Source organism: Salibaculum sp. (assembly GCF_035270045.1).
In the GTDB taxonomy this organism is placed as follows: Bacteria; Pseudomonadota; Alphaproteobacteria; order Rhodobacterales; family Rhodobacteraceae; genus Salibaculum.
Genome location: NZ_DATFIP010000002.1, coordinates 1 through 55,344, shown reverse-complemented (window position 1 = coordinate 55,344; position 55,344 = coordinate 1). Strand labels below are relative to the sequence as shown.

Sequence of the window (55,344 nt, the reverse complement as noted above, 5' to 3'; positions counted from 1 at the left end):
TTGTGGAAGAGGCGCGCCAGCTGCGCCGTGTGCTCGAGGCGTTTCCCACGCATTACCCGCGCAACATCCTGGAACAGGCGGCCATCGCCGGCGCCTTCGTGCCTGGCGCGGTGGACGCGGATCTGCAGGCGGTGGCTGACAAGGTCGCCGCGCGGCTGGACAAGATCGCACTGGAATACGAACGCGGCTGGCGGGGCCGCATTACCCAGGATCATGGCATCCGACTGGCTCGAATCCTGCGCGGCGTCGAAGAGGTACGCACCCTGGACGGCCCGATGCTGCGTTCGGGAGAGGCCCGCAAGACCGGCAGCTTTACCAAGGCCCTGCAAGAAGTTTATGACCGTCCGGCCGAACTGCACCGCAAGGACCGGCACCAGGCGATATATGGTCCACTGGACCTGCTGCGGGCGATCTTGGAGGAGGGCGAGCGCGGCCTGACCCTGCAACGCTACAAGGGACTGGGCGAAATGAACGACGACCAGCTGTGGGAAACCACGCTGGACCCGGATGCCCGGACGCTGTTGCAGGTCAAGGTGGACGACATGATCGAGGCGGACGACCTGTTCACCAAGTTGATGGGCGACATGGTCGAACCGCGCCGGGAATTCATTCAGCAGAATGCGCTGAGCGTCGAAAACCTGGATTTCTGATCGGCGCGCCATTGGGCGGGCCATGATTCGATTGTCAAAAATAGGGGGCAGCCAAGCGGCTGCCCCCTTGTCATTCGAGGATACCGGCCATCACTGACAGGAACCGCGCCACCTCGGCCTCGGAATTGTAGTGGCACATGCTGACCCGCACGGCGGCGTCCTGACCCAGCGGGTCAAGGATGTTGCCGCTGTAATGGTCGGCCTTGCGGGTATGAGTGCGGATGCCTTCCGCGTTCAGCCGCTCGACGATATCCGGCGCGAGCAGGGCATCAGCCCAGAAACAGACAAGCCCCTCGCGGGCGGGATTGTCGATACCGCCGATCACCTGCACGCCGGGCAATTCGGCCAGCCCCTTCAGGTTGCCGGTGCCGTGCAGCATCGCGTCGGTCAGGCATTTTTCATGGGCCCGGATCGCTCGTCCTGCGTCCTCGATCCTGCCGCGTCGGGTCTCGGCGCCGCCCACCTGCCCGCCCAGCCAGTCGAAATAGTCCACCACGTCCGAAAAGGTCGCATAGGCGCCGGTATCCCGGGTGCCCAGTTCCCAGTTGCGCTGGGGGCCACCGTGCAGTTGCTCCGGCCCGAGGCCGGTGAGCCGGTCGCCCACCCAGGCCACTCCGTAGCCGTGGCGAGAGAACACCTTGTAGGGCGAGATCACGTAGCCATCGACGTCCGCCGCCGCCACGTCGATCCCACCGTGGCAGGCGTGCTGGATACCGTCCACGATGATGAGGGCGTCGGGGGCCACGTTGCGGATGGCGCGGGCGATGCTGGGCAGGTCCATTCCCATGCCCGTGACCGGCGAGGTGTGCAGGATCGTCGCGACGGTTACGTCCGGTGTCATCGCGGCGGCATAGGCGTCGGGCGTGACCAGGCCCAGCGTGTCGTCATGGGGCACCAGCCGGTGTTCCAGGTTCATCACATCCGCCCAATGGGCGGCAGCGGATCGGGACGCCGGGTGTTCCACGGTCGACCCTAGCACCACGCCGCGCGCCTGCCGGGTCACGGCCGTTCGCACCAACCGGAACAGAAGCTCTGTGCCGCTTTCGCCCACGATCACCTGTCCGTCGGGCGCGTTGAAGAACTCTGCCCCCGCCGCCTTGGCGCGCGCTATGATATCCATCAGCGCTCGCGCGGCCCCGTTGGCGCGGCCCTGGTTGTCGGGGATCGCGGCGAAGCGGGCCGAAGTCTCGACCACGCTGTTGAGCGTCAGCGCTCCACCGGCGTTTTCGAAAAAGATCCGGGGGCCCTCGAAGGGGCAGGTGTCGATATGGGCGAAACGGCTGCGGATCTCCGCCAGTTGGGCATCTGTAATCATCGGGTTCTCCTTGAGGGCCAGATGACCGCAATCCCCTCGATTATCCAAGACCCTCGGTGCCGTATTTCAAGATTACGGGCACAATCAAGTCCTCCTCGTCGTCCAGGTGACGCCGCAACAGACGATCCATGTCCTGCGCGGCTTCAAGGAAACAGGAGGCTGCGGTGCGGGGGTCGGGTCCGTTTGCGCCCTGAATGGCGTTATTGGCCGAGCTCACGAAGCGGTTCAGGTGCCCGTCGAGCGCGTGGTGGTCAACGTCCAACAGGTCGAAACCCTTTTCAATCCGCGTGTCGCGCCTGGCCAGAACCGGGAAATAGTGATGATCCTCGATCTGATGATGGCCATGCAACTGGTTCACGAACATCCCGCCGTATTGTCCCACGGCCCGGGCAAAGCGGTGCGGGTCTGATTTTCTGTCCAGCAGGGTTTCGCATTCCTGCTGTAACAACCCGCCAAGCTTTCGGAACATCATGTGCCGATCCAGCCAGAAAGCGATCAGCCCGTTGAACTGTGGGTCCGCTTCCCAAGCCTCTCTCGGGTGCTCGCGCAGCAACACCTTGAGGGCCTCGGGAAGGCCGTCGCGGGTTTCGAGTGACAAATCCATGTTGGGAAAATTAGCCCGCGTCGCCGCTACGGTCAGTTCCCAGATGCTGCACACCCCTTGCGCGGGCAAGCGCGATCTGCTTCTGGCGCTCGCGGAAGCGAGCCTTGTCGTCGGCGCCGGTTTCCTCGATGCAGTGATGGCAGGACACGCCCGATTCATACTGCGGGCGAACGCGATCCTCTGGCAGAAGCGGTCGGCGGCAGGCATGGCACAGCACATGCCGCCCCTCCTTCAGCCCATGATCGACGCTCACCCGTCCGTCGAACACGAAGCATGAGCCGTGCCAGAGGCTTTCCTCCTCGGGCACCTCTTCGAGGTATTTCAGGATGCCACCCTTGAGGTGATAGACTTCTTCAACCCCCTGGCCGATCAGGAAATTGGTGGACTTCTCGCACCGGATGCCGCCGGTGCAGAACATCGCGATCCGCTTGTTGTGGAACCTGTCCTTGTTCTTGTTCCACCAGGCCGGGAAGTCGCGGAATGAGGCGGTTTCCGGGTCAATTGCCCCGTCGAACGTGCCGATAGTCACCTCGTAGTCGTTACGGGTGTCGATCACGGCAACATCGGGTGCAGAAACCAGGTCGTTCCAGTCGGCGGGGTCCACGTAGCGGCCGACGGCCGCGCGGGGATCCACGTCGGGCTGGCCCATGGTGACGATCTCTCGCTTGATCCGCACCTTCATCCGGGCGAAGGGCTGTTCGGCGGCAGTGCTTTCCTTGCACGTCAGACTGGCACAGCCGGGCAGGGTGCGGATATGGGCCAGCACTCGATCAATCCCCTCGCGGCTGCCCGCGATGGTTCCGTTGATCCCCTCGCGGGCGAGTAGCAGAGTGCCCGTGGTGCCGGTTGCCCGGCACAGTGCGCGCAGCGGCGCCTGCAGGGCTGCCGGGTCATCAAATGGGGTGAAGCGGTAGAGTGCGGCGACTGTATACATCCCGGTCACATACGACCGGGTCGGGGCGCCCGCAAGCTCAGCCGACGATCCAGTCATCCACCAGCGCGTCCAGGGCAGGCCAGTCGGTATATTCCCTGTCGGTGTCCAGATCGGCGCCAGGGTCCTTGGTGGCGATGATCCGGCGCATGATGAAGCGCTTGAAAAGGTCGTATTCCGACGGTCGGTAAGCGCCGGCGACCTGTTCGGCACGGTCGGGGGTCCAGCCCGTGACCTCCGCGAAATCTTCAACGATCCGGTCCAGGCCGCGCCAGTCCTCGGACTCGTGTCCGGCGGCGGCAAGCGAGACCGACAGGAACAGCACCGGTTGCCGGCGCAGCCAAAGGGCATTGTCCTGAGCGAAACTGGTCAACTCCTTGCGATACTGCCCGGCATGGATCGAGGCAACCAGCACCGCCCGATCAAAACGGTCAAGAGCCAGCCCTTCGCCATCGGTCAGAGACAGAAGCTCGACCATATGTCCCGCATCGGCCAGGCGATCTGCCACATGGCGCGCGATCTTGCGCGATTGCCCTTCGGTGGTTGCGTAGCCGACAAGCAGTTTCATCCCAGTGCCTCCTTTTTGCTTTACACCAGATTGGGCCTGTCGCCGGGGACTTGCCTTGACACGCATCAATGCCTGCGGCGACGTCGGCGGGCCGGTTCCGGGTTTTCAATGCCGCGCCTCAGCATTAATCTCGGTCTCATCAGGAAAGGAGGTCCCATGACCCATGCCCTTGTCGTGATCGACGTGCAAAATGATTTCTGCCCTGGCGGCGCGCTGGCCGTGCACGAAGGCGATGAGATCGTGTGCGGGATCAACGCGCTGATGGCTGATTTCGATGCCGTGATCCTGACGCAGGACTGGCACCCGGCGGGGCATTCCTCTTTTGCTTCCAGCCATGGCGCCGCGCCAATGAGCATGATGGACATGCCATATGGCCCGCAGGTTCTGTGGCCTGATCACTGCATCCAGGGCACGCAGGGCGCGGCCTTCCACCCGGACCTGGACACCGACCGCGCCGACCTGATCATCCGCAAGGGGTTCAATCCGGCGCTGGACAGCTACTCGGCCTTCTTCGAGAATGACCACCAGACTCCCACGGGGCTGGAGGGCTACCTGCGCACCCGTGGCATCGACACCCTCACCATGGTCGGGCTGGCCACGGATTTCTGCGTCAACTGGTCCGCCAAGGACGCAGCCGGACTGGGTTTTTCCGTGACCTTGCGCCAGAACCTCTGCCGCGCGATCGACCTCGATGGATCTTTGAATGCGGCTGTCGAAGGGATGACCGCAGCGGGTGTCCGCCTGCGCTAATCCTCTTTTCCGAAAACAGTCCCCGAGATCTCGTGCTCACAGGCAAGGTAAGGGCGCTTTCGGCTCCGGTAGCGATAGCGGCCGGCGCCTTCGGAATGGGTAAGCTCGTTGACGACAAACCGATCCCCATCGGTCATCATGTCGACCCGGACGAAATGGAACGGCACGCCGAGCCGTTCCGACGCGTCCCACATCGCCTCGAGGCAGGATGGCGGGTCAAGGCGTTCGGGGGCGGGCAGCCGGGCATCGTAAGGCGTCACTGCCAGGCTCCTGTCGAATTTCAGGTATTGTCTTCCTTCGGCCGTATCCTTGATCTCAAAGCCAAGCCGCGCCTTGCCGCGCAAAACGTAGAACTTGAATTCACGGAACGGCGCGCCATCGAAGACAAGTGGTTCCACGATGATCTTGGGGGCCAGGTATCGGTACTGATGCTCGCGCTTGCGATAGTAGAAATTGCGCTGAAGCCATGATTTCAACGCTGCCCGGTCGACCGCCTCGGCCCGCGCGACCTTGCTCGACATGTGGGTCGGCTTGACGAAAGTCCCCGGTGTAAAGACATGGGCGTCGATCTCGGCCGCATTGCGCAGGATTGCAAGCGTGGGGATTGTGTGACCGGGGCCGAGTACGGCGTCGATATGGGCCTTCACGTATTCCTTGTCCGTGGTCATTTGCACCAAGGGATCGCGATTTCGGCCGCTCGTCATCTGGTCGTAGATCAGATCGTTGATCAGGGGACGGTTCCGGTCCGGGAGGCGTCCATGTCGCGTCACGAATCGCAGCCAATGGGCGGCCCGATCGGTCAGAGGCACCCGGGATCGAACCCGGGTAAGGATGTGTCGCATATGGCCTCCAATATCCAACCGCTCGACTGGTGCCCACGCGACCGACGTGAAAGCCCGCTTGCTTGCCACGGCCGCGCAAAAAACGCAAGACTGCGCCCGCAGACGCGACAGAAAGGACGACCATGGTCGACATCGCCACCCGCGTATGGAACCACAAGTGGAAGATCGACCCGATCGTCCGGTCCCTGATCGATACAGATTTCTACAAGCTGCTGATGTGCCAGTCGGTGTTTCGCAACAAGCCCGACACGCGGGTCACATTTTCGCTGATCAACCGCAGCACGGACATCCGCCTGGCCGAACTCATCGACGAGGGTGAGCTACGCGAACAGCTCGACCATATCCGCTCGCTGTCGCTGACCCGGGGCGAAAGCACCTGGATGCGCGGCAACACCTTTTACGGCAAGCGCCAGATGTTCACGCCCGAATTCATGGACTGGTTCGAGGCCCTGCGCCTGCCGCCCTACACCCTCGAAAAGCGCGATGGACAGTACGAACTGACCTTCGAAGGCGCCTGGCCCGAGGTCATGCTCTGGGAAATCCCCGCGCTGGCGGTGCTGATGGAACTGCGCGGCCGGGCCGTTCTGGGCGAGATGAAACGCTTCGAACTTCAGGTGCTCTATGCCCGTGCCATGACCAAGCTCTGGCACAAGATCGAGACGCTGCAACCGCTCGAGGGCCTGAAGGTCGCCGATTTCGGCACCCGCCGCCGCCATTCCTTCCTGTGGCAGGATTGGGCGGTGCAGGCCATGCAAGAGGGGCTGGGCGACGGGTTCACCGGCACCTCCAACTGCCTGATCGCCAAGAACCGCGACCTCGAGGCGATCGGCACAAATGCCCATGAACTGCCCATGGTCTATTCCGCGCTGGCCGAGGATGACGCCGCGCTGGCCCGCGCCCCCTATGACGTGCTGTCGGACTGGCACGAAGAGCATTCCGGCAACCTGCGCATCATCCTGCCCGACACCTATGGCACCAAGGGCTTTCTTGATAACGCGCCCGACTGGTTGGCGGGCTGGACGGGCATCCGCATCGATTCAGGTGACCCGGCCGCGGGGGCCGAGATCGCCATCGACTGGTGGAAATCGCGCGGCGAGGATCCGACGGACAAGCTGATCATCTTCTCGGACGGGCTGGACGCCGAAAAGATCGTGAAGCTGCACAAGCAATTCGCGGGCCGGGTGAAGGTGTCATTCGGTTGGGGCACCATGCTGACCAACGATTTCAAGGGCCTCGCCCCCGACAACGGCCTCGCCCCGTTCAGCCTGGTCTGCAAGGCGGTCGAGGCCAACGGGCGGCCCACGGTAAAACTCTCGGACAACCCCAATAAGGCCATGGGCCCGGTTGACGAGATCGAACGGTATAAGCGCGTGTTTGGGGTAGGGGAGCAGGAGCGGTTGGAGGTTGTGGTTTAGCTTCTTGCCGCCAAAGATTTGGCAGATATAGTAAGCTTATGGCGAAGAGAAGATACACAATATTCTGTGATGAATCCTCAAAAAAGGAAAATATTTTTCCAATTTTTATGGTGGGGCTTTAGTTCTTACTCAGGATCGAGAAGGAATTGAAGATGCGCTGCGTTCAAAGAAAGAAGAGCTAAACTTACATCAGGAACTTAAGTGGACACGAGTAACGGAAAACTATCTTGATAAATACATTGAGTTTATAAACTTCTATTTTGATTTTGTTGAGACAGGTAGGGTCAAAGTCCGTGTTATGTTTACTCAAAACATGTATCGGCCAACTAAGCTTACAGCTGAACAGTTGGATCTTGGTTATTTTTTGCTTTACTATCAGATGATTAAGCATGCATTTGGAATTCAATATTGCAACCCAAATGCTCTTGACAGGGTATATTTTGAGCTCCTTTTGGACGAAGTTCCACATTCAAGAGAGAAGTTCTCTGTTTTTAGAGATAAGCTAGCCAGTATTTCGGCTACGAAAAACTTCGAAGGTCGGAATGTTAGCATTCCTGTTGAAGCCATTGCGCAAATTGACTCGAAGACTCATTCAATTTTGCAGGGTTTAGATATAATTCTAGGTGCAATGCACTTTCGCTTGAATGACCTTCATCTTGCTAAGCCAGAAGGGTCAAGGCGAAGAGGAAAGAGGACTATCGCAAAGGAGAGACTCTATAAGGCGATCAACAAAAGAGTCCGAGGCATTTATCCGAATTTTAATGTAGGAACCAGCACTGGAACTACGCTCGGAGCGGTCGATCGCTGGAATCACCCATACAGGCACTGGAGGCTTGTCCCGAGAGATCATCAGCGCGACGATACGGCTGTGAAAAGAAAGCCCCGCTAGTGCCTACATATATACTACTAGTGGCACTAGAAGCTTCGGCAAAAGCAGGGCTCAAAGCAACGATAGTATTTTCTGGCAGACAATTCAACATAATACTTGACTCTTGAGATGATAGTTATCCACAGGCCGACGTGGGTAGAATCGGCACGCAAGAAGAACACCCTCAAACCGCCTCCACCAACCCCTTCAACAGCTCTGCCGAGGCCCGTAGCCCTTCGGTTTCCGCCGCGTCCAGCTCGGGCCAGAGCGTGGCCGTCACGCCCGCCGCCCCCACCACGCGGGGCAGGGACAGGGCGACGTCCTGCACGCCCAGCACCTCGCCCGGCACCGATACGGACAGCACCGCCTGTTCATCCCCGCCGATCGCCCGGCAGATCCGGGCGAGTCCCGCGCCGATGCCGTACCAGGTGGCGCCCTTGCCCTCGATGATCGTGTAGGCCGCCCGGCGCACGCCCGCGTCGATATGGGCGCGCACGTCCTCGGTGATCGGCGCCCCCACCTGCGCGGCAAAGCTGCCCAGCGGCACCGACCCGGCCCGCGCGTTCGACCAGGCCAGCACCTCGGAATCGCCGTGTTCGCCCAGCACGTAAGCATGGACCGACCCCGGCGCGATCCCAAGGTGCCGCCCCAGCAGCCAGCGGAACCGCGCGGTATCCAGGATCGTGCCCGAGCCGATCACCCGCCCCGGCGCCAGCCCCGCGATCCGCGCGGTGATCTGGCCCATGATGTCCACCGGGTTCGAGGCCACCAGCAGGATCGCATCCGGCGCGACGGGCAGGACCTGCCCCACCACCGTGCGGAACACCTCGGCATTGCGGCCCAGAAGTTGCAGCCGGGTCTCGCCCGGTTTCTGACCCACCCCGCAGGCGAGGATGACCACCCCCGCGCCGTGCAGGTCGTCATAGCCACCCGCGCGCACCACGGCGGAACTGGCGAAGGGGACGGCATGGGCGATGTCCTCGGCCTCGGCCCGGGCGCGTTTTTCATCGAGGTCGATCAGCACGATCTCGCTCGCGATGCCCTGCAGGACCAGTGCGAAGGCGGCTGAAGAGCCGACCATGCCCGCGCCAACGATTCCGATTTTCATGGCTCAACCTTTCGCTGTTTCCTCAATCGTCGCGTACGGCGCCGCGCAGTGCCTTGACCTCGCCCCGCTTCTTCTTTGCGTCGACACGCTTGCGTTTCTGGTTTTGCGACACGCGGGTCTGGATGCGGCGCTTGGGCCGTTCCAGCGCCTTGCGGATCAGTTCGGCCAGCCTTTCCCGCGCGATTTCACGGTTGCGGGCCTGGCTGCGCGTCTCATCGCACTTGATCAGCACCGCACCCTCGCCGGTCCAGCGCTGCCCGGCCAGGCGCCGCAGCCGGGTCTTGACCGGCACGGGCAGGTTGGGCGAGCGCGCCGCCTCGAACCGCAGTTCCACCGCCGTCGCCACCTTGTTGACGTTCTGCCCGCCGGGGCCGGAGGACCGGACAAAGTGCTCGGTCAGTTCCCAATCGGCGATCGCGATCTGGTCGGTGATGTGAAGCGACATTGGCAGATTCTACATGGTCGTTGGGACGGGATGAACCCTGCCATTTTCTTGATCAGCACGGGCGCTTGCAGGGTAGTCATGTAAAAGGGCCGTTCCGGCGACGGAACGGCCCTTCGAAAGCTCAGGAGGTGGGGTCGGTTAGACTGCTCTGCCAGCCGCCCACCTGAAGTTTTGCACACCCAAGGGCTGCCTCAGATGTCAAACCTCCAAGCTGTCCCGACACTTCTCTCCAATCTCTTTCTAGACACTGGATCACCTCCTTTCATTGTTTCGCCTGCGGTCAGGAAAACACAAGATAAGGGGATCGCCAAAGGAAAAATTACTACATTTGAGTGACAGGCCGAACGAGCCGCGCGACTATGATCCGGAAGGGCACAAGTGCCACCAAGGCGATGGCCAGCTTGACCCCCCAGTCGGCCACGGCAAGCGAGACCCAGAGCGGTGTTTCCGGACCGGTCAAAAGAAAGGGTGCCGCGCCCTGGGCCCAGGCGATCTGCGCATCGGCAACCGCCCCGAAGGACAGTGCCGTGCTGAAGGCGATGGTGAAGAAAAGGGCGGTGTCCACGGCGGAGCCGATGACAGTCGAGGTCAGCGGCGCCTTCCACCAAGCCCCGTCGCGGAGGCGGGAAAAAATGGCGATATCCAGCAGTTGCGCGGCAAGGAACGCTGTCCCCGATGCCACGGCTACCCGCAGCGGCACGGCGGCATAGGTAAAGCCATCGCCCTGCAACATGATCTGGCTTCCGATCAGCGAGCAGATCACGCCTGTGACGAACCCGGCAAAGACGACGCGACGCGCGGGCCCGGCGCCATAGACGCGGTTCATGATATCCGTGACGAGAAAGGCGAAGGGATAGGTAAAGGCACCCCAGGTCAGAAGGCCATCTAGCAGAAGGAATTGAACGAGGATATTTGAGGCCACGACAACGGTGGCCATGGCAAGGATGCCAGGAAGAAGACGAGTCATGATTTTGGTCCGTTTTGTCAAGGTCGCGGAGACTTGGCCCGGCCAGCACGACCAGACGCGCTGCGCTTACAGGGACGGTGCGTCTATTGTCAACTCAGTCTGCGGCGACGGCGGCGCATTGGCCCGGCAGGTCTGCCATCCGGAGCGGCCCGCGCGAAGGCCGCGGCGTGGCCTCCGGGTCCGGCGGGGGCGGATCGAGGATGTTGTTCACCCAGACCTGAGCATCTCTGCAGCCATCGCCTGGCGGGGGCGGGGCCTGGTTCTCGCAGGCGCGCTCGCCCTCGGGGCACCGCAGGCGTACATGGAAATGATAGTGATGGCCCCACCACGGCCGGATCTTGCGAAGCCATGATCTGTCTCCGCTTTCCCAGTCGCACATGGCCACCTTGGCGCCCGGAAAGACGAAAATCCGTGCGACCCGGTCGTCGCTGGCGGCGGCGCGCAGCAGGCGCATGTGTTCTTCACTCCAGTTGTCGTTCGTGAAGGCCCCGCGTTCGCGCCGCATCGAAATGGAGCTGATGTTCTCGCGTTCCTGTGCGGTCAGGTCGAGCCGGTTTGGCGGCAGCATCCAGATATCCGCGTCCAGACCCGACTGGTGGCTGCGGTGTCCGGTCAGCATCGGCCCGCCCCGCGGCTGGCTCATGTCGCCGACATAAAGACCCTTCCATCCGGGCAGGGTGGCGGCGAACCGGCTCAGGTCCGTTACGTAGTCAACGGTTGCCGGCTGCGCCCAGTTGCGATTGCGGCTCAGGCGCATGGCCTGCCATGTCGGCCCGGACTCCTGCAGTTGCACGGCGCCGGCCTGACACCCGCGCGCGTACCCGCCATAGGCGGCGCTGGGCTGGGTCGAGGCTGCGGGCAGGTAGCCGAAGACCTGCTTGGCGACGCGAGTATCATTCGCGTTCTGGGTCGAGATGCTGGGCGGGCCTGTCCCGTCCCCGGATGACATGCCGCCATCGCCCCCGCTCTGGCAGGCGGCCGTCAAGGCAAGAGCCAGGATCAGGGCGCCGGTATCGAGGAACTTGACCATTTCACGCGATCTCCATCCGGATCGACCCAGCGTAGCAGAACGAAGCCCGCGAGGAAAAGGCCGATGACTGGGGTGAAGCCCAGACGCGCATCACCGAACCACCAAGTGAAAAATGCGATCAGGCCGGGAGCCAGAAAGGCGGTCGCCTTGCCGGACAGGGCAAATAGGCCGAAAGCCTCGGTCGGGCGCTCGGGATGGGTGTGGCGCACCATCATTGAGCGGCTGGCCGAGTATATGCCACCGCCCGCCCCGCCGATGATCGAGCCGCAGATGTAGAACAGTACGTCAGGAACCGGGCTACCCGGTGAAAGCGGGATACCCAGGACCTGTTCGCGGGTCATGCCGACGATGATGACGCACACAACCATAAGAGTGATGATGCAGAAATGGATCACGGGGCGCGGGCCGAACTTCTTGTCGGCGCGACCGGCGACCGACGTCGAGATCGCGGCGGCCACCGCTCCGATGATCCCGAAGACCGCAATCTGCATCAGCCTCCAGTCCAGCACGAGCGCGGCATAGACCCCCCCGAAGGCATAAAGCGAATTAAGCGCGTCGCGGTAAAGCATCGAGGACACCAGGAAGTTCAGCAGGCTCCGGCGATGAAAAACACCGGCAAGGGACTGCTTGAGGTCCCGCATGGCAGCACGCATGCCGCCCTGCCGGTTGGGCGTGTTGTCCTCGCGCACATACATCCAGTAGGGGATCATGAAGACCATGAACCATGCGGCGATGAAGGGGCCGACCGCGCGCGTGCCTTCCCGCGCCATGCCGTCCAACAAGTCGAAGGCGGGCGACAGGCCCAGCAGGGTCTTGCCCTCGCTGAATTCGTAGAAGAACGGCAGGAAGACCAGCAGCGCCACCACGCCGCCCCAATATCCGATCGCCGCACCGTCGCCCGAGATGCGGCCGATCTCATCATGGTCGCCCAGGCTGGGCAGGATCGCATTGGTGAAGACCAGCGCGTATTCGGCGGCCACGAAGGCGATGGAAAAGGCGACCAGGCAGAAGATCGCCGCCGACCCGTCAGGCACCATGAACCACAGCAGCGAGGTGAAGATCACGAAGACTGCGGAAAAGGCGATAAGCCATGGAAGACGTCGTCCCGTGCTGTCGGCATAGGCACCCAAGACCGGCGCGGTGAAGGCGATGAAAAGTCCCGCCAGCATTTGTCCCATGGACCAAAGCGACTGGGCCTGCGCGTCTGCGGCGCGTTCAGTCATGCCCCCGGTAAGGAAAAACTCGGCCGCGACGGTCGCGAAATAAGGGCCGAAGATGAAGGTCAGGCCCAACGTGTAGAAGGGCTGGGTCGCCCAATCGAAGGCCATCCAGCCCCGGACGCGTTTTTGCAATGCGCTTGCCATGACTGCCCCTCTCGCCTTCGGGGGATAAGACAGGCAAAGGCAGGAGCTGACAAGCCTCGCGTCAGTCCTGCATTGGCGGCCAGGGGCGCTCCGCATCCGCCCTCGTCCAGTCGCGGACCCAGCCGGGCAAGTCGGGCGGCGGGCTGGTCTCTCTCATCGCGGTGGTCACCTCGGTCGGGGTAACGATGCCATCCTTTCCGGTAACGGCCATCCGGAACAGCGCATGGTTGGCGCATTCGCCGTCGCTGCGCCACATCGCCTGTTCCAGGTAAAAGAACTTGTCGTCGATCCCAACGCAGCGGCTGCGCTGGGTCAGCTTGTAAAAGGCATGTACGCGGCGGCGATACCGGACCGAGGCACCCGCGACGGCCATGCCCCATTTGCGGGCTTTCAAAAGGTCGATCATGCCCGTGCGCTGGGCCATCGGCAAACGACCGAGATCAAACAGGGTCAGGGTGCGCCCGTTGTTGAGTTCTGCCCAGATATCCAAGTCCCAGGGCCAGCAGAGATGACTGCTTTCGTGGGTGTCCCAGAGCCCGATGCGCGGGGCCTTGCGGGCACGGGACATCTGCCATGACAAGCGAAGAAACGGGTACATGGTGTGACTTACCTTGCATGGGGCCCACAGCGTCAAGGGTGACGCAGCGTGATTTCGGGCGACTCGGGGATTGCCCCCGTGCCGTCCGGTGCCTACTTGTCGGTGAACGAAAGGACCAGACCATGAATGATTTTCAGCAGATCGCGCTCTTGCTCATCGGCGTCGTGCGTTTCTTCATTATCGTGCATTTCATCATGAGCTGGCTGATCAATTTCCAGGTGCTCAACATCCGCCAGCCCTTCGTCTACCAGGTCTGGTCCGGCCTGAACCGCCTGATGGAGCCGATATACGCCCCGATCCGCAGCGTTCTCCCGTCAATGGCCGGGATCGACCTGTCGCCATTGGTGGCCCTGATCGGTGTCGAGATCCTGCGCATCCTGATTATCTGAGCGGGATCGCTCCGGGGGTCTTGCCCCCCGAATCGGGCTATGGGATTTGTCCTGTATCGCACCTCGGTAACAGACAGGTCCCTGAATGAGCGCTGCCACGCTGCTACGCGACGTTTTTGGTTTCGATGCTTTCCGCCCCGGTCAGCAGGAAATCGTCGAAGCCGTTGCCGCGGGCCGCAATACCTTGGCAATCATGCCCACCGGCGGGGGCAAGTCGCTGTGTTTCCAATTGCCCGCGCTGGTGCGCGACGGGGTGGCTGTGGTGATCTCGCCGCTGATCGCCCTGATGCGCGACCAGGTGCGCGGGTTGCAAGAGGCGGGTGTTCCCGCCCATGCGCTGACCTCTGGCAATACCGAGGATGAGACCGACGCCGCCTTCCGCGCGCTTCAGGATGGCAGTTGCAAGCTGCTCTACATGGCGCCCGAACGACTGGCCTCGGGCGGGGCGCAACGGATGCTGAAACAGGCCGGTGTAACCCTGATCGCCGTGGACGAGGCGCATTGCGTCAGCCAATGGGGCCACGATTTCCGCCCCGACTACCTGCGCATCGGTGACCTGCGCCGGGCGCTGGACGTGCCGCTGGCCGCCTTCACCGCGACGGCCGATGCCGAAACCCGCGCCGAGATCGTCGAGAAGCTGTTCGATGGGCAGTCACCGCAGACCTTTCTGCGTGGCTTCGACCGCCCGAATATCCACCTCGCCTTTGCCGTCAAGGACCAACCGCGCCGACAGGTCATGGCCTTTGCCGCGGCCCGAAAGGGACAGTCGGGCATCGCCTATTGTGGCACCCGCGCCAAGACCGAAACGCTGGCCGCCGCTCTGCGCGAGGACGGACACAACGCCTGCCACTACCACGGCGGGATGGAGGCCGAGGACCGCCGCGCCATCGAGCGACGCTTCCAGCAGGACGACGGGTTGATCGTCTGCGCGACGGTGGCCTTCGGAATGGGGATCGACAAGCCGGATATACGCTGGGTCGCCCATGTGGACCTGCCCAAGTCGATCGAGGCCTATTACCAGGAAATCGGCCGCGCTGGCCGCGATGGGGCGCCGGCCGAGACGCTAACCCTTTTTGGTCCGCAGGATATCGGCTTTCGCCGCCAGCAGATTGACGAGGGGCTGGCCCCGCCCGAACGCCGTGCCGCCGATCATGGCAGGCTGAACGCGCTGCTTGGACTGGCCGAGGCGTTGAGTTGCCGCCGCCAGACCCTTCTGTCCTATTTCGGGGAAGAGGCCGCGCCCTGTGGCAATTGCGACCTTTGCGACAAACCCGCCGAGGTCTTTGACGGAACAACGCCTGTTCGCATGGCCCTTTCCGCGGCGCTGCGCACCGGTGAAAACTTTGGCGCGGGGCACCTGATCGAGATCCTGCTCGGGTCCGACACCGACAAGATCCGCCAGCGCGGGCACGACCGGTTGCCGACTTATGGCGTGGGCACCGAGTATTCCCGCCAGCAGTGGCAAGCGATATTCCGGCAGATGATGGGCCATGACCTGCTGCGCCCCGACCCCGACCGCCACGGCGCCCTGCGCATGACGGATCGAGCCCGCCCCATCCTGCGCGACGAGGAAAGAATCGAGCTGCGTGGCGACACCATCAAGACGGCCAAGACCGGCCCCAAGGTCCGGGCGATGGTCAACGAAGAGGATGCGCCGCTCCTTTCCGCGCTCAAGGCCAAGCGCCGGGCCCTTGCCGAGGCGCAGGGCGTGCCTGCCTACATCATCTTCAACGACCGCACCCTGGTCGAGATGGCCGAGACACGGCCGCGCACGCTGGATGACATGGCGCGGGTTTCGGGTATCGGGTCCAAGAAGCTGGAGAGTTACGGTGCGGCATTCCTGGCGGTCATCAACGGCGAGGCCGAAGGCATGCACCCCGCCCGTGCCAAGCTGGCGGGTCGCGACGAGGGCACGCTCTATGACCGTTTGCTGGAGGTTCAGGCCGATCTGTCCCGCGGCCCCGATGGCACCGACAAGCCGATGTCCTGTTCCGCCTCCTTGCTGGCCCGTGTCGCACGCCAGAAACCGCGCGATGAAAGCGCCATGGCGCGTCTACTGGGCGATCGTTACGCCGACCGTTTCGGCGCGGCTTTCCTGGACGTGATCACCGATGCCTGAGCGGTTTGACTGGCCATTTGCAGCACGCGACATATCCTTAGCACCAAGTTGATGAACAAGAGGTTTCAATGCTGACCGTCCTGTCCCCCGCCAAGGCCCTCGACATGGATCCGGTAGGCCACACGCCGACCGAGCCGATCTTCCGAGAGGAGGCGAACCGGCTGGCCCGGACGGCCCGGAATCTGCCGCTTGAGGAGCTGAAGTCCCTGATGCACCTTTCCGACGGCCTCGCGACCCTGAATCGCGACCGCTATCGCGACTTCCTGGACGCGCCGACCGAGGACGTGGTGAAACCTGCTGTCTTCGCCTTCAACGGAGACACCTACCAAGGGTTGGAGGCCAAGACCCTGTCAGAGGACGCGCTGCGATATGCGCAGGCCCATCTGCGCATCCTGTCGGGCCTTTACGGCCTGTTGCGCCCTCTGGACGCCATCCAGGCGCATCGGCTGGAAATGGGCAGCCGTCTCAAGACAAGGCGCGGCAAGAACCTCTATGATTACTGGGGCGACGAGATTGCCACGGCCTTGACCCGGCAGGCCGAGGAACAGGGCACAGATACCCTGGTCAACTGCGCCAGTGTCGAGTATTTCACCGCCGCCAACCGGTCCGCACTGGGGCTGCGTGTGGTCACGCCGATGTTCCTGGAAAACAAGGGCGGCAAGACGAAGATCGTCAGTTTCTATGCCAAGCGGGCACGCGGTTCCATGGCACGGTTCATCATGGAGAACCGGATCGAAGCCCCCCAAGACCTAAGGGCGTTCGACTACGGGGGCTACCGCCATGATCCCGAGCGGAGCGATGACGACAAACCTGCCTTCGTACGGGACTGGCCCGAAGGCTAGATGCGTTCGAGGGCCAAGGGGATGCCCTGACCGCCGCCGATACACGAGGTGATGAGCGCCTTGCGGTCGCCGGTCCGTTCCAATTCATGCAGCGCTTTGACCGTGATGATAGCGCCTGTGGCGCCAACCGGATGGCCACGCCGTTGCGGTTCACCTTGGCTGGGTCGAGACACAGCTCCTGTGAAACCGTCAGCGCCTGCGCGGCAAAGGCTTCGCTCGACTCGATCACGTCGAAATCCTCGGCCGTCAGGCCCGTTCGGTCGAACGGGGTGCGCACGGCCGTCACCGCGCCGTCCTTTTCGAAAACCGCGCGCAGCCCGGCCAGTGTCTCGGCCGTGTTGGGCTTGGGATGCTCGTCAGTGTCGAAAACCACCTCTTGCCGCTTGACCGTAACTGTCACGGGTGTGATTTCGCGCATAAAGTAGTCTGCCTTGGCAGCTTTCGCCGCGCGCTGCTGGCTTTCCAGGGCAAGAGCATCCTGCGCCTCGCGGCTGATCCCGTGTTCGCGGGCCACGTTTTCCGCGGTGACGCCCATATGCCCGCTGCCGAAGGCGCAGGTCAGCGCCTCCAGCTTCATGTCGAGCGATTTCACATCGCCCATCTTCGCGCTCCAGCGCTGGTCAGGCATGATGAAGGGGCTGCGCGACATGGACTCGGCCCCGCCGGCCACCGCGAATTCGGAATCTCCCAGCATCAGGGACTGCGCCGCCGAAACCACCGCCTGAACGCCGGTCCCGCACAGCCGGTTCACGTTCATCGCGGGAACGGTTTCGAGGATTCCTGCGCGCATCGCCGCCAAAAGTGCCGATGGCCGTGCGGGTGCCCGAAAGCAGAACTATATCGTCGGTCATGGGGCCCTTCTGTGCCTATTTGAGGCTACCGCGAAAGCAGATCGGGCCAAACATTGACGTTGCGGTGTTCCGGGCCGTGTCTGTCGGGCGCGGGCATGGTAGAATCCGCTTTTACGTGTTTGCCTCGCCGCAGGGAGAACACCCGATGACGGAATTCCTCGACGATATAGAAACCCGGCTGCCAGAGATCCGTGCGCTGACTGATCGCTACGAGGCGCTTCTGATGATCGACGATTGCCACGCGACAGGTTTCATGAGGCCAGAGGGTCCGGGGATGACCGACCACTCCGGGATCAGGGCGCATGTCATGAACGGCACCCCTGGCAAGGCGCTGGACGGGGCCATCGGCGGCTACATCGCCGGATCGCGGCCGGTGATTGATATGCAGCGCCAGCGTGCGCGGCTCTACCTGTTTTTCAACTTGCTGACGCCTGCCGTGGTGTCCGCCGGGATCATGGCACCGGGGCTTGTCGAAAAGGGCGAGAACCGACGTGCGCAGCTTTTCGAAAATGCCCGTCAGTGGCGTGACGCGCTGACAAGGGCGGGCTTTGACTTGCTGCCCGGCGAATTGGTCATGGGCGGGCGCATCGCGCTGCCGGGCATCCCGCCGGGCAAGCCGTCCATTGATTGGCCCGAGATCGTCTCCAAGGCGATCACCATGAAGGGTGTCTATAGTCGGGCAGTCTTCGAGACCTGGTACAATATGATTGCCAGGCTGGAAAACGGGCTGGACGTGCGGCCGATCATCACCCATCGCTTACCGGTCGGCCGGTTCCGCGACGGGTTCGGGGCCATGCTGTCGGGAAAGCCGGGCAATGTCATGTTGGACGGGACATGATGCGCCACCATTGGAAAGCCCGGGCGAAGCGGTCCCTTGTCAAGGTGCGCAGGAGAGTTCCGCCCGGCCTGCGACTGGTGCTGGGCCTGTTGCTGATCGTCGGCGGGATCTTCGGGTTCCTGCCGATCCTCGGGTTCTGGATGATCCCGCTGGGGATGGCCATTGCGGCGCTTGACATCAAGTCGCTGCGGGATTGGCTGCGCGGGGGGCGTCGAAAAGACCGGGGAGGCGCCGTGGAAGACGACGCCCGGTCCGCCGGTGGCAAGAACACCTGAGGGTTGCATCCGGGGTGTGCTTCGGTCCGATATGGCCGGGAACAGAGGCCATGCTCCCGGCCATACCGGACGGCGCGACGATTAGGCGACCCCCCTTTTGATTATGCCGCCCGGCCACATCGGCCCGGAGGGTCTCGGGGAATTGGGTCGGCGGCGCCGAGATCGCCGCCGACCACGCCCAAGTCCGGACTCTGCACCCAGCGGGTTGCCAAATAGCTAACCCGGGCGCAGACGAATGATTGGGATTTTCACCAGGTTCATGCGCAATCGAGGGATCGCGAACGTGATCGCAGGTGGCCGGAAGCCCTTTCCCCCTGACCTGAAATTCATTACGAAACCCACATGAAAAAGCCCGTGCCACTGACACGCGACCTTGTATTGATCGGGGGCGGCCACACCCATGCGCTGGTGCTGCGCGAATGGGGCATGGAACCGCTGCCCGGGGTGCGCCTGACAGTCATCAATCCGGGCCCCACCGCGCCCTATTCGGGGATGCTTCCGGGCTTCGTCGCCGGGCACTACGGGCGTGACGACCTTGATATAGACTTGGTGCGACTGGCCCGCTTCGCCGGGGCGAGGATCGTCGTCGGGCGCGCGACCGGGCTGGACCCCCGGGCCCGGACCATCACCGTCGATGGACGCGGCGACATCGCCTATGACGTCGCCTCGGTGGATATCGGTATCACCTCGGAAATGCCGATGCTGCCCGGTTTCGCCGAACACGGCATCCCCGCCAAGCCGCTTGGCCGTTTTGCCGCGCAATGGGAGGCTTTTCGCGCCGGGACCTCCACGCCGCAGGTCGCCGTGATCGGTGGTGGCGTGGCGGGGGCCGAGCTTGCCATGGCCATGGCCCATGCGCTGAATGAACGTGGTCACCGGGACGCGGCTGTGCATCTGATCGATCGCGGCGAGGTGCTGGAAGAATTCGCACCGCCTGCACGTGACCGGCTGCTGGCAGCGTTGGGTGAACAGGGCGTCGTCGCCGTCGAAGGGGCCGATGTCGTCGAGGTGACCTTTGATGCCGTCCACCTGGCCGACGGTCGCCGGATCGAAAGTCATTTCACAACGGGCGCGGCCGGAGCACGGCCGCAGGGCTGGCTGGCCGAGACAGGGCTGGACTGCCACCATGGCTATCTGTCGGTCACGCCGACCTTGCAGACGTCGTCGCCCGATGTCTTCGCCGTGGGGGATTGTGCGCATCTGGCCTACGACCCGCGCCCCAAGGCCGGAGTTTTCGCCGTGCGCGAGGCGCCGGTGTTGCATCACAACCTGGTTGCCCATTTGTCGGGCCGCCCCTTGCGACGGTTCAGGCCACAAAAGGATTACCTCAAGCTGATCTCTCTGGGCGGCAAGACGGCACTGGCCGAGAAACTGGGCACGGCGCGGAGGGGGCGGATTCTCTGGCGCTGGAAGGACCGGATCGACCGTCAATTCATGCGCCGGTTCCGCGATCTGCCCGCCATGGTGCCCGAGCCGCCCACTCGCGCCGCTAGCGGCGTGGCCGAGACGATGGGGCGCGCGCCGCTCTGTTCCGGCTGCGGGGCCAAGGTGGGCGGCGGTGCGCTGGACACCGCGCTGGACGGTCTGCCGCCTCCCGGACGGGACGACGTGGTCAGCCTGCCCGGCGATGATGCCGCAGTCCTGTCCATGGGCGGCACACGGCAGGTTCTCAGCACCGATCACCTGAGCGCGGTGACAGAGGACCCGGCCCTGATGGCGCGGATCGCTGCCATTCATGCGTTGGGCGATGTCTGGGCGATGGGCGCAGCGCCGCAATCGGCGCTCATCAGCCTGATCCTGCCACGCATGGTGCCCGGGCTGCAGGCTCGCACCCTGGCCGAGATCACGACGGCCGCGTCGGATGTGATGGTGCAGGCCGGGGCGGTGATCGTGGGCGGCCACACCACCCAAGGGGCCGAGCTGACGATCGGCTTTACCGTCACCGGGCTGGCCGAAGCCGCGCCGATCACGGTGCGCGGCGCGCGACCGGGCGACGCGCTGATCCTGACCAAGCCCATCGGTTCCGGCACTATCCTTGCGGCAGACATGCGCGGTCAGGCACGCGGCGCGGATGTGCTGAGCTGCTTGGAGACGATGATCCAGGGGCAGGGCGAGGCGTCGCGGCTGCTCCGCTGCGCCCATGCCATGACGGATGTGACTGGCTTCGGGCTGGCTGGGCACCTTTCGGCGATCTGCCGTGCCTCGGGGACCGGTGCGGTGCTGCACGAGGTGCCTGTCCTGCCCGGCGCGCTGGAATTGGCCGGGGACGGGGTTCGCTCGACTCTCTTTGCCGACAATGTTGCCTATTCCTTGCCGGTGAAAGGGCCTGAAGGTGCGCTGAAGGCCCTGCTGTTTGATCCGCAGACCTGCGGCGGCCTGCTGGCTGCCGTTGCCGGGGAAGTGGCCGAGGACACATGCGCCGCCCTCTGCGCTGCGGGCTATCCTGCCAGCGTGATCGGCCGGATGACCGGGGGCGACAGCATCAGCCTGCAGACTTGACGGCCTCGGCGATCCGCGCGGCGAGCGCATCGCGGTCGGTTGATGTCAGGCTCTGGGCCTCGACCTCGGCCAGCACGGGATGGGCGCGCGCCGCGCGCGACTTGGCGTAGCTGGGATCGTAGTGGTCCTGCATCAGCGCGCGGGCAAGACCCGCGTGGTTCCCTGCCTCCAGCAGGGCTAGCCAACCGTCCACCACCGCCCGGCCGCGATGGCGCGTCAGGACCCTCAGGCGGTCTTCCAGATCATTCTTCCGGGCTATGATGTCCGCGTAGGCCTCGACCAGGTAAGCGGCGCGCGCCGCAAGCGGGGCATCGATCACGATCCGGGGGGCGTCCTTCATGGCCGCCCAAAGGATGGGCGGGATGATGCGGTCGCCGATCTTGCTGCTTTCGGCTTCCAACACGACCGGCCGGCCCGGGTCGAGATCCAAAAGGCGGCAGGCGAGCGCACTTTCAAAGGCTTTCTGGCTGGGCTGGTCGGCGGCCGTCCCACCGAGGATGGAGCCCCGATGCCCCGCCAGCCCCTCAAGGTCCAGAACCTGGACGCCGAGACCCCGCAAGCGGTGCAGCAGGTCCGTCTTGGCCGTGCCGGTGTAGCCGTCCAGCAGGATGACCCGATGCGTCAAAGGCACATCGTAGAGCATAGCGTGGACGAGCCTGCGGTAGGTCTGATAGCCGCCCGAAACGGTCTCGGTCCGCCAGCCCACGGCCCGCAGGATGGTCGCGACCGAGCCCGACCGTTGTCCGCCGCGCCAACAATAGACCAGCGGCTGCCAGGCACCATCGCGGTCGGCGAGTTCGGTCTCCAGATGCTGTGCCACGTTGCGTGCTACCAGCGCCGCGCCGGTCTTGCGCGCTTCGAAAGGCGCCACTTGCGTGTAGATCGTGCCGACCCGCGCGCGTTCTTCGTTCGACAGGGCGGGCAGGTTGATGGCACCGGGGACGTGATCCTCGGCGAACTCGGCCGGGGACCGGACGTCGATGACATCGTCATAGCCATGGGCCAGCAGGGCAGCGAGTGTGGTGTAATCCTCGGGCATGCGGCCTGCTTATCCGACAGGGCCGGTCTGCGAAAGCCGCTCCGGGGGAGTTCAGTCCGGGGGCGTCAGTGGATGACGCCCCACTTCGGACAGCGTGAACCAGCGGCCATCTTCCAGCACCGCCGGAACCAGCGGGCGGCCATAGCCGGCGCCGCCGTCAAGGTTGATGCGGTTGCCCTCGTGGCGGGGATGGTCCAGCGCGGTGTGACCATGCACGATCATCTCACCATGGTCGCGGGTGTCGTCGAGCCAACCTTCGCGGATCCAGATCAGGTCTTCCTCGGACTGATCCTCGACGGGAATGCCGGGGCGGATGCCGGCATGGACGAACAGATGTCCCTGCGCCCGGTGCCACAGGTGCAACCCCGCAAGCCAGTCCAGATGGGCGCTCGGCACGGCGTCACGGGTCTCGGCCAGCAGTGCGGGCCGGTCGGATGTCAGGTCGTCGGCCATGACCCCGTAGGCAGCCAGCGTCGCGGGTCCGCCCAAAGCCGGGTAAAGCCAGCCCTTGCCGGAGGTTATGGCCGGATCGTGTTCCACCCCGTCACGGACAAATCGCAGGAACATGCGGTCGTGGTTGCCCAGAAGCACAGTCCAGTCGCGCCCCGCGGCCTGCCCTTCCATGAGCCGGTCGATTACGCCCCTGGTGTCGGGCCCGCGATCGGGTAGATCACCGAGAAAGACATGGGGTGCATCCCGCCCGCCATCGGCCTCGGTTAGCGCCAGCGCGCGATCGAGCTGGGCCAACTGACCGTGAATGTCGCCGATGGCGTAGAGCATTTGAAGGTCCTCGGGACGGAAGGGTGCCGATCCGGCACCCTTCCTTCTGGTTTCAATCCACGTTGAAGGTCAACGGTTTGACCTGCTTGAACAGCTCGGTCCCCTTGAGCTCGTTCAGCGCGGCGGTTGGAACGGGCTCGTCCACGTAGAGCAGCGCGATGGCCTCGCCCTTGTCGGTCGAGCGGCCCAGGGTGAAGTTGGCGATGTTCACGCCATGCGCCCCCATGGTCGCCCCGAGTGCACCGATGATGCCCGGCTTGTCGTCGTTGGTGGTATAGATCATGTGCTCGCCGATTTCCGCGTCGATATTGATGCCCTTGATCTGGATGAAGCGCGGCTTTCCATCGCTAAAGACCGTGCCCCCGATGGAGCGTTCGCGGGTGTCGGTGACAACGGTGACCTTGATATAGCCCTCGAATGCGCCGGACTGGTCCTGCTTGGTGGTCGATATCTGGACACCGCGTTCCTTGGCGATGACCGGGGCAGACACCACGTTCACGTCCGGGTTCGTCACGGTCATGATACCTGCCACGGTGGCCGAGGTCAGCGCTGCAAGGTTCATCTCGGAGGCCTCGCCGTCATACAGGATGTTGATCGCCTTGATCGGCTCGTCCGTCATCTGACCGATGAAGTTGCCCAGATGGTCGGCTAGCTTGATCCAGGGTCCCATGATCTTGGCCTCCTCGGCGGTGACAGAGGGCGAATTCAGCGCGTTCTGAACCGCCCCTGTCAGAAGGTAATCCGACATCTGTTCGGCCACCTGCAACGCGACGTTTTCCTGTGCTTCGGTGGTCGCCGCGCCCAGGTGCGGGGTGCAGACCACGTTCGGCAGCTCGAACAGCGGGTTGTCGGTAGCCGGTTCCTGCGCGAAGACGTCGAAGGCGGCACCGCCGATATGGCCCGATTTCAGCAGGTCGGCGACGGCTTCTTCGTCGACCAGCCCGCCGCGGGCGCAATTGATGATGCGTACGCCTTTCTTGGTCTTTTCCAGGTTCTCGCGGCTCAGGATGTTCTTCGTGGCGTCCGTGAAGGGCACGTGCAGGGTGATGAAATCCGCCCGCGCCAGTAGTGCGTCCAGCTCGACCTTCTCCACGCCCATCTCGGTGGCGTGTTCCTCGGAGAGGTAGGGGTCATAGGCGATGACCTTCATCTTCAGCCCGCGGGCACGGTCGCAGACGATACCTCCGATGTTGCCCGCGCCGATCACGCCAAGGGTCTTGCCGGTCAGTTCGACCCCCATGAATTTCGACTTTTCCCACTTGCCCGCATGGGTGCTGGCGCTTGCCTCGGGAATCTGGCGGGCAACGGCGAACATCATTGCGATGGCGTGCTCTGCTGTGGTCACCATGTTGCCGAAGGGGGTGTTCATCACGATGATGCCCTTCTTCGAGGCTGCCTCCTTGTCGATGTTGTCGGTGCCGATCCCGGCGCGACCGATGACCTTGAGGTTGTCCGCGGCGGCGATGATCTTTTCCGTGGCCTTGGTGGCCGAACGGATAGCAAGGCCGTCGTAGTCGCCGATGACTTTCAGCAAGGCGTCCTTGTCCTTGCCCAGGTCGGGCTGGAAATCCACTTCGATGCCGCGGTCACGGAAGATTTGAACGGCGGCGTCGGAGAGTTTGTCGGAGATGAGTACCTTGGGGGACATGTCTGTGGTCCTTGTCAATTGGGCGCTCTTCACGGTCTTCGCCCGTCATCGCGAGGGGAAAGGGCGAAGACCCGGATGAGCGATGGTGTCAGGAAAGGGCGGCGATCTCTTCTTGGAACGCCCAGTCGAGCCAGGGCAGAAGTGCCTCGATATCGCTGGTCTCGACGGTGGCGCCGCACCAGATGCGCAGGCCTGCGGGGGCGTCGCGATAGGCGCCCACGTCAAGGGCCACGCCTTCGGACTCCAGCCGTTTCTGCACGGCCTTTGCGAAAGCCGGACCGTCAGAAATGCGCCCGTCGGTGAACTTCAGGCAGACGCTGGTGTTCGACCGGGTGGCGGGATCTTCGGCCAGGTTGTCTATCCAGTCGCGGCTGGCGCAGAAATTCCAGATCGCCCGTGCGTTGGTGTTGGCGCGGTGGATCAGCGCGTCCAGCCCGCCGATGGATTTCGCCCAGCCCAGGGCGAAAAGATAATCCTCGACGGCCAGCATCGACGGGGTGTTGATCGTCGCTCCTTCGAAGATTCCGGCGTTCAGCTTGCCGCCCTTGGTCATGCGAAAGATCTTTGGCAGCGGCCAGGGCGGTGTGTAGGTTTCCAGCCGTTCGACAGCGCGGGGCGAGAGAATCAGCATCCCGTGCGCAGCCTCGCCACCCATGACCTTTTGCCAGGAAAAGGTGGTTACATCCAGCTTGTCCCAGGGCAGATCCTGCGCGAAAGCGGCCGAGGTGGCATCGCAGATCGTCAGGCCCGCGCGGTCCGTTGGGATCACTTGCCCCGAAGGGACACGCACGCCCGAGGTCGTGCCGTTCCAAGTAAAGACGATGTCATTATCGTAGTTCAGCCCGGCCATGTCGACGATCTCGCCGTAGTCGGCCTCGTGCACCGTGGCCTCGACGCTGAGCTGCTTGACCGCGTCGGTGACCCAGCCCGCGCCGAAGCTTTCCCAGGCAACGACCTCGACGGGCCGTTCGCCCAGCAGGGACCACATTGCCATTTCGACGGCCCCGGTGTCCGAGGCCGGCACGATGCCAACCTTGTAGTCTGCGGGGATGCCGAGCACCTCTCGCGTGGTCTCGATGGCGGATTTCAGTTTGTCCTTGCCCACCGCGGCCCGGTGCGACCGGCCAAGGGGGGCATCGGAAAGTGCCTCGAGCGTCCATGTGGGGGGTTTGGCACAGGGGCCAGAGGAAAAACGCGGGTTGGCCGGCCGCGTCGCCGGTTTCGTCGTGGTCATTTTTGCTACCCTTCCAGATAAGCGCCCCTCGTTGGGGAGGGGTGTCCCACGGACGCTCCTAGTGCCTTTGCCGCGCTGCCGCAACTGGAAAAACGCCTAAAAGCGACGCTTTCAAAGCGCCGGGCGCCATTTCATTTATAGGTGCCCAAGGGGGAACGTTGCGGTGCTTGTAATATAAGAAAAATTTTATATTTTGTATCGAATGAACAGCTTGATCGAACACGAAGCCCTTTGGCGCGCCGGCATCTTCGTGGTTTTGCTGACCGCTTTCGCCATCTGGGAGCTCGCCGCACCTGCGCGCCGGACCGGGATTCCGCGGGTCATCCGATGGGGCAACAATTTCGCGATGGTGGTTCTGGATGCACTTATCCTTAGGCTGTTATTCCCCATACTTGCGGTTGGTGTTGCCGAACTGGCCACCCGGAACGGCTGGGGCCTTTTCCCGGCACTTGGGGTCTCGGGCGCCTTCGCGGTGATCGCGGGTGTGTTGCTTCTTGACCTCGCGATTTACGGGCAGCATGTGATGTTTCACAAGGTTCCCGTGCTATGGCGTTTGCACCGCATGCATCATGCCGATCCGCATTTCGATGTCAGCACCGCACTGCGATTCCATCCGGTCGAGATCGTGCTTTCCATGGCCATCAAGATGGCTGTTGTACTGGCCATCGGCCTGATGCCTCTCGCGGTCGTCGTCTTCGAAATCCTGTTGAGCGGGACCGCGCTGTTCAACCATTCCAATGCACGCTTGCCGCGGGCAATCGAGCCGATAGTGCGGTCCTTCGTCGTAACGCCCGACATGCACCGGGTCCACCACTCCGATATCCGGGCTGAAACCGACAGCAATTACGGGTTCTGCCTGCCTTGGTGGGATCGACTGTTCGGCACGTATACGGCCCAGCCTCGCAGGGGCCATGCGGGCATGGGCATCGGGATCGGGCGCTATGGCTCGCGTCGGGATCAATGGCTGGACCGCTTGCTTGTCCAACCTTTTCGCAGCGGCAAGTGACGTGCTGGCACCTTGAGCCGTTTTGTGGTTGTCCTGCGGCAAACGGAAAGGATGCCGCATGGATGTCGTGACTCTGATCTCTAGGCCCGGGATGCTGGAGCCGGCCCTTGTTGAGAACCTGCGCAACGCTTGGGGCGGGGGCGAGGCCCTTTGGCTGTCGCCGGACGAGGCGGCAGAGTTCACAGTCTCGGCACGGCCCGCCAATTTTGGGATGGTGCGCGCGGAACTGGACGCGCTTGGCGTGGATCTGAATCTTCAACCTGTCGAGGGACGCCGCAAGGCGATGCTGCTGGCCGACATGGACAGCACCATGATCCGGCAGGAGTGTATCGACGAACTGGCCGCCGAGGCCGGGATCGGCTCGCGCGTGGCCGAGATCACGGCCCGCGCCATGAACGGCGAGCTGGATTTCGAGGGCGCGCTGATCGAGCGGGTGGGCCTCTTGCGGGGGTTGGAGGTGCAGGTCATCGACAAGGTCTTGTCCGAGCGGATCACGTTCATGCCCGGCGGCAAGGCGCTGGTCGCGACGATGAAAGCCGACGGCGGCCACGCGGTGCTGGTATCCGGCGGCTTCACGGCTTTTGCAAGCGCGGTGGCCCGTGCGCTGGGCTTCGACGAATATCGCGCCAATGTGCTTTTGGAGGAGGCTGGAAGACTGACCGGCGACGTGGGCCGCCCGATCCTGGGCCGCGAGGCCAAGATGCAGGCACTGGAAGAGACCACGACCCGCCTGGGCTTGTCGGAGCGCGATGTTCTGGCCGTGGGCGACGGGGCCAACGACCTTGGGATGCTGGGCCGGGCGGGCAGCGGCGTGGCCCTGCACGCCAAACCCGCCGTGGCGGCCCAATGCGCGTTGCGCATCAATCACGGGGACCTGACAGCGCTTCTGTTCCTGCAGGGCTACTCTCGGGATGCGTTTGCCGCCTAGCGGGCTTGCCCGTCGAGGCCCGGTGCTGCCCGCATCTCGCCCGTCACTTGTCCGGCAAAGTTCGTGATCTCGGGGTTCAGGTAGGCACGAACCTGCGGGTCGGCGGCGTCGACGACACCGAGGCGTGCCAGCAGGGCCGCCATGGCACATTCCGCCGCACGCGTCGCCCCGTCGGTGATCTTCAGCGCGATGCCCATCCGTTGCTCGGGCAGGATGGCGATGAAATAGCCTTCGGCCCCGGTCTTGACTGCGGCCTTGCCGCCGGCGGCGCGCATCAGCCGGGTGCAGGCGCGGTCCTCGCCGGCGACCAGCTCGGGGTGGGTCATCATGGCCTCGCGTAGCGTGACCATGGCCTTCGACCGGGAGTCCGACCGGTCATGGGCGCTGGCGAACCGGGCCATGGCGCGGGCCATGGCGTGAATTGTGGTCGCATGGTTGGGCGCGGAACAGCCGTCGATGCCCCAGCAGGGGCTTTCGGCCCCGGTCGTCTCTTCGAAGCCCTCTTTGATGGCGACCTGCAGCGGATGGTCCATCTCCAGGTAATCCGGCGCGGCACCAAGGTGGCGCGTCACGGTCAGGAACCCGCAGTGCTTGCCCGAACAGTTGTTGTGATAGCGGCAGGGGCTGTCCCCGGCACGGATCATCTCGAATTTGGCTGCCCGGTCGCGTGGGGGCTGCGGACCGCACAGAAGGTCCGCGTCGTCCAGGCGCATCGCCGTCAACCAGGTGCGCACACGGTCGGTGTGGATATGCGCCGCCGCATGCGAGGCGCAGGCCAGGGCCAGTTGTTCGGTCGCCAGCCCGGCCGCCCGGGCCGCGCCCGTTTCGACCAGGGGCAGGGCCTGGATCATCTTGGCCGAAGACCGCGGATAGGTGACATGGTCGGGATCGCCCCAGGCCTCCACGATCTGCCCGCTGTCGTCGCATATGACCGCGTGGCCCCGATGGCTGCTTTCCAGAAGGTCCCCGCGCAAGAGTTCAACGAGGTGCTGCGCCCGTGCCATGCTGCTCCTTTCCTGCGCGACAACCCGCGCGGTGCATGCCGAAACAGGGGAATTCCCATCTTGGCATTTTCTTGCTACTGCTAGGGGTATCGAGTTGATCTGCTCCGATCCAGAGTAAAAGGTGCGGGCACAAGGCACCGGGGGTCGACCGGACAGAGGCAAGGACAGCTTGGAGGCTGTAGACATGATTTCACGACTATCGCGCGGCCTGGCCGTGGCAGCGGCCATATGCACGGGTACGGCTGCGTTGGCGCAGGAGGAGAGTTCCAATCGTGTGGCGGCGAACACCGACTGGTCGGTCTTCGTAGAGGAAGACCCGGTGCAGTGCTGGGGCGTCTCCGCACCCAAGACCGAAGAGTTCTTCCGCGACGGCAACCCGGTGTCAGCCAGCACCGGCGAGGTTCTGCTCTTCGTGTCCTATCAACCCGCAGAAGGCGTGCAGGGTCAGGTCAGTTACAACGGCGGCTATCCTTTTGACGAAGGCTCGACCGTCAGCCTTGAGATCGGCGGCGACAGCTTCGAATTGTTCACCGAGGGCGAATGGGCATGGGCGGCGACGCCGGAGGATGACGCCGCGATCGTCGCGGCGATGAAGCGTGGGGCCGAGGCGGAACTGACGGGTGAATCGGGCCGTGGAACGCAGGTTGTGCATACCTTCTCGCTGCTGGGGTTCACGGCGGCGGTGGAAGATGCAGGGAGTCGCTGCTCCAGCTAGGTATGGAAAGGTTCGGCAATGCGAAAGGCGGACTCCGGCGGGCCCGCCGCCTTCGTATTGTGGCTGACAACTTCCATTCAGACGGCCAGTTGGAACAGCACACCGGACAGGATCGCCCCGCCGATTCCCAGGGCGATGTAAAGCGCGAAGACCCGGCGCACGACCAACGCCCAGACGGCCGCCATCGCGGGCACCGAGCTGACCGCGCCAGCGACCATGAAGGCCATTGCGGCGCCGGCGGTCATCCCCTGTTCGGTCAGCCCCGCCAACAGGGGCGGCGCGACATAGCTGTTCAGGTAGGCGGGCATCCCCACGAAGGCCGAGATAACGATGGGCACCACGCCCTCGCCCCCCACGACATCGGCCACGGCCTCGGCGGGGATATAGGTGATCAGCAGGGCCTCCAGCACATAGGCCAGGGCAAGCCACTTCAGCAGGAACATCCCATTGCCCAATAGCTCGCCCCGGAAGGTGGCGCGGCGGTCCGCCTCTTGCCAGAAGCGCCAGACAGGGCGGGCCTCGGCCTTGGGCGCCGAAGAACAACAGGACCCGCAACCCGCTTTCTGGCGAGACACGTTTGACAGGTGTCCCGCATGGGTCAGGGCCCGCACCACGAAGCCCCCCATCAGGCCGAGACCGACGGCCGCGACCGCCTTGCCGATGGCAAAGGGCCAGCCAAGGGCTGCGGCGGTGATAAGCAGCGTCGGTGGGTCGATCAGCGGCGAGGCGAGCCAGAACGCCATGATCGCCGACAGCGGCGCCCCCGCAACGATCAGCGCGGCGATAAAGGGAATGACCTGGCACGAACAGAACGGCGCCAGCCCCCCGAAGACGGCCGCCATGAAGATCGCCTGGACCTCACGCCCCTGGAACGCGCGCGAGACCAGCGTTTCCGATCCCGTCGCCTTGAGCCCAGCGATCAGGATCACGGCAAAGACGATATAGGGCGCGGTCCGGCCAAGGGCCGACAGCGAGAACTCCACGGTCGGCCGCAATTGTGGCGGGTCCAGCAGCGCCACCGCGAGAAGCACGAGGGCGGTCACGGCCCAGACAGTTTTCAGCCGTTCAGGCAGGCGCGGCTCACGCCGCTCGATCAGTTCCGTATCAGCCATCGTTGGCCACTTTTCTGGTTTCGTCGGCACAGCATTCGTTGAGGATGAACCCCGCCAGCGCCTCCAGCTGATCGTAATCCGCGCGGTTGATCACGCTGCGGCCTTGCTTGTGCTGGATGACAAGCCCGGCGGCCTTCAGGAATCTCAGGTGATGGGCAAGGGTCGAGGGCGCGATTCCCGTTCGATCCTGAATCGTGCCGATCGTCAGTCCATCACGGCCGGCCCGGACGAGGCAGCGCAACACGTCTAGCCGCGCCTCAGATCCCATGGCGGCAAATCCCTGACTGGCTTTTTCGTTTCGCATATCGATACCTTTCCAACAAATTATATAACTAGGCTTATAGTTATGTCGAGCGCATAGGTGGATTTTCTTTGGATTTCGACCTTCGCTCCTATATGAGGCCCACCTGACCCCAAGAGACGCGAGTATTCCGATGTCGGCCCCGGCCCCGATCACGCAGGACGTTCTGACCATCAAGCGGCAAGTGCCCGAGGATGGCCCGACCAATATCGTCGGCCTGACCCGGCCCGGCTTGCGCGATGCGCTGATCGAAATGGGCACGCCCGAGAAGCAGGCCAAGATGCGGGTCAACCAGATCTGGCAATGGGTCTATCACTGGGGTGTGCGTGACTTCTTGGAAATGACGAACCTGGCCAAAGACTTTCGTGCCAAGCTGGCCGCGCATTTCGTGATAGAACTGCCCGAGCTGGTGTCGAAGACCGTCAGCGCCGATGGCACCCGCAAATACCTGGTGCGGATTGCCGGCGGGCACGAGGTCGAGGTCGTCTATATCCCTGAAGAAGACCGCGGCACGCTGTGCATTTCGTCCCAGGTGGGCTGCACGCTGACCTGTTCGTTCTGTCACACTGGCACGCAGAAACTGGTACGCAACCTGACCGCCGGAGAGATCATCGGGCAGGTCATGATGGCGCGCGACGATCTGGGCGAATGGCCCGAGCCTGGGCAGGGCACCGGGGAAAACGGCCCGCGCCTTTTGTCGAACATCGTGCTCATGGGTATGGGAGAGCCGCTCTACAATTTCGAGAATGTCCGCGATGCCATGAAGATCGCCATGGATGGCGAAGGCATTGCCCTGTCGCGCCGCCGCATCACGCTCTCGACCAGCGGTATCGTCCCCGAGATCGCCAAGACCGCCGAAGAGATCGGTTGTCAATTGGCCGTGTCCTTCCACGCCACCACGGACGAGGTTCGCGACAAGCTGGTGCCGATCAACCGGAAATGGAACATCGCGGCCCTGCTTGAGGCGCTCAAGGCCTATCCGAAGGCGTCGAATTCCGAGCGGATCACGTTCGAATACGTGATGCTCAAGGACGTCAACGACAGCGACGAGGACGCCCGCCGTCTGGTCAAACTGATCGAGGGCATCCCCGCCAAGATCAACCTGATTCCCTTCAACGAATGGCCGAGCGCACCATATGAACGCTCCGATTGGGCCCGAATCCAGAGCTTCGCTGACATTGTCTACAAGGCGGGTTACGCCAGCCCCATACGCACTCCCCGTGGGGAAGACATCATGGCGGCCTGCGGACAGTTGAAATCGGCCACGGAACGCGCGCGCAGGTCGCGCCGTGACATCGCGGCCGAGGCGGGCTTGGCGAGCGATTAACCATTCGCCAAGACGAATCGTGCATTTCTCGGGTCATGGAACAGACCTCGAACATCCCCCGGTTGAGCACGGCCGCGCACCAGGCTTTGCGAGAGGCCGCCGCTCATGACGGTATCGCCACTGCAGACCTGATCGAGCAGGCCCTGGAACGGGAATTGCGGCGGCGCGAACGGCGCCGGACTCTGATCGCCCGGCACCGGCGACGCACCGTTTTTCCGCTGCTCGAGGCGTCTATCACCTAAGCGGGCAATTGCAGCCGCGGGGCAGGGGTCAGCGGCCCGGGATGGTCTCGCGCTTCTCTCCCGCCCCGTCCCAGGTTTCGAGGTAGGCCACCGCCTCCTCGGCCGTCTCGACGTAGCGGAACAGCTCCAGATCCTCGTCCGAGATCGTTCCGGCCTCGGCCAGCGCCTCCCAGTTGATGATCCGTTCCCAGAAGTGCCGTCCGAACAAAAGGAACGGGATCTTTTCCATCCGGCCCGTTTGAATCAGCGTCAGGGTCTCGAACATCTCGTCCATGGTGCCAAAGCCACCGGGAAAGATGCACAGCGCCCGCGCGCGCATCAGGAAATGCATCTTGCGGATCGCGAAATAATGGAAGTTGAAGCAAAGGTCCGGCGTGACATATTCGTTCGGCGCCTGCTCGTGCGGCAGCACGATATTCAATCCGATGCTCACCCCGCCCGCGTCGGCGGCGCCGCGGTTGCCTGCCTCCATAACGCCGGGTCCACCCCCGGTCACGATGACGTTCTCCAGGCCGCCGTCGGCGACCGATTGTTCCGTCATCAGCCGCGCGAAGGTTCGTGCCTCTTCGTAGTATTGCGAGAGGTCGGCGAGCGTCTTTGTTCGGGCGCTGGCCTTGTGCGCAGGCTCCGGAATGCGGGCCCCGCCGAACAGCACGATGGTGGAATTCACCCCCGCCTCGTTCATCTTCAGATCGGGCTTGAGCAGTTCCAGCTGCAACCGCACCGGGCGCAGCTCGTCGCGGCACATGAAATCGTCGTCGGTGAAGGCCAGCCGATAGGCCGGTGACCGGGTCTGCGGCGTATCCGGGACATGCTCGGCCACCTGGCGGTCCTCGCCCGAGTAGCGGAAGGGATGGCGGCGCGGGTCGTTGGTCATGAGCAGCTCCTCGGACATGGTCGCTTTGGTGATGGCAGGCTTCGCGCCCCTTGTCCAATGACTGCCGATCACGGGGCGATTGCCCAAGGCGCCGTCACAGGCTATTGCGCGGGAAACCGAAATATCGCATCGGAGAATGCCCCATGTCCAACGCCCAACTTGAAAACGCCATCGAGGCCGCCTGGGAAACCCGCGACCAGATCACGCCCGCCACTGGGGGCGAGACCCGAGAGGCGATCGAGAGTACCCTGAATGCTCTTGATAGCGGCCAGCTGCGCGTGGCCGAACGACGGGACAACGGTGATTGGTACGTCAACCAGTGGGCCAAGAAGGCCGTCTTGCTGGGCTTCCGCATCAAGGACATGGAACAGCAGGATGGCGGCCCGCAGGGCAGCGGCTGGTGGGACAAGGTCGACAGCAAGTTCAAGGGTTGGGGCGACCGGGAATGGACTGAAGCGGGCTTTCGCGCCGTTCCCAACTGCGTGGTGCGCAGATCAGCCTACATCGCGCCCGGCGTGGTGCTGATGCCCTCCTTCGTGAACCTTGGCGCCTACGTGGACGAGGGCACCATGGTCGATACCTGGGCCACCGTGGGCAGTTGCGCGCAGATCGGCAAGAACGTGCACCTGTCAGGCGGTGTCGGCATCGGCGGCGTTCTGGAGCCGATGCAGGCCGGACCGACCATCATCGAGGACAACTGCTTCATCGGGGCGCGATCCGAGGTCGTCGAGGGTTGCATCGTGCGCGAAGGCTCGGTTCTGGGCATGGGCGTCTTCATCGGCAAATCCACCAAGGTCGTTGACCGCGAGACGGGCGAGGTTTTCATGGGCGAGGTGCCACCCTATTCCGTGGTCGTTTCGGGGTCCATGCCGACCAAGAATAACCTGAACCTCTACTGTGCGGTGATCGTCAAGCGGGTGGACGAACAGACCCGGTCCAAGACCGGCATCAACGAGCTGCTGCGCGATTGATGCTTATCAGCCGGACCCTGGCCCAACGCCGGATCGCGGCAGGTGTCCGGCCCGGCTGGCTGGCGGCCTGGGGGCCCGTGGCGCTGGACGCGTCCTGCCTGGTGGCGGTCTTCGCCCTGGCCTTCGGCCCGGCCCGGGACCTGGTCAACGCGCAGGAGCTGCCGCTTTGGGCGGTGATCGCGGCGCTTGTCACCCTGGGGTTCTTACCCATTCAAGGGGTTCTTATCGTTTCTTCGCTCTGGGCGACCCGGTCGCGCTGGGAGGACAAGGAGGCCGACGATGGCTGAAAAGACACCCCGCGAGCAGAAGGTCTATACCCTGCTGGTCGAGGTTGGGCGCCATGCGGGCGACGGCTTGCCCGAAGGCAGCACCGGCGCGGCGCTGATGTGTTATGCCAGTGGCGTGGACGAGGCCGAGGCGGTGCGCGAAACCGTGGCGATCCTAAAGCAGGCCGACCTGGCACCACTGGATGTCACAGGCTATGGCACCCGGGCCGAGCGCGAGGCCGAGGGTCACAAGATCGAGGAGGCGGAAGGTGCGCTGATGCAGCGCGCGCTGGACGAGAACAGCGTGGTTGTGGCGCAGATGACCCCCTTTTTCGATGGGGATGGTCAGCCGTAGCGCGGTTCCTTGAGCGACAGTGCCTCGAAGGCCCGCAACACGGGCGCCGCGCCCCCCGCCCTTTCCGGCCAGTCCGCGCGGGGCAGGTCGGCCAGAACAGAATTGCTTACCAGCCGCGCGTCACTGAAGAGCGGCTGCGCGTCGAAACTTTCGACCGTGGCACCATTGGCAAGGATCGCCGCGGGCCGGTCCAGCAATACCTGCCGATAGGTGAAGATGGGGGCGACCGATGACGCGGGTGCGACACTATAGCGATCGGCGAGGTGGCGCGCGGGCACGCTCACGCGTTCCTGCCCGAACAGGTATTCGACCTCGCTGCCCGACAGCAGCAGCCTTTGGTCCGGCGCCAGGATCATGTCTTTGCCCAGGCCGTGATAGGGGGCGCGCAGTCGCAAGGGCGCCTGGCTTCCCGCGGTGGGCAACGTGACGGATCTGGCCCATCGTACCCGGCGCGGCACCCCCTGGGTGTCGAGCACCCGGTCACCTGCCCGCAGCGCGCTCAGCGGACGGTCGCCCTCTGGGGTGGTGATCAGCGCGGTGGGGTCGAGCCCTGGCATGGGACCGATCGGACAGGTGCCTTGGCCCAGTGCGACATGGCACACGCCGGCCGCAAGGCGGCAGGCCGTGGTGTCCCGTGTCATGCGCCCCAGATCGCGCAGCGTCATGGGAAAGGGGTTAGGCACCGGCGTCTGCCACAGTTCGCGCGTATCCGGCACGTAGACTCCGAGCACCCCGCGTCGCCGCGGTGCATCCCAATTGTAGGTGAGGATGACCCGGTCGGTGCGGCCTGCCAGCCGTGTTCGCAACGCTGCCGAAAGGTGACGTGGACCCTGTCGCATCAGCAAGTGGAACGTCCCGTCGGGATCATGCACCAACGAAAGGCTGGCCGGCCAGGGATCAAGCACCGAGTAGCGGACAAGGTTTGTCGGGCGGTCCGCGGGCGTCAGCGACACCTCGACCAATACGGTGCCCCGGGTGACCAGGCTGTCCTCGTCCGGAGGCGGCACCGGACCCCGGTGATCCAGCCCTTTGGGACCGAAGATCGCGTCATGGCGGTGCCTGAGACCAAGCCAGCGCATCGTGTTCAGGCCACTTGCCGCAGCAGAGCCGAGGCCTCGCGCGTGTTCAGCAGGGGCCGGGCGGCTGGCCCGTAACCCGTCTCTGGCGCGTCGTCGGACAGTTCGGGGAAAAGGGTCGTCAGTTCCTTGGCGATGTCGGTTTCGAATTGCGACATGATATGCGGGCCGGGCAGGAAGCTCTCGGTCGCCAGCCCCTCGGCCCAGATGATCTGGTGGCTGTCGAACAGCAGGTGCAGGTAGGTCACCATGCCGCCTTCGACCCGGCGGATGCTGCGATCGTTCACCAGGTCCTTGGCCTTCACCAGAACCTCGGGGGCTTCGAACATAAGCTCGGCATGGGCGTCGCGCAGCAGGACCCGGTGTTGGGGGGACAGCATCAGCGCCTCGTGATCGCCCAGGGCACCGGCACGGAACGCGATGGGGGCCATCGGACCACTGGCCGCCACGCGGCGCTGGCCGATCCAGCGGATCGGCTGCGGCGCGCCGTCCTGGGTCAGTACAAGGTCGTCGACGGCAAGGGTCTCGATGGTCCTTGGCCCTTCGGGAGTGGCGATCATGGTGCCGGCGACGAAGCATGGAATGGTCTCGGCGGTGACGAAGCCCGTGTCCGTTTCAAGTACAGTGCCGCTGCCATCCACAGCCGTGGCCTGGTAGGTGAAACTGACGGTGTCATTGTCGCTGTCGGTCTCAAGATCGATTGTCCCGTCGGCGTTGAGGGTCACGACTTGCCCCGTCGCAAGGGTGACGCTGTCACCAGCCGAAACCGGGACGCCGTTGATATGGGTGATGGTCAGCGTGCCGCCGGTGACATTGTCGTCGTTGGCCAGCAGATCGACCGTCTTGGTCGTGCCCTCTTGCAGGGTGATCGCATCGTCCTGCGCGACAAGATCCGTCTGCAGGCTGCCACCCGCAATCAGCAGGTTGGAATCGTACGCACTATCGGCCACATCGGCTATGCCCACCTTGATCGAATTCACCGCGCCCGCGTTGACCGGCATGGTCAGCGTCATGGTGACGGTAAAGCCGTCCATCTCGGTGTTGTAGGCGTCATTTGTGTTGTCGTTGTAGAGATTCTGGTTTTCCGACTGATTGACGCCACCGACTGCCGTGGCCGTGTTGGTTACCGAGAGCGGCACGTGCTGGCCGTTGACCCAGACCCCGACCATGTCGTTGTAGACCGTGTTGGAAAACTCCGGGTATTCGTCCGAGGCGAAGACGAACTGCATCGTCATGGTGCCGCCGTCTGGGATGAAGTCCACCTCAAGGAACGAGGCGTCGTAGGTGTTCGTTCCCGCGATTGCATTGAAGTCGGAATCGTTGTTCGGGCCACCGGTGTTGGTGCTGCGGGCTCCGGTATGGTTCGCTTGCCAGAAGCTGTTGGTGAAGGAGGCGGCGGCCCCCGTCGAGAGGATGACGCCGGTATCCCCCGGCGTCGCACCGGGCGAGATGCTGTCGCCGCCCGAGTAGATCGCGGACGAATACCCGGACCCGGAATAGCTTGCACCGGTAACGGTCACGCTGTCACCGAAGATGGTCTCGGCCATCTGGGTGGCGGTCGCGTTCGTGTTGTAGTTCAGCTCGGACGCTGCAACCATGGACTGCCCCTTGCCTTGGCCGGCACAGGTCAAACGGACCGAGCAGGCATGATCCACGCAGATATGGTGGTGCCATGCTATGAAAATGCCCTATCTGGGGCTGCTCGATCGTTGACCTGCCTCAGGCCATTATTATTGAGGACATCTTAGGTGGAAGCCGTGAAAAATTTGAGACAAAATAGGGTTTTAGGTGCAGGATGGTGCCCGGGTTGTAGCACCGTGGCCACAGGCACGGGCGAACGACCGGACCCCAGGGAGGCAGGCGATGACCATTGACCCGGTGACTCTGACCGCGGACCTGATCCGTTGCCCGACCGTCACCCCCGAGGAGGGAAGCGCGCTTGTCCTGCTGGACGACCTGCTATCGCGGGCGGGCTTCGAGACTGTGCGGGTGGACCGGAACGGCGTGCCGAACCTCTTTGCCCGCTGGGGTCCGAAAGGGGTGGCACGGACCTTTGGTTTCAATGGACACACGGACGTTGTGCCCGTGGGCGACCTCGCGGACTGGAGTGTTGATCCCTTCGGAGCCGAGCAGCGGAATGACATCCTTTACGGCCGCGGGGCGACGGACATGAAATCCGCCGTGGCCGCCTTTGCCGCCGCCGCTGTGGATTTCGTGTCAGAGACGCCGCCCGACGGCGCGGTGATCCTGGCCATTACCGGCGACGAGGAGGGCCCGGCCCGCGACGGCACCCGGGCGCTGCTAGACTGGATGGGGCATCAAGGCGAGCGCATGGATGTCTGCCTGGTGGGCGAGCCGACCTGCCCCGTGACGCTGGGCGACATGATCAAGATCGGGCGCCGTGGCTCGATGAGCGCCTGGATGGCGGTGCGCGGCAAGCAGGGGCACGCGGCCTATCCGCATCGCGCCCGGAATCCGCTGCCCGCCATGGTGCGGCTGATGGACCGGCTGGCCGGGCGGGAACTGGACCGCGGCACCGAGCATTTCGATCCTTCGACGCTGGCGGTGGTGTCGATCGAGACGGGCAACGATGCGACGAACGTCATTCCGGGCACCTGCCGGGGGATCGTCAACATCCGGTTCAACGACCTGCACAATGGCGCGGCGCTGAGCGACTGGCTGCGGGCCGAGGCGGCAGAGGTGGCCGAAGCCTTCGGCGTGCAGATCGACACCGAGATCAAGGTCTCGGGAGAGAGTTTCCTGACACCTCCCGGTGCCTTGTCTGCGCTGGTGAGCGGCGCCGTGGCGGCCGAGACGGGCCTTGTGCCGGAGTTGTCGACCACCGGCGGCACCTCGGATGCGCGTTTCGTCAAGGACCACTGCCCGGTGGTGGAGTTTGGCCTCGTGGGCAAGACCATGCACCAGGTGGATGAATGCGTGCCCGTGGACGAGATCGTGAGGTTGAAGGCGATCTATGGCCGTATCCTGCGCGACTATTTCGGGTGAACCGCTATCAAGAGGAGTGGCTGCGCCACGCATGTCATGTTCGGCAATGAGGGGGCGCTGCCCCCTCAAACTCCCCCGGGATATTTCCGGCCAGAAGACGACACTGGGTCTGCCGTGGCCCGCGGCGACGTGTTAGGCGTGCGCCATGGCACGTATTCCTTCCAAGCAAGAGATCCGCGACTGGATTTCCAAGAACCCCACCCAGGGGTCAAAACGCGATATCGCAAAGGCCTTCGGCATCAAGGGGGCCGACAGGATCGACCTCAAGCGTATCCTCAAGGAGCTGGAAGAGGAGGGCGTGCTGCGCAAGCGACGCAAGAGCTATCGCGACCCCGCAAAGCTGCCGCCGGTCAGTGTCCTGCAGGTGCTGGGCCCGGATACGGATGGCGACCTTCTGGCGCGCCCCATGGAGTGGGGCGGCGATGGACCCGAGCCGCGTGTCCTTCTGGTGGCGCGCGACAATGACCCGGCGCTGGGCGAAGGCGACCGCATCCTGGCGCGGTTGACCGAAGAGCGTGGCGAAGACCTTGCCTATTCCGCGCGCTTGATCCGGCGGATCGGGACCAATCCGCTGCGCATCCTCGGTGTTTACAAGGCCCGCAGCGAGGGCGGGCGGATACAGCCTGTCGAAAAGGGCAGCGACAAAGAGTGGCAGGTGCCCGAGGGCTTGTCCGGCGGGGCCAAGGATGGCGAACTGGTCGAGGCGGAACAGGCCGGGCCGAAGACCCGCATGGGCTTGCCCAGGGCGCGGGTGATCTCGCGACTGGGGGACCCGAGCGCGCCGCGCGCGGTCAGCCTAATCGCGATTCACCATCATGGCATTCCGGACCGGTTCCCGGACGAGGTGATCGACGAGGCGGACAAGCAGAAACCGGCGGGGCTGAAGGGTCGCGATGACCTGCGCGACCTGCCTCTGATCACCATCGACCCGAGCGACGCACGCGATCATGACGACGCCTGCTGCGTCATACGGGATGATGATCCCGGCAACGAGGGTGGGCACCTGCTCTGGGTAGCAATCGCCGATGTGGCCCACTACGTGCGCCCCGGCTCGGCGCTGGATCGCGAGGCGCGCAAGCGCGGCAACTCGACCTATTTCCCGGACCGCGTTGTGCCGATGCTGCCCGATCGGCTGTCGGGGGATCTGTGTTCCCTGCACGAGGGCGTGCCCCGCGCCTGTATCGCCGTGGAAATGAAGCTCGACGCCAAGGGCAAGAAGCTGTCGCATCGGTTCGTGCGCGGATTGATGAAATCTCCGGCCTCGTTGAATTATGTCGAGGTGCAGGCGGGTATGGACGGGGGCCCCAACGACAAGGTCGGGCCCCTGATGGATGACGTGATCCGCCCGCTTTTCGCATGCTATGATAGCTTGGTGAAAGCACGGGCCGAGCGTCAGCCGCTGGAACTGGACCTGCCGGAACGCCAGATCGTGCTGGACGATGCGGGCAAGGTGAGCGAGGTTGCCTTCAAGGACCGGCTGGATGCCCACCGCATGATCGAGGAATTCATGGTGCTGGCCAACGTGGCTGCCGCCGAGACCCTGATCGCCAAGCGTCAGCCTTTGCTGTTCCGGGTGCACGAGGAACCTGGCCCGGAAAAGCTGGACACCCTGCGCGAGGTCGCGGCCGCCAGCGGGCTGACGTTGGCCAAGGGGCAGGTGCTCAAGACCGCGCATCTCAACCGGCTGCTTGAACAGGCCGCCGAGACAGAGACGAACGAGTTGATCAACATGGCCACGCTGCGGTCCATGACGCAGGCCTATTACAACCCCGAGAATTTCGGGCACTTCGGACTGGCGTTGAAGGCCTATGCGCATTTCACCTCGCCAATCCGGCGTTATTCGGACCTGATCGTGCACCGCGCGTTGGTCTCGGCCCATGCCTGGGGCGACGACGGGCTGAGCCCCGGTGAGATCGAGGAACTGGACAGCACCGCCGAACACATAAGCGACACCGAGCGTCGGTCGATGATGGCCGAACGCGATACGACGGATCGCTACCTTGCCGCTTATCTGAATGACAGGGTCGGGGCGGAATTCACGGGGCGCATCAGCGGTGTCGCGCGCTTCGGGGTCTTCGTGAAGCTGGACGAGACCGGGGCCGACGCGATGATCCCGATGCGCAAGCTGGGCGCCGAGTATTTCCACCATGATGCGGAAAGCCAGACCTTGATGGGCGCCGATACCGGCCAAGTCATCGGCATGGGGCAGCGCGCGGTGGTCAAGCTGACCGAGGCGGCGCCGGTTACCGGCGGACTGGTCGTCGAACTGGTCTCTCTGGAAGGCAAGACCGTCCGGCACGGCCCGAAATCCGCGCGGGGCAAGCCGCCGCGCCGCAAGAAGGCGCAGGCGCGCAGGAAGTCCGACAAGACCGCCCGCAAGGTCAAGCGCACCCGGCAGAAGAGGGGCTAGCGTCCGCTTCCCGGTAGATCGGCCCGGAAAAGATCGGGACCAGGGCGCCGCTCCCGATCACCTTGACCAAACTGCCCGCGCCTGGGGAGCCGGCGGTTAGGTCATGGGGTGCAGACCCATCATCAGGTAGGTGTTGTTCGCGGCAAATGTCGTCCGGTTGCGGGTCTGTTCCATCAGACGCTGATGCAGACGGGCGCGCTTGCGGCCGCTCAGGGTCGTTCTCAGAAGCCTGTGCAGCGCCCAGCGCTTGCCGGGGTGTTTGCCCTGCAACTCCCCGTCGATCCGCATGATGGCATGGCCGATAACATTGTAGAGTTCCTGTTCCACCTCGACAGAGGGCGCGACGGACTCGGTGATGTCCGCCTCGTCCAAAATCTCCAGGTCCAGATCGGCCACGGCTCGGCGAAACGCGGATACCGCGTGTCCGCCACCTACGGTGGCCAGAGGCGCGCAGCGCTTGTGGCCCTCGCTGCGAAAGCAGTCTGCCAGAACGATCCGACCACCTGGCGCCAGCAGTGCCCGCGCCCGCCCCAGCCCAATCTCCAGCGGGATGTATTGGAAACTCTCCGAGAAAAGGCAGACGTCGAAACGGGGTGCGATGGGAAACTCCTCGAAACGGGTTTCGTGGACTTGCGCCGCCGGCGCGTTTTCGCGGCAGCGTCCGGCCAGGAAGGATGAAGGGATCACGATCTCGACTTCGTGGCCCAGCGCGATCAGCCTGCGCGCGGTTTCCCCGGCACCACCGCCGCAATCAAGAATGCGACAGGGCCTTTCGGGCAGGTAGGTGAACAGTCGGTCTGTATAAGCTTCCTGCGCGGGTCCGAGATTGGCCGCGCTGACGGCCAGCCCGGTCCAGTCGCCGTAGTGCAAGTTTTCCTTTCCGGTGAGCCATTTGCAGAATGACAGGCCGACATCGAGACCGATGGCGCGGGTATCGAGCTTGCGATTTTCCATGTGCGGCAGGATCGCCCGGATCGAGGGCGCGCGCAAGCGATGGCCGTCAGCGCAGGGGGCTGGCTCACAGGGGCCGCCCTCCATGCCGGCCTTGATGGTCGCGATCACGCTGCTGCCGGAGATCGAGGCAAAGCCCCACGCCAAGCCCCTGGTCCGAGAAGCGCGCGGTATTCTCGGCATCGGGGGGTAAAGGCCTCTTGGGGGCGCCAGACCGGCTCGAGGTCGAGCTTGCCCAAAAGCCCCCGTTAGATATCCGACGGGTCCTGCGCCCGCTGCAAGGTGCGGGCCGGGTCCGGCGGCAGGCAGGACAGTGACAGCGCCGGGCCAGTGCCCAGCGCGGCCATAAGGGCGGCAGCCACAGGCCGTATCATATGCGCGCCCCGAGTTCGTCGAGAACCTGGGCGTAGACCTCGCGCTTGAAGGCGACGATATTGGCAAGAAGGTCCCCCGGGTCGGACCATTTCCAGCAGGAAAACTCGGGATCGGCGGTCTCGATACGCACCTGGTTGTCGCCGCCCAGAAAGCGCATCAGGAACCATTTCTGTTCCTGCCCGCGATAGCGCCCGCCCCAGCGTTTCGGTACGATCTCGGCGGGTAGGTCATACGGAATCCAGCCTGCAGTCTCTGCCTCGATGCGCACCAGGTCGGGGGTGACGCCGGTTTCTTCTTCCAGTTCCCGCAAAGCGGCGGCGCGCGGGTCTTCGCCCGGGTCCACGCCGCCCTGTGGCATCTGCCAGGCCGGTTCCGGCCAGTCGATGCGCTGGCCGACGAACACCTCCCCCTCAGCATTGGCCAGCATGACCCCGACGCAGGGCCGGTAGGGCAGGGTGGCGATCTGTTCGGGCGTCATGGCCTACTCCGCGTTCGGCCCCAAGGCCGACAACCCCTTGAGGATGTCGATGGCATAGGCCAGCTGATAGTCCTGTTCACGCAGCTGGGCGGCCGCCTCGGCGCGGGCGCGATCCTCCTCGATCTGGCGGACCTCGTCGTCGTCGAGGCTGTCATTGTCGAGGGCGCCGCGCAGGTCCGACTCCGAGCGGAAGCCGGGTGTCTCTTCCTCGTCCTCGGCCGTGGCCTCCTCGGGCGCCCGCCGGGGTTGCGGTACGATAATGTCGGGCGAAATGCCCAGCGACTGGATCGAGCGCCCCGACGGCGTGTAGTAGCGCTGGGTGGTCAAGCGCATGGCGCTGTCGCCGCGCAGTGGCATGACCGTCTGGACCGACCCCTTGCCAAAGGACTTGGTGCCCACGACGATGGCGCGGCGATGATCCTGCAGCGCACCGGCCACGATCTCCGAGGCCGAGGCAGAGCCGCCGTTGATCAGGACAACGATGGGCTTGCCTTCCGTCAGGTCGCCCTCGCGCGCGTTCCATCTCTGCCCGTCCGAGGCTGTTCGACCGCGCGTGGAAACGATCTCTCCCGCATCGAGGAAGGCGTCCGAGACCGCGATGGCCTGATTGAGCAGTCCGCCCGGGTTATTGCGCAGGTCGATGACGAAGCCGTTGACGTTATCGATGCCGCCTGCTTCCTCCACCTTTTCGGCCAGTTGTTCCTCCAGGTTTGGGTAGGTCTGGTCCGAGAATGTGACAAGTCGCAGCACGACTGTCGTTCCTTCGATGCGGCTGCGCACCGCGGTCAGGGTTATGGTATCGCGTACGATGGAGACCTCGAAGGGTTGTTCAACCCCCTCGCGAACCACGGTGATGGTGATTTCCGATCCTACCGGCCCGCGCATCATCTCGACCGCCTCGTCGAGTGTCAGGCCCATCAGGTTCTCGCCGTCGACACTGGTGATGAAATCGCCCGCCTCGATTCCGGCGGCGTCGGCGGGTGTGCCGTCGATGGGCGAGACGACCTTGACGAAACCTTCTTCCTGGGTGACCTCGATGCCCAGGCCGCCGAATTCTCCGCGAGTCTGTTCGCGCATTTCGGCGGCATCTTCAGGCGACAGATAACTGGAATGCGGATCGAGTGAGGAAAGCATCCCGTCTATGGCCGCCTCGATCAATTCCGTCTCATCAGCTTCCTCGACATATTCGGAGCGGATGCGTTCGAAGACATCGCCGAAGAGGTCCAACTGTTCGTAGACGCTGGCGTTGTTCTGCGCTTCCTGCGCGATCAGGGGCCCGGCAATCTGCGTGGTCGCGATCGCGCCCAGCAGGATACCGCCCGACGCGGCCATTGCGAATTTCTTCATCATGTTCCTCTTGTCGTTTTGGGCCCGTCTCAATCGTAGGCGAACCACGTGGCGGGATCAGATGCACCTTGCCCGTCTCGAACCTCAAGATAAAGCGTTTCGGGTCGGGTCGAGGCCGCCCCCTGCCGTGTCTCGGTCAAAATAGCTTGAGCATCCCCTGCGTCGCCACCCATCAGCCCCACTGGTGCCCCCTCCGGCAGGACCTGGCCGATCTCGCCGAAGATGCGTTCCAGCCCCGCGAAAACCCAAAGCACGTCCTGAGCGGGTTCCAGGATGATGACCTTGCCATAGTCGAGAAGCGGTCCGGCATAGCGCACGGTGGCGGCGGCGGGCGCGCTGACCAGGGCGCGGGGACGGGTGGCAATCAGGAGGCCGGGGCGTTCGATCCCTGCGGCGTCCGCCTCGCCGTAGCGGCGCAGGACCCGGCCGTCCACCGGCAGGGCCAGTTGCCCCTTGAGCGAAGTGGCATCAGGGGCGGGCGGGGCATCTGCCTCGGCCCCGGTCTGGGCCAGGCTGCTGGCAAAGGCGGCCAGGGTCTCTGTGTTGTCCAGCAGGAGTGCGGTCTGGACCGGATCCTCGGAGAACCGGCGCGGCAGATCGGTGCGCTCCGAGACGGCCTCCGAAAGGGTGGCGCGGGCCTGTTGCGCGGCGGCCAGACCCTGTTGCAGGGCCTCCAGCGCATGGGCGCGCAGGGTTCGCAGGGTCTCGACTTCCTCGAGCTGAGCGCGCAGGCGCGCGACCTTGTCCTGCAGACCGGGCGTGACATCGGCCAGCATCATGCCCGAGCGTGCCGTTCCGGTCGGCCCCGAGGGGTGCAGCATCAGCAGCGGTGTCGGCGCCCGGCCCATGCGTTGCAGCACGCCCAGCAGCCGGGCCACCTCGTCCGAGCGCGCGTCCAGGTCTCGGGTCAGGGTGCGTTCGCGGATGGCGGCGCGGCGCAAGCCATCGCGCAGGGCGGTCATGCCCTCCTCATAGGCGCGCAGCGTGTCGGTCAAGGCCGCGATGCGGTCGTCGGCCGAGCTGGCCTCGTTCAGGGCGACAGACGCGGCTTCCAGTTGGCGGGCGGCCTGTTGCGCGGCCTCTGCCGCCCCCTGGGCGGTGGCCCCGCCCGCCATGAGGCACAGGACAAGCGTGAGCGCCCGGATCATCGCGTGATCAAGCTTTCCCCGGTCATTTCCGAGGGTGCTTCGATCTGCAGCAGGTCGAGCAGCGTCGGCGCGAGGTCGGCAAGGCGCCCGTCGCGCAGTCCCGCGCCCTCGGGCCCGCCCACCAGGATGACAGGAACCGGGTTCGTGGTGTGGGCCGTGTGGGGCGCGCCGGTGTCGGGGTCCACCATGGTTTCGCAGTTGCCGTGATCAGCAGTGACGATCATGGCGCCGCCAGACTTGTCCAGCGCCGCCAGAACCTGGCCAAGCCCGGCGTCAACCGCCTCGCAGGCGGCCTTGGCGGCCTCCAGGTCACCGGTATGGCCCACCATGTCGGGGTTGGCGTAGTTACACACGATCAGATCATAGTCTTTTTCGATGGCGCCGACGAAGGCATCGGTGACCTCGGCTGCCGACATCTGGGGTTGCATGTCGTAGGTCGCGACCCGCGGTGACGGGGCCATGTAGCGCTCTTCGCCCTTCTCGGGCACTTCCTTGCCGCCATTGAGGAAGAAGGTGACATGGGGGTATTTCTCGGTTTCGGCCACGCGGAACTGCCGCAGCCCCTTTGCCGCGGCCCAGGCGCCGAGCGTGTTGACGATGTCCTGCTTGGGATAGCAGGTGGTCATGTAGGCGTTGTGATCGGTGGAATAGTCGACCATGCCCAGCAGCCCCGCCAGTTCGGGCCGGCCCGAGACGTCGAATTCGGAAAAGTCGGGATCACCGATGGCACGCAGGATTTCTCTCGCACGGTCGGCGCGAAAGTTCATGCAGAAGATCCCGTCGCCGTCGTGAACCCCGGCATAATCGCCGACGATCGTGGCCGGCAGGAATTCGTCGGTCAGGCCCTGGTCGTAGTAGCCTTCCACGATCTGCGCCGGTGGCAGGTCGCCGCCCTTCTCGCCTTTCCCTTCGATCATGGCGCGATAGGCGGATTCGACCCGATCCCAGCGGGTGTCCCGGTCCATGGCATAGTAGCGACCGATGACGGTGCCGATGCGTGCGGTCTCGGGCAACGCGGCCGCAAGCCGCTTGAGGAAGCCGGCGCCCGATTTCGGCGCAACGTCGCGCCCGTCGGTGATGGCGTGCAGCACCACGGGCACACCCATGCCGGTGATCGCATCCACCGCGGCCAGTATATGGTCGATATGCCCGTGCACGCCGCCGTCCGAGACGACGCCCATGAGATGAGCTGCGCCATGCGTGACCTTGAGTTCCTCGATAAAGGACATGAGTGCATCGTTCTCGGCGAAGCGGCCGTCCTCAATCGCCAGGTCGATCTGTCCCAGGTCCATCGCGACGATCCGGCCAGCGCCGATGTTTGTATGACCGACCTCGGAATTGCCCATCTGCCCGGTGGGCAGCCCGACGTCCTTGCCGTGGGTGACAAGCTGGGCGGTGGGGCAGTCGCGCGTGATCTGGTCGAAGTTGGGCGTCTCGGCGAGGGCGGGCGCATTGCCCCGCGTATCGGCGCGGGTTCCCCAGCCATCGAGAATGCAAAGAACTACGGGGGTCGGGGCGGTCATAGCGCTCTCCTCCTGTCGCTTGGGTGCTTCTAGCGCAAGGCGAGAGGCGGGAAAACCGCCGTAGTGCGGCCTGGGCCGAAAATCGCGCCACGTGCGGGCTCAGGTCCGATGATACGGTGTGCCCGCCAGGATTGCGGCCGCACGGTAGAGCTGTTCGGCCAGCAACACGCGTGCAAGCATGTGCGGCCAGACCATTGCGCCCAGGGACAGGGCCAGGTCCGAGCGCGCACGAAGGGCCTGGTCAATCCCGTCCGCCCCGCCGATCACGAAAGCCAGATCGCCGCGCCCCTCGTCTCGCCATTTGCCAAGCTGGCCTGCAAAATCGGGGGAACTGATCGCCCTGCCGCGCTCGTCCAGGCAACAGATCGCTGCCCCGGCCGGGATCGCCTTGCCAAGAAGCGCGGCCTCGGCGCTCAGGCCGCCGCCCTTGCGGTCCTCGACCTCGCGCAGGGTTGCCGGCCCGAGGCCAAGCCCTCGGCCAGTCTTGCCGAATCGGGCCAGGTAGTCGTCGATCAACTCCTTTTCGGGCCCCTTCCGAAGCCGGCCCACGGCGCAGATCGTGACCCGCATCAGCCGGACGTGACGGCGCCATCCTCACCGGGGGCGAGCCACATCTTCTCGAGTTGGTAGAACTCTCGCACTTCGGGGCGGAAGATGTGAACGATCACGTCGCCGGTGTCGATCAGTACCCAGTCACCGCTCTCCTTTCCCTCGACCTTGGACAGGATGCCAAACGCATGCTTGAGACGGTCGGTCAGCTTTTCGGCCATGGACGCCACCTGACGGCTGGACCGCCCCGAGGCGATCACCATGAAATCACCCATCTCGGACTTTCCGCGCAGATCAACCTGCACGATGTCCTCGGCCTTGTCATCGGAGAGAGAGGCAAGCACGGCAGCCAGTGTTCCCGCGGCTGTGGCTTGCGTCGGGGCGCCCGTCATCGGGGCCCCGTCATCTGCGGCCTCTGCCGCGAATGATGTAAGAGACAGAACATCGTCCTCCTGTAGGCGCGTCGCCAAAGCCCCGACGCTGGGCACGTCTCAAAGCTAGCAAGCAACCGCTGACATTTCAATGAACCCGCTGACAAAGGGGGGGGCGATGCGCCACTTGCGAGACTCACACCTTGAGTATACATCGCTATCATGACCCGTGTTTTCGATATGGATGATCGCGCGCGCCTGCCCTGGCGGTTCTTCGGCGCCCGACTGACCATTCTCGCCCGTCCATGACGGCCGGCCCGCGCCCCACTGCGCGCGGCCTCTAATATCTCTTACCCGTTCCATTCAGCCAATGAGGACACCCATGTCCGGCAAGACACTCTATGACAAGATCTGGGACGCCCACCTCGCCCATGAAGCCGAGGACGGCACCAGCCTGCTTTACATCGACCGCCACCTTGTCCACGAGGTGACAAGCCCGCAGGCCTTCGAGGGTCTGCGCATGGCAGGCCGTACCGTACGTGCGCCCGACAAGACCATCGCCGTACCCGACCATAACGTGCCGACCACCGCGGGGCGTGAGAACCCCGATCAGATGCCCGAGGACAGCCGCATCCAGGTGGCGGCGCTTGATACCAACGCCAAGGAATTCGGCATCCACTATTACCCGGTCAGCGACGTGCGCCAGGGCATCGTCCATATCGTTGGCCCGGAACAGGGCTGGACCCTGCCGGGGATGACCGTCGTCTGTGGCGACAGCCACACCGCCACCCACGGCGCTTTCGGCGCCCTGGCCCACGGCATCGGCACCTCCGAGGTCGAACATGTACTGGCCACCCAGACACTGATCCAGAAGAAGTCGAAGAACATGAAGGTCGAGATCACCGGCAAGCTGCCGCCGGGGGTTACCGCCAAGGACATCACCATGGCGGTGATCGGCGAGACGGGCACGGCGGGTGGCACCGGCTACGTGATCGAATACTGCGGCGAGGCGATCCGCGAGCTTTCCATCGAAGGGCGGATGACGATCTGCAACATGGCGATCGAGGGTGGCGCCCGCGCCGGGTTGATCGCGCCGGACGACAAGACCTATCAATACATCAAGGGCCGTCCCCACGCCCCCAAGGGTGCCCAGTGGGAGGCCGCCATGGCCTGGTGGCAGACCCTGCATTCCGACGCGGACGCGCAGTGGGACAAGGTCGTCACCCTGCGCGGCGAAGACATCGCGCCGCTCGTCACCTGGGGCACCTCGCCCGAGGACGTCCTGCCGATCGACGAGGTTGTTCCATCGCCTGACAGCTTCGAGGGCGGCAAGGTCGGTGCGGCCAAGCGCGCGCTGGACTACATGGGCCTGACCCCGGGCCAGAAGCTGTCGGATATCGAGATCGACACGGTCTTCATCGGCTCTTGCACCAATGGCCGGATCGAGGACCTGCGCGCTGCGGCCGAGATCCTGCGCGGCAAGAAGATCAAGGACGGAATGCGCGCCATGATCGTGCCCGGATCGGGTCTGGTGCGCGCACAGGCGGAGGAAGAGGGGCTGGCCGACATCTTCAAGGACGCGGGTTTCGAATGGCGCATGGCGGGCTGTTCCATGTGCCTGGCCATGAACCCCGACCAGCTGTCCGAGGGCGAGCGTTGCGCCTCGACCAGCAACCGCAACTTCGAAGGCCGCCAAGGCTACAGGGGGCGCACGCACCTGATGAGCCCAGCCATGGCCGCCGCGGCTGCCGTGACCGGCAAGCTGACTGATATCCGGGAGATGATGTAATGGAAAACTTCGACAAGCTGACCGGGATCGCGGCGCCCTTGCCGCTGGTCAACATCGACACCGACATGATCATCCCCAAGCAGTTCCTCAAGACGATCAAGCGGTCGGGCCTCGGCGTGAACCTCTTCGACGAGATGCGCTATGATCGGCAAGGGGGCGAGATCGCGGATTTCGTGCTCAACAAACCCGCTTACCGTGACGCGCAGATTTTGATCGCGGGCGACAATTTCGGCTGTGGCTCAAGCCGTGAACATGCGCCCTGGGCACTGCTCGATTTCGGGATCCGTTGCGTGATATCGACCAGCTTTGCCGACATCTTTTACAACAACTGCTTCAAGAACGGCATCCTGCCGATCGTGCTGCCACAAGAGGATGTCGACAAGCTCATGGACGATGCCGAGCGCGGGTCCAACGCGACGGTAACGGTAGATCTGGAAAGCCAGACGATCAGTGGGCCGGACGGGGGCAAGATCACTTTCGAGGTCGATCCCTGGCGCAAGCATTGCCTGCTCAACGGGTTGGACGATATCGGCCTGACCCTGGAAAAGGCCCCTGCCATTGACGCCTTCGAGGCGAAGATGAGCGCCGAGCGCCCCTGGGTGTGACACAATTTGAAAGGGGCCGCCCCAGACGGTCGGCCCCTTTCAGGCCCTAATCCCTAAAGAAAACTGAACCGCTCTAGTGGCGTGGCAATCATCGGCCGCAAGATGTAGGGCTTTGCATTTCAATGCTTTGGAATGGTTGCATTGTCGCACCAGTCTTGCCGCAAATCCGCCCTGTTTCCTCGCCAGCAACAACAGTGTCTTGCGGCACGACTGGGAAGTGGGCAAATTCATGGCAAGAAAAAGGCAGCCTGACAAACCGGACACGGGCAAACGGGCAAACACGGACACAAGGGAACGGCCTAGAATCGTTCCCGGCCGGATCGAGGATAATGGGGCAGTGCTTTCCCGGATCGCAGGTGCGGTATTCCGCGCGGCATTGATGGTCATACTGGTGATCCTGCCATCCCTGATGGTGGCCGGAACTTCGCATGACACCAACCAGACCGTTGCCCTCGTGGCGCTGGTGGCCGCGCTTTTCACCCTGGCTGAGTACAATTCCGCCTATCCCAGCCTTGTCGAATTCCGCTACGCCCCGCCCTTCAACCGGCTGCGCTATGCCGTGCTCTTCCTGATGATCTTTTCCATGACGATGATCGCCAAGGGCAAGACCGACCCTTCGACCATGACCGATCTCTTCTCGATGATCGGGGCGCGCCTGGCGGATGTAATGGACTTCCCATATTCGCCCGTGCGTCTGGTCGTGCTGATGTTGCCGGACAACGCACCGGGCTGGCTGATCTGGGACGTGCGGACCGCCGCCGGGCTGAGCTACCTGATCTCACTGGTGGGACTGATCGCCTTCATCCTGATCCTGCGCATAAAGGCCTGGCCCAGCCAGGGCGGCGCCGCCTTCAATGTCTGGGTCAACCTGCCCACCTTCGATCCCACGGCGGGCGGCGATGTTGTACATCGGCTGGAACGCGACAGCCACATTAACCTTATATTAGGCTTCCTGCTGCCATTCATGATACCGGCCGCCGTCAAGCTGGCGTCGAGTGTCTTCGACCCGATCAGCCTGGCGAATTCACACACGCTGATCTGGACGATAACCGCATGGGCCTTTCTTCCTGCCAGCCTGATCATGAGGGGCATCGCCCTTGGTCGGCTGGCCCAGATGATCTCGGCGCAGCGCGAGCGCGCCTACCTCCAGGACCCCGACGAGGCGCAGCCCTCGGTCGTCTGATTGCTGCGCTGTTGCTGTGCCTCTTGCCGTTCTCCGTTCGGGCGCAGGACACCATCCGCATCGCCACCTTCGCCGCTCCCCTCAGCCGCGACGGGCCTGGTTTGCTGCTGCGCGATATCCTCGATGGCGAGGACCCGCAGGTGCGCGCCACGCAGCGCATCGTCGATGCCGCCGCGCCCGACATTCTGCTGCTAACCGATTTCGATCATGATCAGGGGCTGGCTGCACTGCGGGCCTTCAACGATCGCTTGGCGCGGCCCTTTGCGCATCTCTTCGCGCGGCCGGGAAACGCGGGCCTAGCCACCGGGCTGGATATGGACGGAAACGGTCGGCTGGGCGAGCCGCGCGATGCCCAGGGATATGGCCGATTTCGGGGGGATGGGGGGGTGGCTTTGTTGACCCGCTGGCCCGTGCTTGATGAGGCGGTGCGGGATTTCACCGCGCTGCCCTGGCCCGAATTGCCAGGGGCCGTGCTTCCCGAAACGGCGGAAGGCCCCTTCCCCTCGTCTGCGGCGCAGGCTGCCGGGCGGTTGTCATCGACCTCGCACTGGGCTGTTCCGTTGCGGATCGACGACGGCACGACGCTGACTTTGCTGGCCTATTCCGCCACCCCACCGGTTTTCGACGGGCCCGAGGATCGAAATGGCCTGCGCAACCGTGACGAGCTGCGCTTGTGGCAAAGGCTTATGGCGGGCGACATGGGCCCGGTGCCCGCACTGCCGTTGGTTCTTCTGGGTAACACCAATCTGGACTCGGCCGATGGCGACGGGTTTCGCGTCGCCATGGCCCGGGTGCTCGCCGATCCCCTTTGGCAGGATCCGCAGCCGGCCAGCGCGGGAGGCGAGGCCAACCCCAGCCCCGGCCACAACGGCGATCCGGCCCTGGACACCGCCGACTGGAGCGAGGACGGCCCAGGCAACCTGCGGGTCTCCTATGTCCTGCCCAGCAGGGACCTGACCGTCGCTGACGCAGGCGTCTTTTGGCCCGCGCCCGGCTCAGCGGGGGCCGAGCTATTGGGCGAGGATGGATTCGCTGCCGGCCCCCATCGCCTTGTCTGGGTGGATATCCGCCGGTAGGCGGGCCAGGAATATGTTGCGGTGGGCCTGCCCTGCCCTGAGGGAGCGGCTCACCGCGCTGGTTTCTTGACGCCCCGTGGGGGCTCGGCTAGGCGATGTAGAACCGAAAGCGTAAAGGACCTGACGCGATGACAAATCCCTCACTGCTTATACTGGCCGGTGACGGCATCGGCCCGGAAGTCATGACCGAGGTCAAGAAGATCATCGGCTGGTTTGGTGAGGCGCGCGAGATCGTCTTCGACGTGAGTGAGGATCTCGTCGGTGGCGCTGCCTTTGATGCCCATGGCACGCCCCTACACGACGACACCATGGCACGCGCCCAGGAGGTCGACGCCGTGCTGCTGGGCGCGGTCGGTGGGCCCAAATACGACGCCCTTGATTTCAGCATGAAACCCGAGCGCGGGCTGTTGCGCCTGCGTAAGGAAATGGACCTCTATGCCAACCTGCGCCCGGCCCAGTGTTTCGACGCGCTGGCCGATTTCTCGTCCCTGAAAAAGGACGTCGTGGCGGGTCTCGACATCATGATCGTGCGCGAACTGACCAGCGGCATCTACTTCGGCGAGCCGCGCGGCATCGTGAAAGAGGGCAATGAGCGCGTGGGCATCAACACCCAGCGCTACACCGAGAGCGAGATCGAACGCGTTGCACGGTCCGCCTTCGAGTTGGCGCGCAAGCGGTCGGGCAAGGTCTGTTCCATGGAAAAGGCCAATGTCATGGAGTCGGGCATCCTGTGGCGCGAGATCGTTCAGAAGGTCCATGACGAGGCCTACCCTGATGTCGAGTTGTCGCACATGTATGCCGATGCCGGCGCAATGCAGCTTTGCCGTTGGCCCAAGCAATTCGACGTGATCGTCACCGATAATCTTTTCGGGGACCTGCTGTCGGATGCTGCCGCCATGCTGACCGGCAGCCTCGGGATGCTGCCATCGGCCTCGCTCGGGGCGCCCATGTCCAACGGTCGGCCCAAGGCGCTTTACGAACCCGTGCATGGCTCGGCCCCCGACATCGCCGGGCAAGGCAAGGCGAATCCCATCGCCTGCATCCTCAGCTTTGCAATGGCGCTGCGCTACAGCTTTGACATGAGCGACGAGGCAGATCGCTTGGAAAAGGCGGTGGAGCAGGTGCTGGCTGAAGGCAAGCGCACTGCTGACCTGCTGGGCGAAGAGGGGGTGCAAGCCGTGACCACCAGCGAGATGGGCGATGCCATCGTCGCGGCACTGAACGACAGCCTGTCGGTCGAATGCGGGTGACGGGATGGTCTGACAGGACCGCCCCTTTTTCCTATCGAGATGTCAGTGCTAGCATGGGCTGAAAGCAAAGGATCACCCCATGTCCGCCAACCTTCGTGGCGCCCTTTTCGCACTGATGGCCTTCGGGATCTTCGCGACACACGATGTTTTCGTCAAAACCCTGGGGGCCAGCTATTCGCCGGTGCAGATCCTTTTCTTCTCGGTGCTGCTGAGCTTCCCGCTGGCCACACTGATGCTGATGCGGGATTCCTCGCCGGGGACGCTCTTGCCCGTGCACCCTTGGTGGATGGCTTTGCGGACAATCGCGACAGTGATGACCGGCCTCGGCGCCTTTCTGGCGTTCTCGGTGTTGCCGCTGACGCAGACCTACGCGATCCTTTTCGCCGCGCCGCTGCTGATCACGGTCCTGGCCATCCCCATGCTGGGCGAAACCGTGCGGCTGCGCCGCTGGATGGCGGTGATCGTGGGGTTGGGCGGCGTCATGGTCGTGCTGCGTCCCGGCGCCACCGAGATCGGGGCCGGTCATGTCGCCGCGCTCACCGCGGCGGTGGGCGGTGCCTTCAATTCTGTCATCGTGCGCAAGATTGGCGCGGACGAGCGCCCCGTCGTGATGATGCTCTATCCCCTGGTGGCAAATTTCGTGCTGCTTGGCGCGGCGCTCTATTTCGTCTACGAACCCATGCCGATTGAGCACTTGGGACTGTTGGCTCTGATCGCGATTTTCGCTTTCACCGCCGGGCGGCTCGTCATCGCGGCATACCAGTCAGGCGAGGCAGCGATCATCGCGCCGATGCAGTATTCCCAGATCATCTGGGCATCTTTTTACGGCTACCAGTTCTTTGGAGAGACCATCGATCAGCCCACCCTTATCGGCAGCGCACTGATCATCGGCTCGGGGCTTTATATCGTGCTGCGGGAAAGCACTGGCACACATTCGCGAACCACGCCTGTCCTGCGGACACGGTCACGCCCGGATACCGGGACCTACCTGCGTGTGGGCCCGTTCCTGCGCTTCATCGGCAAGCATCCCGACAGCAGAATCGGCCTTGCAAATACCGACCGGCAAGAGTAATCCGCGCCCCACGGTCGGAGTGTAGCTCAGCCTGGTAGAGCACTGTCTTCGGGAGGCAGGGG

Annotated in this window: 53 protein-coding genes and 2 pseudogenes (1 of these 55 only partly in view); 25 read left to right on the top strand and 30 right to left on the bottom strand. The window is 64.0% G+C overall.

Translation table 11 applies throughout. The features are described 5' to 3' along the window. Nucleotides 1-650, top strand: the 3' end of a protein-coding gene (gene gyrB, locus VJ897_RS00300; protein ID WP_324052158.1) for a DNA topoisomerase (ATP-hydrolyzing) subunit B. Its footprint begins 1,768 nt before the window's first position; 650 of the gene's 2,418 nt are visible here — the last part of the coding sequence; its start codon lies off the left edge, out of view; it ends in the stop codon at nt 648-650. Between the two features lie 70 nt (nt 651-720). On the opposite strand, the gene VJ897_RS00295 is transcribed toward gyrB, so the two are convergent. From VJ897_RS00295 to VJ897_RS00280, 4 genes are read right to left on the bottom strand one after another with little or no spacing between them, the layout of a single operon-like run. Next, nucleotides 721-1,965: an aminotransferase class V-fold PLP-dependent enzyme gene (locus tag VJ897_RS00295; RefSeq protein WP_324052157.1), complete on the bottom strand. Its 1,245-nt coding sequence runs from the start codon at nt 1,963-1,965 to the stop codon at nt 721-723. A 40-nt stretch (nt 1,966-2,005) separates the two neighbouring features. Beyond that, nucleotides 2,006-2,569, bottom strand: a complete 564-nt coding sequence (locus tag VJ897_RS00290; RefSeq protein ID WP_324052156.1) for a hemerythrin domain-containing protein — start codon at nt 2,567-2,569, stop codon at nt 2,006-2,008. Nucleotides 2,570-2,579: 10 nt separating this feature from the next. Beyond that, a complete protein-coding gene (gene trhO / locus VJ897_RS00285; RefSeq protein WP_324052155.1) occupies nt 2,580-3,503 on the bottom strand; it encodes an oxygen-dependent tRNA uridine(34) hydroxylase TrhO in 924 nt (307 codons plus the stop codon). Nucleotides 3,504-3,540: 37 nt separating this feature from the next. Then, nucleotides 3,541-4,068, bottom strand: coding sequence for a flavodoxin domain-containing protein (locus VJ897_RS00280; protein ID WP_324052154.1), 528 nt, complete (start codon nt 4,066-4,068; stop codon nt 3,541-3,543). A gap of 156 nt (nt 4,069-4,224) precedes the next feature. On the opposite strand from VJ897_RS00280, the gene pncA reads away from it, so the two are divergent. After that, nucleotides 4,225-4,818: a bifunctional nicotinamidase/pyrazinamidase gene (gene pncA / locus VJ897_RS00275; RefSeq protein ID WP_324052152.1), complete on the top strand. Its 594-nt coding sequence runs from the start codon at nt 4,225-4,227 to the stop codon at nt 4,816-4,818. Here pncA and VJ897_RS00270 read toward each other — a convergent pair. Continuing rightward, entirely contained in the window at nt 4,815-5,486 is a 672-nt protein-coding gene (locus VJ897_RS00270) for an ATP-grasp fold amidoligase family protein (protein ID WP_414706636.1), read from the bottom strand. The two genes, pncA and VJ897_RS00270, sit on opposite strands and share 4 nt — an antisense overlap. Before the next feature lie 296 nt (nt 5,487-5,782). Here VJ897_RS00270 and pncB point away from each other — a divergent pair, with 296 nt between their 5' ends. Next, nucleotides 5,783-7,075 carry a nicotinate phosphoribosyltransferase gene (gene pncB, locus VJ897_RS00265; RefSeq protein ID WP_324052150.1) on the top strand — a complete coding sequence of 431 codons (1,293 nt, stop codon included), beginning with the start codon at nt 5,783-5,785 and terminating at the stop codon, nt 7,073-7,075. A 1,052-nt stretch (nt 7,076-8,127) separates the two neighbouring features. Here the strand turns inward: pncB and VJ897_RS00260 are convergent. From VJ897_RS00260 to VJ897_RS00235, 6 genes are all read right to left on the bottom strand, one after another. Then, nucleotides 8,128-9,051, bottom strand: a complete 924-nt coding sequence (locus VJ897_RS00260) for an L-lactate dehydrogenase (protein WP_324052148.1) — start codon at nt 9,049-9,051, stop codon at nt 8,128-8,130. Nucleotides 9,052-9,073: 22 nt separating this feature from the next. Then, complete coding sequence (arfB, locus tag VJ897_RS00255; protein ID WP_324052147.1) at nt 9,074-9,496, bottom strand: alternative ribosome rescue aminoacyl-tRNA hydrolase ArfB; 423 nt, start codon at nt 9,494-9,496, stop codon at nt 9,074-9,076. A gap of 322 nt (nt 9,497-9,818) precedes the next feature. Continuing rightward, nucleotides 9,819-10,463 (bottom strand): queuosine precursor transporter, encoded by a 645-nt coding sequence (locus VJ897_RS00250; protein WP_324052146.1) that lies wholly within the window; start codon nt 10,461-10,463, stop codon nt 9,819-9,821. A 94-nt stretch (nt 10,464-10,557) separates the two neighbouring features. Continuing rightward, on the bottom strand, nt 10,558-11,493 hold the full coding sequence (gene mepA / locus VJ897_RS00245) for a penicillin-insensitive murein endopeptidase (RefSeq protein ID WP_324052145.1): 936 nt from the start codon (nt 11,491-11,493) through the stop codon (nt 10,558-10,560). Beyond that, nucleotides 11,463-12,857 (bottom strand): MFS transporter, encoded by a 1,395-nt coding sequence (locus VJ897_RS00240; RefSeq protein WP_324052143.1) that lies wholly within the window; start codon nt 12,855-12,857, stop codon nt 11,463-11,465. Before VJ897_RS00240 ends, mepA begins: the two co-directional genes overlap by 31 nt. A 61-nt stretch (nt 12,858-12,918) precedes the next feature. Then, complete coding sequence (locus VJ897_RS00235; RefSeq protein ID WP_324052141.1) at nt 12,919-13,455, bottom strand: acyl-CoA thioesterase; 537 nt, start codon at nt 13,453-13,455, stop codon at nt 12,919-12,921. 122 nt (nt 13,456-13,577) lie between these two features. Between VJ897_RS00235 and VJ897_RS00230 the strand changes: the two genes are divergently transcribed. The 3 genes from VJ897_RS00230 to yaaA all read left to right on the top strand — a co-directional run bounded on the left by VJ897_RS00230 (nt 13,578) and on the right by yaaA (nt 16,805). Further along, nucleotides 13,578-13,844: a YggT family protein gene (locus VJ897_RS00230; protein WP_324052139.1), complete on the top strand. Its 267-nt coding sequence runs from the start codon at nt 13,578-13,580 to the stop codon at nt 13,842-13,844. Nucleotides 13,845-13,929: 85 nt separating this feature from the next. Continuing rightward, entirely contained in the window at nt 13,930-15,963 is a 2,034-nt protein-coding gene (gene recQ / locus VJ897_RS00225) for a DNA helicase RecQ (protein WP_324052138.1), read from the top strand. A 68-nt stretch (nt 15,964-16,031) separates the two neighbouring features. Beyond that, nucleotides 16,032-16,805: a peroxide stress protein YaaA gene (yaaA, locus tag VJ897_RS00220; protein WP_324052136.1), complete on the top strand. Its 774-nt coding sequence runs from the start codon at nt 16,032-16,034 to the stop codon at nt 16,803-16,805. Here yaaA and VJ897_RS00215 read toward each other — a convergent pair. Next, nucleotides 16,802-17,604 (bottom strand): annotated as a pseudogene (locus VJ897_RS00215) (thiolase family protein); the annotation flags it as partial. The gene yaaA and the pseudogene VJ897_RS00215 overlap by 4 nt on opposite strands. Before the next feature lie 209 nt (nt 17,605-17,813). On the opposite strand from VJ897_RS00215, the pseudogene VJ897_RS00210 reads away from it, so the two are divergent. The 3 genes and pseudogenes from VJ897_RS00210 to VJ897_RS00200 all read left to right on the top strand — a co-directional run. Next, nucleotides 17,814-18,494 (top strand): annotated as a pseudogene (locus tag VJ897_RS00210) (aminotransferase class I/II-fold pyridoxal phosphate-dependent enzyme); the annotation flags it as partial. Nucleotides 18,495-18,538: 44 nt separating this feature from the next. Further along, nucleotides 18,539-18,769: a hypothetical protein gene (locus tag VJ897_RS00205; protein WP_324052134.1), complete on the top strand. Its 231-nt coding sequence runs from the start codon at nt 18,539-18,541 to the stop codon at nt 18,767-18,769. Between the two features lie 342 nt (nt 18,770-19,111). Beyond that, on the top strand, nt 19,112-21,268 hold the full coding sequence (locus tag VJ897_RS00200; protein ID WP_324052133.1) for a slr1591 family oxidoreductase: 2,157 nt from the start codon (nt 19,112-19,114) through the stop codon (nt 21,266-21,268). Here the strand turns inward: VJ897_RS00200 and mnmH are convergent. The 4 genes from mnmH to VJ897_RS00180 form a co-directional block, all read right to left on the bottom strand. Beyond that, nucleotides 21,252-22,307, bottom strand: coding sequence for a tRNA 2-selenouridine(34) synthase MnmH (gene mnmH, locus VJ897_RS00195; RefSeq protein ID WP_324052131.1), 1,056 nt, complete (start codon nt 22,305-22,307; stop codon nt 21,252-21,254). The two genes, VJ897_RS00200 and mnmH, sit on opposite strands and share 17 nt — an antisense overlap. Nucleotides 22,308-22,358: 51 nt before the next feature. Further along, on the bottom strand, nt 22,359-23,087 hold the full coding sequence (locus VJ897_RS00190) for a metallophosphoesterase (protein ID WP_324052129.1): 729 nt from the start codon (nt 23,085-23,087) through the stop codon (nt 22,359-22,361). 52 nt (nt 23,088-23,139) lie between these two features. Then, nucleotides 23,140-24,735, bottom strand: a complete 1,596-nt coding sequence (gene serA / locus VJ897_RS00185; protein ID WP_324052127.1) for a phosphoglycerate dehydrogenase — start codon at nt 24,733-24,735, stop codon at nt 23,140-23,142. Nucleotides 24,736-24,823: 88 nt separating this feature from the next. Continuing rightward, nucleotides 24,824-25,969 carry a phosphoserine transaminase gene (locus tag VJ897_RS00180; protein WP_324052126.1) on the bottom strand — a complete coding sequence of 382 codons (1,146 nt, stop codon included), beginning with the start codon at nt 25,967-25,969 and terminating at the stop codon, nt 24,824-24,826. Nucleotides 25,970-26,171: 202 nt separating this feature from the next. Here VJ897_RS00180 and VJ897_RS00175 point away from each other — a divergent pair, with 202 nt between their 5' ends. Together VJ897_RS00175 and serB are read left to right on the top strand one after the other, a co-directional pair. Next, a complete protein-coding gene (locus VJ897_RS00175) occupies nt 26,172-26,975 on the top strand; it encodes a sterol desaturase family protein (protein ID WP_324052124.1) in 804 nt (267 codons plus the stop codon). A 58-nt stretch (nt 26,976-27,033) separates the two neighbouring features. Beyond that, a complete protein-coding gene (gene serB / locus VJ897_RS00170) occupies nt 27,034-27,903 on the top strand; it encodes a phosphoserine phosphatase SerB (RefSeq protein WP_324052123.1) in 870 nt (289 codons plus the stop codon). Here serB and VJ897_RS00165 read toward each other — a convergent pair. Beyond that, nucleotides 27,900-28,907: an asparaginase gene (locus VJ897_RS00165; RefSeq protein ID WP_324052121.1), complete on the bottom strand. Its 1,008-nt coding sequence runs from the start codon at nt 28,905-28,907 to the stop codon at nt 27,900-27,902. The genes serB and VJ897_RS00165 overlap by 4 nt on opposite strands. Nucleotides 28,908-29,091: 184 nt before the next feature. Here VJ897_RS00165 and VJ897_RS00160 point away from each other — a divergent pair, with 184 nt between their 5' ends. Next, nucleotides 29,092-29,622 carry an invasion associated locus B family protein gene (locus tag VJ897_RS00160; RefSeq protein WP_324052119.1) on the top strand — a complete coding sequence of 177 codons (531 nt, stop codon included), beginning with the start codon at nt 29,092-29,094 and terminating at the stop codon, nt 29,620-29,622. 77 nt (nt 29,623-29,699) lie between these two features. On the opposite strand, the gene VJ897_RS00155 is transcribed toward VJ897_RS00160, so the two are convergent. Continuing rightward, a complete protein-coding gene (locus VJ897_RS00155; protein WP_324052117.1) occupies nt 29,700-30,734 on the bottom strand; it encodes a permease in 1,035 nt (344 codons plus the stop codon). After that, the gene (locus tag VJ897_RS00150) at nt 30,727-31,038 is read right to left on the bottom strand and encodes an ArsR/SmtB family transcription factor (RefSeq protein ID WP_324052116.1); all 312 of its coding nucleotides are present in this window, start codon (nt 31,036-31,038) and stop codon (nt 30,727-30,729) included. The genes VJ897_RS00155 and VJ897_RS00150 overlap by 8 nt, the downstream gene beginning before the upstream one ends. Before the next feature lie 130 nt (nt 31,039-31,168). Here VJ897_RS00150 and rlmN point away from each other — a divergent pair, with 130 nt between their 5' ends. Both rlmN and VJ897_RS00140 read left to right on the top strand, forming a co-directional pair. Next, the gene (gene rlmN, locus VJ897_RS00145; protein WP_324052115.1) at nt 31,169-32,362 is read left to right on the top strand and encodes a dual-specificity RNA methyltransferase RlmN; all 1,194 of its coding nucleotides are present in this window, start codon (nt 31,169-31,171) and stop codon (nt 32,360-32,362) included. 35 nt (nt 32,363-32,397) lie between these two features. Beyond that, entirely contained in the window at nt 32,398-32,604 is a 207-nt protein-coding gene (locus VJ897_RS00140) for a hypothetical protein (protein ID WP_324052114.1), read from the top strand. A 28-nt stretch (nt 32,605-32,632) separates the two neighbouring features. Here the strand turns inward: VJ897_RS00140 and VJ897_RS00135 are convergent, their stop codons facing one another. Next, nucleotides 32,633-33,481 carry an LOG family protein gene (locus VJ897_RS00135; RefSeq protein WP_324052113.1) on the bottom strand — a complete coding sequence of 283 codons (849 nt, stop codon included), beginning with the start codon at nt 33,479-33,481 and terminating at the stop codon, nt 32,633-32,635. Nucleotides 33,482-33,624: 143 nt separating this feature from the next. On the opposite strand from VJ897_RS00135, the gene dapD reads away from it, so the two are divergent. The 3 genes from dapD to VJ897_RS00120 are packed head-to-tail and all read left to right on the top strand — an operon-like array spanning nt 33,625 to nt 35,073. Continuing rightward, on the top strand, nt 33,625-34,452 hold the full coding sequence (gene dapD / locus VJ897_RS00130; RefSeq protein WP_324052111.1) for a 2,3,4,5-tetrahydropyridine-2,6-dicarboxylate N-succinyltransferase: 828 nt from the start codon (nt 33,625-33,627) through the stop codon (nt 34,450-34,452). Continuing rightward, nucleotides 34,452-34,739: a hypothetical protein gene (locus VJ897_RS00125; protein ID WP_324052110.1), complete on the top strand. Its 288-nt coding sequence runs from the start codon at nt 34,452-34,454 to the stop codon at nt 34,737-34,739. The genes dapD and VJ897_RS00125 overlap by 1 nt, the downstream gene beginning before the upstream one ends. Continuing rightward, nucleotides 34,732-35,073 (top strand): DUF8846 family protein, encoded by a 342-nt coding sequence (locus tag VJ897_RS00120; RefSeq protein ID WP_324052109.1) that lies wholly within the window; start codon nt 34,732-34,734, stop codon nt 35,071-35,073. Before VJ897_RS00125 ends, VJ897_RS00120 begins: the two co-directional genes overlap by 8 nt. Here the strand turns inward: VJ897_RS00120 and VJ897_RS00115 are convergent. Together VJ897_RS00115 and VJ897_RS00110 are read right to left on the bottom strand one after the other, a co-directional pair. Further along, complete coding sequence (locus VJ897_RS00115; RefSeq protein ID WP_324052107.1) at nt 35,064-36,152, bottom strand: Hint domain-containing protein; 1,089 nt, start codon at nt 36,150-36,152, stop codon at nt 35,064-35,066. The two genes, VJ897_RS00120 and VJ897_RS00115, sit on opposite strands and share 10 nt — an antisense overlap. Before the next feature lie 5 nt (nt 36,153-36,157). Beyond that, nucleotides 36,158-37,747, bottom strand: coding sequence for a Hint domain-containing protein (locus VJ897_RS00110; protein WP_324052105.1), 1,590 nt, complete (start codon nt 37,745-37,747; stop codon nt 36,158-36,160). A 265-nt stretch (nt 37,748-38,012) separates the two neighbouring features. On the opposite strand from VJ897_RS00110, the gene dapE reads away from it, so the two are divergent. Both dapE and rnr read left to right on the top strand, forming a co-directional pair. Then, nucleotides 38,013-39,155, top strand: coding sequence for a succinyl-diaminopimelate desuccinylase (gene dapE / locus VJ897_RS00105; RefSeq protein ID WP_324052103.1), 1,143 nt, complete (start codon nt 38,013-38,015; stop codon nt 39,153-39,155). Between the two features lie 145 nt (nt 39,156-39,300). Then, nucleotides 39,301-41,565: a ribonuclease R gene (gene rnr / locus VJ897_RS00100; protein ID WP_324052101.1), complete on the top strand. Its 2,265-nt coding sequence runs from the start codon at nt 39,301-39,303 to the stop codon at nt 41,563-41,565. 96 nt (nt 41,566-41,661) lie between these two features. Here the strand turns inward: rnr and VJ897_RS00095 are convergent, their stop codons facing one another. The 8 genes from VJ897_RS00095 to rsfS form a co-directional block, all read right to left on the bottom strand. Beyond that, nucleotides 41,662-42,627, bottom strand: coding sequence for a class I SAM-dependent methyltransferase (locus VJ897_RS00095; RefSeq protein ID WP_324052099.1), 966 nt, complete (start codon nt 42,625-42,627; stop codon nt 41,662-41,664). Between the two features lie 137 nt (nt 42,628-42,764). Next, entirely contained in the window at nt 42,765-42,890 is a 126-nt protein-coding gene (locus VJ897_RS00090; protein ID WP_324052097.1) for a hypothetical protein, read from the bottom strand. Further along, on the bottom strand, nt 42,887-43,369 hold the full coding sequence (locus VJ897_RS00085) for an RNA pyrophosphohydrolase (RefSeq protein WP_324052095.1): 483 nt from the start codon (nt 43,367-43,369) through the stop codon (nt 42,887-42,889). Before VJ897_RS00085 ends, VJ897_RS00090 begins: the two co-directional genes overlap by 4 nt. Nucleotides 43,370-43,372: 3 nt before the next feature. Continuing rightward, entirely contained in the window at nt 43,373-44,716 is a 1,344-nt protein-coding gene (gene ctpA, locus VJ897_RS00080; protein ID WP_324052267.1) for a carboxyl-terminal processing protease CtpA, read from the bottom strand. A 29-nt stretch (nt 44,717-44,745) separates the two neighbouring features. Beyond that, on the bottom strand, nt 44,746-45,864 hold the full coding sequence (locus tag VJ897_RS00075) for a murein hydrolase activator EnvC family protein (RefSeq protein ID WP_324052094.1): 1,119 nt from the start codon (nt 45,862-45,864) through the stop codon (nt 44,746-44,748). Beyond that, entirely contained in the window at nt 45,861-47,387 is a 1,527-nt protein-coding gene (gpmI, locus tag VJ897_RS00070) for a 2,3-bisphosphoglycerate-independent phosphoglycerate mutase (protein WP_324052092.1), read from the bottom strand. Before gpmI ends, VJ897_RS00075 begins: the two co-directional genes overlap by 4 nt. A 99-nt stretch (nt 47,388-47,486) precedes the next feature. Then, complete coding sequence (gene rlmH, locus VJ897_RS00065) at nt 47,487-47,957, bottom strand: 23S rRNA (pseudouridine(1915)-N(3))-methyltransferase RlmH (protein ID WP_324052090.1); 471 nt, start codon at nt 47,955-47,957, stop codon at nt 47,487-47,489. Further along, a complete protein-coding gene (rsfS, locus tag VJ897_RS00060; RefSeq protein WP_324052089.1) occupies nt 47,957-48,424 on the bottom strand; it encodes a ribosome silencing factor in 468 nt (155 codons plus the stop codon). The genes rlmH and rsfS overlap by 1 nt, the downstream gene beginning before the upstream one ends. Nucleotides 48,425-48,689: 265 nt before the next feature. Between rsfS and leuC the strand changes: the two genes are divergently transcribed. The 6 genes from leuC to VJ897_RS00030 all read left to right on the top strand — a co-directional run bounded on the left by leuC (nt 48,690) and on the right by VJ897_RS00030 (nt 55,282). Further along, on the top strand, nt 48,690-50,096 hold the full coding sequence (gene leuC / locus VJ897_RS00055) for a 3-isopropylmalate dehydratase large subunit (protein WP_324052087.1): 1,407 nt from the start codon (nt 48,690-48,692) through the stop codon (nt 50,094-50,096). Next, on the top strand, nt 50,096-50,701 hold the full coding sequence (gene leuD / locus VJ897_RS00050; protein WP_324052085.1) for a 3-isopropylmalate dehydratase small subunit: 606 nt from the start codon (nt 50,096-50,098) through the stop codon (nt 50,699-50,701). Before leuC ends, leuD begins: the two co-directional genes overlap by 1 nt. Before the next feature lie 379 nt (nt 50,702-51,080). Further along, a complete protein-coding gene (locus VJ897_RS00045; protein WP_324052265.1) occupies nt 51,081-51,884 on the top strand; it encodes a hypothetical protein in 804 nt (267 codons plus the stop codon). A gap of 23 nt (nt 51,885-51,907) precedes the next feature. Continuing rightward, nucleotides 51,908-52,960 (top strand): endonuclease/exonuclease/phosphatase family protein, encoded by a 1,053-nt coding sequence (locus VJ897_RS00040; protein WP_324052084.1) that lies wholly within the window; start codon nt 51,908-51,910, stop codon nt 52,958-52,960. A gap of 128 nt (nt 52,961-53,088) precedes the next feature. Further along, the gene (gene leuB, locus VJ897_RS00035; protein ID WP_324052082.1) at nt 53,089-54,210 is read left to right on the top strand and encodes a 3-isopropylmalate dehydrogenase; all 1,122 of its coding nucleotides are present in this window, start codon (nt 53,089-53,091) and stop codon (nt 54,208-54,210) included. Between the two features lie 79 nt (nt 54,211-54,289). Then, a complete protein-coding gene (locus tag VJ897_RS00030; protein WP_324052081.1) occupies nt 54,290-55,282 on the top strand; it encodes a DMT family transporter in 993 nt (330 codons plus the stop codon). Nucleotides 55,283-55,344 lie beyond the last annotated feature (62 nt).

What these genes read in the sequence shown, in the direction of transcription:
- rlmN (WP_324052115.1), top strand. Translation starts at nt 31,169, where the DNA reads ATGTCGGCCCCGGCCCCGATCACGCAGGACGTTCTGACCATCAAGCGG.
- VJ897_RS00140 (WP_324052114.1), top strand. Translation starts at nt 32,398, where the DNA reads ATGGAACAGACCTCGAACATCCCCCGGTTGAGCACGGCCGCGCACCAG.
- VJ897_RS00230 (WP_324052139.1), top strand. Translation starts at nt 13,578, where the DNA reads ATGAATGATTTTCAGCAGATCGCGCTCTTGCTCATCGGCGTCGTGCGT.
- serB (WP_324052123.1), top strand. Translation starts at nt 27,034, where the DNA reads ATGGATGTCGTGACTCTGATCTCTAGGCCCGGGATGCTGGAGCCGGCC.
- VJ897_RS00290 (WP_324052156.1), bottom strand. Translation starts at nt 2,569, where the DNA reads ATGGATTTGTCACTCGAAACCCGCGACGGCCTTCCCGAGGCCCTCAAG.
- VJ897_RS00085 (WP_324052095.1), bottom strand. Translation starts at nt 43,369, where the DNA reads ATGACGCCCGAACAGATCGCCACCCTGCCCTACCGGCCCTGCGTCGGG.
- recQ (WP_324052138.1), top strand. Translation starts at nt 13,930, where the DNA reads ATGAGCGCTGCCACGCTGCTACGCGACGTTTTTGGTTTCGATGCTTTC.
- VJ897_RS00270 (WP_414706636.1), bottom strand. Translation starts at nt 5,486, where the DNA reads ATGACCACGGACAAGGAATACGTGAAGGCCCATATCGACGCCGTACTC.
- VJ897_RS00150 (WP_324052116.1), bottom strand. Translation starts at nt 31,038, where the DNA reads ATGCGAAACGAAAAAGCCAGTCAGGGATTTGCCGCCATGGGATCTGAG.
- VJ897_RS00155 (WP_324052117.1), bottom strand. Translation starts at nt 30,734, where the DNA reads ATGGCTGATACGGAACTGATCGAGCGGCGTGAGCCGCGCCTGCCTGAA.
- VJ897_RS00190 (WP_324052129.1), bottom strand. Translation starts at nt 23,087, where the DNA reads ATGCTCTACGCCATCGGCGACATTCACGGTCAGTTGGCCCAGCTCGAT.
- arfB (WP_324052147.1), bottom strand. Translation starts at nt 9,496, where the DNA reads ATGTCGCTTCACATCACCGACCAGATCGCGATCGCCGATTGGGAACTG.
- ctpA (WP_324052267.1), bottom strand. Translation starts at nt 44,716, where the DNA reads ATGAAGAAATTCGCAATGGCCGCGTCGGGCGGTATCCTGCTGGGCGCG.
- leuD (WP_324052085.1), top strand. Translation starts at nt 50,096, where the DNA reads ATGGAAAACTTCGACAAGCTGACCGGGATCGCGGCGCCCTTGCCGCTG.
- VJ897_RS00235 (WP_324052141.1), bottom strand. Translation starts at nt 13,455, where the DNA reads ATGTACCCGTTTCTTCGCTTGTCATGGCAGATGTCCCGTGCCCGCAAG.
- rnr (WP_324052101.1), top strand. Translation starts at nt 39,301, where the DNA reads ATGGCACGTATTCCTTCCAAGCAAGAGATCCGCGACTGGATTTCCAAG.
- VJ897_RS00295 (WP_324052157.1), bottom strand. Translation starts at nt 1,965, where the DNA reads ATGATTACAGATGCCCAACTGGCGGAGATCCGCAGCCGTTTCGCCCAT.
- VJ897_RS00160 (WP_324052119.1), top strand. Translation starts at nt 29,092, where the DNA reads ATGATTTCACGACTATCGCGCGGCCTGGCCGTGGCAGCGGCCATATGC.
- VJ897_RS00125 (WP_324052110.1), top strand. Translation starts at nt 34,452, where the DNA reads ATGCTTATCAGCCGGACCCTGGCCCAACGCCGGATCGCGGCAGGTGTC.
- mnmH (WP_324052131.1), bottom strand. Translation starts at nt 22,307, where the DNA reads ATGCCCGAGGATTACACCACACTCGCTGCCCTGCTGGCCCATGGCTAT.
- VJ897_RS00120 (WP_324052109.1), top strand. Translation starts at nt 34,732, where the DNA reads ATGGCTGAAAAGACACCCCGCGAGCAGAAGGTCTATACCCTGCTGGTC.
- dapD (WP_324052111.1), top strand. Translation starts at nt 33,625, where the DNA reads ATGTCCAACGCCCAACTTGAAAACGCCATCGAGGCCGCCTGGGAAACC.
- VJ897_RS00165 (WP_324052121.1), bottom strand. Translation starts at nt 28,907, where the DNA reads ATGGCACGGGCGCAGCACCTCGTTGAACTCTTGCGCGGGGACCTTCTG.
- VJ897_RS00075 (WP_324052094.1), bottom strand. Translation starts at nt 45,864, where the DNA reads ATGATCCGGGCGCTCACGCTTGTCCTGTGCCTCATGGCGGGCGGGGCC.
- pncA (WP_324052152.1), top strand. Translation starts at nt 4,225, where the DNA reads ATGACCCATGCCCTTGTCGTGATCGACGTGCAAAATGATTTCTGCCCT.
- VJ897_RS00135 (WP_324052113.1), bottom strand. Translation starts at nt 33,481, where the DNA reads ATGACCAACGACCCGCGCCGCCATCCCTTCCGCTACTCGGGCGAGGAC.
- VJ897_RS00030 (WP_324052081.1), top strand. Translation starts at nt 54,290, where the DNA reads ATGTCCGCCAACCTTCGTGGCGCCCTTTTCGCACTGATGGCCTTCGGG.
- VJ897_RS00175 (WP_324052124.1), top strand. Translation starts at nt 26,172, where the DNA reads ATGAACAGCTTGATCGAACACGAAGCCCTTTGGCGCGCCGGCATCTTC.
- leuB (WP_324052082.1), top strand. Translation starts at nt 53,089, where the DNA reads ATGACAAATCCCTCACTGCTTATACTGGCCGGTGACGGCATCGGCCCG.
- VJ897_RS00280 (WP_324052154.1), bottom strand. Translation starts at nt 4,068, where the DNA reads ATGAAACTGCTTGTCGGCTACGCAACCACCGAAGGGCAATCGCGCAAG.
- gpmI (WP_324052092.1), bottom strand. Translation starts at nt 47,387, where the DNA reads ATGACCGCCCCGACCCCCGTAGTTCTTTGCATTCTCGATGGCTGGGGA.
- pncB (WP_324052150.1), top strand. Translation starts at nt 5,783, where the DNA reads ATGGTCGACATCGCCACCCGCGTATGGAACCACAAGTGGAAGATCGAC.
- serA (WP_324052127.1), bottom strand. Translation starts at nt 24,735, where the DNA reads ATGTCCCCCAAGGTACTCATCTCCGACAAACTCTCCGACGCCGCCGTT.
- VJ897_RS00250 (WP_324052146.1), bottom strand. Translation starts at nt 10,463, where the DNA reads ATGACTCGTCTTCTTCCTGGCATCCTTGCCATGGCCACCGTTGTCGTG.
- VJ897_RS00200 (WP_324052133.1), top strand. Translation starts at nt 19,112, where the DNA reads ATGAAAAAGCCCGTGCCACTGACACGCGACCTTGTATTGATCGGGGGC.
- VJ897_RS00045 (WP_324052265.1), top strand. Translation starts at nt 51,081, where the DNA reads ATGGTCATACTGGTGATCCTGCCATCCCTGATGGTGGCCGGAACTTCG.
- VJ897_RS00180 (WP_324052126.1), bottom strand. Translation starts at nt 25,969, where the DNA reads ATGACCACGACGAAACCGGCGACGCGGCCGGCCAACCCGCGTTTTTCC.
- mepA (WP_324052145.1), bottom strand. Translation starts at nt 11,493, where the DNA reads ATGGTCAAGTTCCTCGATACCGGCGCCCTGATCCTGGCTCTTGCCTTG.
- rlmH (WP_324052090.1), bottom strand. Translation starts at nt 47,957, where the DNA reads ATGCGGGTCACGATCTGCGCCGTGGGCCGGCTTCGGAAGGGGCCCGAA.
- VJ897_RS00115 (WP_324052107.1), bottom strand. Translation starts at nt 36,152, where the DNA reads ATGCGCTGGCTTGGTCTCAGGCACCGCCATGACGCGATCTTCGGTCCC.
- leuC (WP_324052087.1), top strand. Translation starts at nt 48,690, where the DNA reads ATGTCCGGCAAGACACTCTATGACAAGATCTGGGACGCCCACCTCGCC.
- dapE (WP_324052103.1), top strand. Translation starts at nt 38,013, where the DNA reads ATGACCATTGACCCGGTGACTCTGACCGCGGACCTGATCCGTTGCCCG.
- VJ897_RS00090 (WP_324052097.1), bottom strand. Translation starts at nt 42,890, where the DNA reads ATGATACGGCCTGTGGCTGCCGCCCTTATGGCCGCGCTGGGCACTGGC.
- VJ897_RS00110 (WP_324052105.1), bottom strand. Translation starts at nt 37,747, where the DNA reads ATGGTTGCAGCGTCCGAGCTGAACTACAACACGAACGCGACCGCCACC.
- VJ897_RS00260 (WP_324052148.1), bottom strand. Translation starts at nt 9,051, where the DNA reads ATGAAAATCGGAATCGTTGGCGCGGGCATGGTCGGCTCTTCAGCCGCC.
- yaaA (WP_324052136.1), top strand. Translation starts at nt 16,032, where the DNA reads ATGCTGACCGTCCTGTCCCCCGCCAAGGCCCTCGACATGGATCCGGTA.
- VJ897_RS00240 (WP_324052143.1), bottom strand. Translation starts at nt 12,857, where the DNA reads ATGGCAAGCGCATTGCAAAAACGCGTCCGGGGCTGGATGGCCTTCGAT.
- trhO (WP_324052155.1), bottom strand. Translation starts at nt 3,503, where the DNA reads ATGTATACAGTCGCCGCACTCTACCGCTTCACCCCATTTGATGACCCG.